Below are 57,671 nucleotides of genomic sequence, written 5' to 3'. Positions count from 1 at the left end.
TATGCCGTCCATTTTTTGAAAGAATGGAAAGCACGATCTGCTCCTTCAATTGCCTTCTTTACATCCTCAGGTGAACCTTTTGCGATTTTAGCAATTAGTTCTCCGTTATACGGCGATGTTAAATCATACGTATTTCTTGGTTCGATCCATTCTCCGTCAATCCAAAGCTTCGTTTCTTTCAATGTAAGTTCCTCCTTTGGCTGAAGTGTTTTAAGAGAAAAAAATAAGAATCTGAGCGCCCATCAAGTGGAAGCGAGCAGATTCTTTAAAAAATCTATAATTATTGCCTGCTCACATAGTGTTAAGCCTATTTTAACATGTGAGAGTATCGTTTTCTTATTCGCCGCCTGTTGATGATGCGGCAACGGAGGTACTGACTACCGCTAACATGGCAGTTTGTTGTGCTTGCATCAGCATTTCCACCGTAGCAGCCATACTGATATCTATTGCCTGATCCTCATTCATCAGTTCCCGGATCATCAGCTGTACAGCAATCGGGAAAGCCATATCCTTGTACCAGCGGAATAGCTTCATTGATTCAAGATTTTTTACAATTTCTGAAAGCTGTTGAAGCTGCTGGCCATTCAATCTGAAACCAGTGACAAATCCTAATTGAGGGAAATGGGAAGTCCGTATTTTGGTTCCCAACACCTTAAAGCTATCCCTAATTTCTGCGGCACGTGCAGGAAGAGAGCGATCGAGTGACGAATTCCCATACGCCAGAACTTGGGACATCCATTGGAGTTCATTCCCTAACATAAACCCTTCAGCACGTAAATCATCATAATAGGAACGCATTACATCTGCCTGCTCGGATGGATCACCGTTATTCCGCAAAAGGACAGCGTACGTATAATCATCGTGATACGTTAAGTAACGATGCCGTTTTTTAATCTCATCGTAAAAATCTTTTGCTTTAACTGCTTCTGCGTAAAGATCGCTTTCGTCAGGCAACAAAGATGCCGCCAAATAGAGATGTACCGATTCTTTGAAACCTGCAGCCTTTAACGCCTCAGCCTTATTGAACAATACGTTCAGTTTTTCTTCGATTTCAGAGTCATCCTGATCGAGCAGGGAAGCTATTACATACATGATATTACCCCGTAGCGGCGAATACCATTTCGTACTCTTCTTAATACTATCCGAAATTTCCAAAAAACGTTTGCCATCAAACGTCCTGCCCGACGATACGTAAGAACTGGCAATCGTCAGTAATACTCGCTTATCCACTCCCCAACTTACGGCATTCTCAACTTTTCGGTAAGTGGATTCCAAATGCTCTTCAGTTTTTTCTATTTCCAATTCCGTTCACTCCTTACCCTATATACGGGTGAAGACACTTAATAGTTTCTACTTTGCATAAAATAATCCTTTATAAGTTAAGAGCTCTTTCTCAAATGGAACTTTTCCTTTTTGTATTGACTCTTCCAAATCAATTAGTTTCAACCGTTGCCATTCTTCTATACTTTCCAAATTCCATTTTTCACGAAATAGTGTAAAAAGGAATACTTCGCGCATTTTCAAACACTCAAGTAGCTGTTCAAACATGTCAGGCTGCAATGCCCTTTCAGAAGAGTATCCTTTTAAGAAACTCGCCAGGAAACAATCAGGAAACTCATTCCATTCCGGGTAGTAAGACATACCTGTCCAAAGCGCATGGTAGATGGAAACCGCTAAGTCCTGGGCATAAAAATGGTAGGTACAGTCGTCAAAATCGAATAGAACTACTTCTTTTTTCACTATATGAAAATTGCCTGTATGTAGGTCATTATGGATTAATCCAAAACAATGCTGATCATGGTTGAACTCCTCCATGTTGTTTATGATTTTATCATAAGCAATTTTTAGCCATGGCGTCCGTTCTGTTTTTTCTTCTAAATCATTTTCCCAGAGCCATGTCGGCCGTGATAACTTCGGAGCTCCGGCATTGTGAAGGAGAGCTATCCCTTTTCCCCACCGCTCGAAAAATTCCTCGTTCCACTCACTTAAGTTTTGCACATTTACAGGTCTTCCATCGGTATGCTCAAAAAACACAGCAAAATATGGAATATCATCGTCCGTGATCTCAATTGGGTGGTGAATAACCTTCGCAACACGGATGCCCTGCCCTGCTAAATAATCAAGCCACTCCATTTCAGCCAAGAGCTGTTCAAGTGGACGGCGTGATTTTTCTGATAGCCTAATAATGATTTTTCTTCCATTCCATCGAGCTTCAAAAACCTTGTTTTGAAAACCGTCCGAAATGGTGGTGATTATAGTTGCACCTGTTAAACGTTCTAAATCCGGTAAAAAACTCATAATCGTACAAGCCAAATTCTATCTGTTTTCCTTTGAACTAACATGCTTCCATCTCCCTTTTCCTCATCATAGCAAAATGAAAATCGATGTAGAATCTCACATTTTACGCTATACTGTTCTCAACGAAAAAAGCAGGTGAGAGTATGCGGATCAATAAATACTTAAGTGAAACAGGAATCGTCTCAAGACGCGGTGCCGATCAATGGATTTCGGACGGGCGAGTAACCATTAATGGCAAGCCAGCGGAACTCGGAAGTCAAGTTGAACAAGGCGATGATGTTCGAGTTGACGGAAAGCCGGTTAAGGCAGAACACCAGCTTGTCTACATTGCCCTAAACAAACCAGTAGGTATTACAAGTACAACAGAACGGCATGTGAAGGGAAACATTGTCGACTTTGTTAATCATCCGTTACGAATCTTCCACATCGGCCGACTTGATAAGGATTCAGAAGGCCTGATATTACTCACAAACGATGGAGATATCGTCAATGAAATTCTTCGGGTAGAAGGCCGCCACGAAAAAGAATATATCGTGACTGTAGACAAACCAATCACCCATGAGTTCTTAGAGAAGATGTCCTCTGGCGTTGAAATTTTGGATACTGTAACACTTCCTGCCCGAGTTGAGAAACTATCAAAAAATGTATTCAAGATCATTTTGATGCAAGGACTAAATCGCCAAATCCGGCGTATGTGCTCAGCACTCGGTTATAATGTTCGAAGCCTGCAACGGATTCGGATTATGAACATCGAGCTTGGTCATTTGCCTGTTGGGAAATGGCGTGACCTGACAGAGCAGGAACTGAAAGAACTATTTTTAGAGCTCGATTATCAACCAAAACGATAATTAAGAAAGGATCTCTCCATTTTAGTTGGATGAGATCCTTTTTGGTTTTATCTCCCGTTATAATTCGCAATTGCGGTGACGAGCGCATCCTCAATCGGTGTGACCGTCGTCAGGTCATTATTGATCATAATTGAGAAGACGAGTTCTTCCCCTGCCTGTGTCGTCACGTAACCGGATAATGAGGAAACCGCTGTTAGGGAGCCTGTTTTAGCTTTTACATTATTTTCAGCGGCTGTTCCTTTCATTCTGCCCCGAAGTGTTCCGCCGACCATACGATCAGCCGCTCCTGACACCGGAAGAGATTTCAAGTATTCAGCAAAATAAGGCTTTTCCTGAACCGCAACAAGCATTTTTGAGATTTCATCTGCAGGAATCATATTCTTATGGGACATACCAGAACCATCCCGAAGCATCATTGTAGACGTATCCATTCCCCATCCGTCTGCTGCTTCTTCCAATACTTCCAACCCTTTATCCCAAGAACCCTCACCGTATACTTTTCTGCCCAGTTCCTTTACTAACACTTCTGCGTGACCGTTGTTGCTGAGTTTCATAAATGGAATCATTAACTCTTTCAATGGCATGGAATCCTTGGAAGCCACTAATTTGGACTCTTTAGGTGTTACGGCAAAGCCTGTTTTGGAATGGCCGGTAAATTGGACTCCCGCTTCCTGTAGTGATTTCTTAAATAGATCAAGTGCATAGCCAGTTGGCTCCCATACCGCTACCCATGAACGTGATTGAGAACCATCTACAGGAATTGTTCCTTCAACGATAATAGTATTCGTTCCGTGTTCCCTCTCAATGCTGATATCCTTTTTACCGCCTTTAGCAACGGTCTTAGCCTTATTCACGATTGTTACATAGTCTGTAAAAGGATCAAGCGTCACTTTAGCAGGCTCGCCTTCTGAACCAGGATTTACTGCCACTATGACTGTTCCTGAATCGTAATCTTCATTAGGAGAAGCTGTCAGCGCCGAAACTTGAGAACCGGTATAGAACGATTCGTCAGACCAGTTCAAGTCTTGAGAAAGGCGAACGTTATCGTACCAGCTATCGTCTGCGATCAAGTCTCCGTTAATTACACGGATTCCAGCTTTCTTCACATCTGCTGCCAATTGGTCGAAGTCCGCCTTCAGTAAGGTCGGATCCCCTTTTCCTTTTAAGTAAAGGTCTCCATTCAGTGTACCTTCGTTAACTTTTCCTTCTGTAAATACTTCCGTTGTAAATCGGTGTTCAGGGCCTAAGATTTCCAAAGCCGCAGCACCTGTAAGTAGCTTCATATTAGAAGCAGGATGAAGGCGGATATCACCGAAGTGCGAAAATAGCAATTCCCCGTCAGAAGCTTTTCGTACACTTACGCCTGCGATTGCCCCCTTAATCCGTTCGTCCTTTAAAATATCACGGAGTTGTGCACTTAGATCAGCATATCCCTCTGAAGCAGTTACTGTCATAGGTTCCGGCGCTTGTACATATGGAATGAATGCACCTGTTGTTAACATCATAATCACCAACCATCTCTTCCATCGCTTTTTGAAATTCACGTGAATTTCTCCCCTTTTCTCGTAATTGGAAATAGAGTATCATACAAAAATCAATAATTATATTTAATTTTCAGAAATAATAGAAAATGAAACTATTTACATGGTAGTTTTAGTGCCGATTGTACTATAACTATGTAAACAGTGTACGTCTCTATTCCCAATATTAGAATTCCAGAGAGAAAAAACGGCTTCTTCCGTTTTATCGGAAAAGCCGTTTCTTGTTTTAGACGTGCCCACCTAAATAAGCCATTTTAATATCGTCACTTGCTTGAAGCTCTTTTGCTGTACCTGACAGCGTTACGCGGCCCGTCTCAATGACATATGCGCGATTCGCTACAGATAATGCCATATTTGCATTTTGCTCAACAAGAAGAATGGTCGTGCCTTCTTTATTGATCTCCTCAACAATTCGGAAAATAGTCTGAACCATTAAAGGTGCCAGACCCATCGAAGGTTCATCCAGCAACAATAGCTTTGGCTTCGCCATAATGGCACGGCCCATTGCCAGCATTTGCTGCTCCCCGCCAGAGAGAGTGCCCGAAAGTTGCTTGCGGCGTTCATGAAGTCTCGGGAAAGTTTCATACACTTTCGCCATGTCCTTTTCTATACCATTCTTATCTTTACGTGAATAAGCACCTAACTCTAAATTTTCTTCAACAGACATCGTAGCAAAGACTCGGCGCCCCTCCGGTACGTGTGAAATACCCGCTTTTACGATTGTTTGAGCTTGTTTGCCGACAATCGATTCATTCATATAGTGAATCGTTCCGTTCTTCGGCTTCAATAGGCCAGATAATGTTTTTAACAGGGTTGTTTTTCCCGCGCCATTTGCACCGATCAATGTTACAATCTCTCCTTCATTTACATCGAGGGAAAGTCCTTTCAGTGCATGGATGTTCCCGTAATAGACATCGATGTCTTTGACACTAAGCATGTGCAGGAACCTCCTCTCCCAAATACGCCTCAATAACTTTCGGATTATTGCGGATTTCTTCCGGCGTTCCTTCAGCGATCAATTGTCCGTGGTCGAGGACATAAATCCGCTCACAAATCCCCATGACTAAATTCATATCATGTTCAATCAATAGAATCGTCAAGTCAAATTTCTCACGAATGAACGCGATGAGCGACATTAGTTCCGCAGTTTCCTTCGGATTCATACCTGCTGCCGGTTCATCCAATAGCAAAAGCTTTGGACCAGCCGCAAGAGCTCGTGCTATTTCAAGGCGGCGCTGTTTCCCGTACGGGAGATTCTTTGCCTTTTCGTGCATATCTCCGTCCAAATTGAAGATCTTCAGGAACTCGATGGACTTTTCCTCCATCTCCTTTTCACCTATAAAGTGAGATGGTAACCTGAGAATCGAACTGATCATCGTGTGTTTTGCCTGTGAATGATAAGCAACCTTTACGTTATCCAAAACTGACATTTCACTGAACAGGCGAATATTCTGGAACGTCCGGCTGATTCCTAACCGTGTTACTTTGAATGGCGGAAGACCGTTCACTTTTTTTCCTTCGAATATGATTTCTCCTTCTGACGGCGTATAAACGCCTGTCAGCATATTGAAACTCGTAGTCTTTCCCGCACCATTCGGACCAATTAGACCCACAAGTTCACCTTGATGCAATTCCATATTAAATCCTGATACTGCCTTCAAACCCCCGAAGCGGATACCTACGTTATCAACTTTTAATATGTGGTTATTTGACACCTTGGGCAGCCCCCTTCCGGAACTTTCCTGTCGGCAATAGATCTGTAATTTCGCGTGTTCCCATTAATCCCTGTGGACGGTAAAGCATGACTACAATCAGGACTAAACTGTAGAATATCATACGCATTTCCGGGAATGCCTGTAGATATGTAGAAACAATCGTCAGCAAAATAGCGGAAATGACTGCACCTGATAAGCTACCTAAACCACCTAGTACGACGAAGATCAGGATATCAAAAGACTTCAAGAACCCAAAGTTAGCCGGTTGGATGATATAGAAGTTGTGGGAGTATATTGCTCCCGCTACTCCTGCAAATAATGACCCGATTGCAAATGCGGCCACCTTGTAATACGTTGTATTGATTCCCATAGCGTCTGCTGCTACTTCGTTTTCACGGACCGATAGACACGCACGGCCATGACGCGAATTTGTAAAGTTAGACACAACCGCAATAGTAATGACCATACAGATGAAGGCAAAAGTCCAAGTTGTCAACTTTGATACTTGCATCCCTGCTGCTCCGCCGACATAATCGATATTCAAGAAAATAATCCGGATAATTTCTGCAAAACCGAGTGTCGCTATGGCTAAGTAGTCTCCGCGTAGACGAAGTGTCGGTATGCCGACTAACAGACCCGCAAGCATAGCCACAACCCCACCAATACCAATGGCAACGATGAACGGAAGCCCTAATTTTACTGTAATAATAGCAGAAACATATGCTCCGACAGCCATGAACCCAGCGTGCCCGATCGAGAATTGGCCGGTGATTCCGATGACAAGATGCAAACTTACTGCCAGCATGATATTGATGGCCATTAAGATCAGTGTATTTGTGTTGTAGTTATTTAGAATGCCTGTGGAGATGAGGGCTTGCACAACACCATAAACAACAGCTGCAACGACAATGAAGACCCAAAACTTGTTTAATTTGTTTTTCATAGTCCGCCCACCTACACTTTCTCTCGGGCATTCTTGCCAAATAGCCCGTTAGGTCTGAAGATTAAAATTAAAATCAGGATGACGAATGCCGCCGCATCCCTCCATAATGAGTAGCCTGAAGCACTTACTGCTGTCTCGACCACACCCAGTAAGAGTCCACCGACCATCGCTCCAGGGATAATGCCGATTCCTCCCAATACCGCCGCTATAAATGCCTTAATACCGGGAATAACGCCCATTAACGGGTCAATTTTTGTATAGTACAAACCAAAGATTACCCCAGCTGCTCCTGCCAATGAGGAACCGATCGCAAACGTTGCGGAAATGGTATTATCCACGTTGATGCCCATCAGACGCGCTGTTTCGGTATCTTGGGATACTGCACGCATGGCCTTCCCGATTTTCGTTTTATGTACGATAAATTGAAGGATGACCATCAAACCGATTGAAACAGACAAGATTAAAACAGATTTCATGCTAATTTGAGCGCCAAAAAGCTCAAATGTACGGTTTGTAAATACTTCCGGATAGGCTTCAGGACCGGCTCCCCGAATTCGTATAAACGTATATTGGATGAGGAAAGACACACCGATCGCAGTGATTAGTGCCGCAATACGTGTAGCACTTCTGAGCCGTCTATACGCAACCCGTTCTATCAATACACCGAATATGGCACACAACGCCATTGCCAGTATAAGGGCTGTGAAGAAATCGAGTCCGAACCCCACAATTGAATAAAAGCCGATGAATGAACCTACCATAAATACTTCCCCATGTGCGAAGTTGATCAATTTAATAATTCCGTACACCATTGTGTACCCGAGTGCGATCAACGCGTAAATACTGCCAAGGGAAATCCCGTTCACCAACTGCTGGAACCACTCCATGTCCGCTTCCCCCTTTACGAAACTTTAGTTAACTTATTGCATTAAGCGGAATCTTTTCATTTGCTAAAGATAGTTTAAGAAATAGAAATGGGAGGATGTCTCCTCCCAATCCATTTGTGCATTAAGGATTTACTTTCGAGTTAAACTCTTGTTTACCGTCCTTGTATTCAAGAATTGTAGCAGACTTGACTGGGTTGTGGTTTTCGTCGATTGTTACTGTTCCTGTCACTAATTTAAAGTCTTTCGTTTGTTCCAGGGCGTCCCTTACTTTCTCAGCATCCGCTTCTCCGGCACGCTCAATTGCATCTGCCAATAGGTATACCGTGTCATATCCAAGAGCGTTAAATCCGTCTGGAGATTTGTCATACTCTTTTTCAAATGCTTTAACGAACTGTTGGATTTTTTCATCTGGGTCATTAGCCGAGTAAGCGTTTGTTGTGAATGTATTATTCAAAGCTTCTGCTCCAGCAAGTTCAACCAAAGTAGGAGAATCCCAACCATCACCACCCATAAGTGGTACATCGATTCCCATTTCACGTGCTTGTTTAACGATCAATCCAACCTCTTCATAATATCCAGGGATGAAGATGAACTCAGGACTTGCAGACTTCAAACGTGTCAACGTAGAACGGAAGTCAGTATCTTTTGCTACATACGCTTCATCGGCTACAATTTCACCGCCGGCAGCTTCAAATGTTTCGATGAATGCGTCAGCAAGGCCCTTTGCATAATCACTTGCATTGTCTTGGTAAACCGCTGCTTTTTTGATCCCTAATTCATTGATAGCAAAGTTTGCAGCTACTGTCCCCTGGAACGGGTCAATGAATGTTGTACGGAATGCATATGGGTTTAACTCCCCTTTATCATTCACAGTTACATTCAATGCAGTTCCTGACGGAGAGATTAAAATTGTCTCTGCGTTATTGGCCACTTCAACTTGAGCAACTGTGTTACCACTTGTTGCAGCTCCGATAATTGCCAGTACATTATCTTGATCAGTAAGTTTAAGTGCTCCATTTGTTGCTTCAGAAGCTTCAGACTTATTATCTACGGCAATTGGTTCAAGTTTTTTGCCATTTACTCCACCATTTGCATTAATCTCTTTGATTGCTAACTTGACCCCATCATAGATGGATGTACCATAGGATGCTACGTTACCTGATAATTCCAGGTTAGCTCCAATTTTAATCGTGTCGCCGCTTGCACCTGATCCTCCATCAGTTCCACAGCCTGCTAAAACGCCTGCGAAAAGTGCTGTAGCGGCTAATGTGTTGAATAATTTTCTCTTCATGGTTAAGTTTCCCCCTTTGTTTCTGAAAAAGTTATCAGAATGTTTCCTCTTATGAGTAAATAGATTATAATTCAAATAGTTATTTTAGTCTATATAATTTTTATATTTAGTTTATTTACTATATTAATATTGTTTAGACCAAAAAAACTGCCTGTCCTCAAATTCGGACAGGCAGTTTCTCTGATGAATTTTTGCTCAATCTTTTTGTAGCATCGTCCCGTTTTGAGCATAGTTTGTATGCCAGGAAAATGCTTTTTCTAATACATGTGGAGTTTGTCCACCACGAGTAAGTGCTTCTTCATAGTAATCACGCAATTGTTCTTTGTACATGGGATGTGCGCAGTTTTCAATGATTAACTCAACACGCTGTCTTGGTGCCAAACCGCGTAGATCCGCATATCCTTGTTCCGTTACAACGATATCAACGTCATGTTCCGTGTGGTCCACGTGAGAAACAAATGGCACGATGGAAGAAATCTTCCCGTCCTTCGCAATCGACTTTGTAACGAAAATAGCGAGTCGGGCGTTACGGGCAAAGTCCCCGGATCCACCGATACCATTCATCATTTTCGTTCCGGATACATGTGTAGAGTTAACGTTTCCGTATATATCAAACTCCAAAGCAGTATTAATGGAAATCAAGCCGAGACGACGGATAATTTCAGGATGATTCGAGATTTCCTGTGGACGCAGGACAATCTTATCACGATATTGCTCAAAGTTATTGAACACATGAGCCATCTTTTCTTCTGACAATGTGATAGAACAGCAAGAAGCGAAGTCCACTTTCCCTGCATCCATCAAGTCAAACACTGCATCCTGCAACACTTCCGAGTAGACCGTGAGCCCCTCAAATTCGGAGTTTACCATACCATGTAGAACAGCATTTGCCACAGAACCGATTCCCGATTGAAGAGGTGCAAGTTTTTCCGTCAACCGGCCAGCTTCAATTTCCTTACGAAGGAAGGAGAGCAGATGCTGTGCCATAATTTCCGTTTCTTCATCCGGCGGCACGATGGTTGAAGGAGAGTCGAGCTGATCTGTGAAAACAATCCCTTTAATTTTCTCAGGATTTACTTTAATCCCTATGTCTCCAATGCGATCATCGACCTTCGTCAATGGAATCGGGTCTCGCTCGCCTTGTTTCCCGGGTTCAAATAGATCATGAACACCTTCTAATAGTGGCGATTGTGCAAGATTAATTTCTACAATAATATTTTTTGCGTTTGTAGCAAACGTTAACGAGTTGCCGGTAGAAGTAGTCGGAATGATCGTCCCATCTTCTTTTATTGAAATGGCCTCAATTATCGCAAAGTCTATTTGCTCAAGCACATTTGCCCGAAGTAATTCAGCCGTATGTGAAAGATGCTGATCAACAAAGTACATTTCTCCACTGTTGATCTTGCTTCTCATCGTCGCATCTGCCTGGAAAGGAAGACGTTTGTTGACGATTCCCGCAGCTGCAAATAATTTATCAACATCGGAACCTAATGAAGCTCCTGTAAATACATTCACTTTAAATTGTTCGTTTTCAGCACGATTGACGAGTGCCATCGGGACCGCCTTAACGTCACCCGCACGAGTAAACCCACTTAGGCCCAGTGTCATGCCGTCAGTAATCCAAGATGCAGCTTCTTCAGGTGTTACGACACGTTCCTGAAGTTTTGCATTTTCAATTCGGTTTAGTTTGTCCATATCCCTGATGCCTCTTTCATTTATATACTATTTATCCAATCTTATTGTAGCTGAAGCGCTTTCATTTTCGGAAAAACGGGGAGTGAACAGTAAAAAAGCCCGCGAAGCAGAAATGCTATTGCGCGAGCCAGAATATTTTGTGGTTCAAAAACCTAATAATTTTCGGAAATAACTTGAATAGGATTGGCTTACGGGAATCTGATGGCCACCAATCATCGATAAAACGAAAGTTGAATGAGTGTCGGGATGTATTTCTTTAATCTGATGGACATTGACGATGAACGAACGATGACATCTGATGAAAGAATCCCTTGGAAGAAGATATTCGAATTCTTGAAGAGAGTTTTTGTGCGTACCGGAAATTCGATCCGATACGACTGTTGTCTTACGGTCCTTCACTTCTACGTATATCACTTCATTAAAAGGAATAGGAATCCAACCGTCTTCAGTTTTCATTGTTATAACGGATTGACCTTCAGTATAAGAAGGGTATATAGCTGTTACACAACCCGCCAGTTTCCCATCACGATGAAATGGAACCGCCATCCCATGATAAGGAACTCCCAATACGGAACGGTTGACAAACTCGGATAGCTTTTGCTTGGAATGGATGGCCTTGTAGGCTAAAGATCCTTCACGGACCGGATCGCCCGGTGAGATTTTTAAATCGATACGTTTGCTTGGCCGGTAGTATACATATTCGGTTGTGTTCGATACAGCAATCGACACTTCGTCCGAAAATAACTCGCCGATTACATCCAGCAATTCCTTCTCCGTGAATATATCCATGTAGATCTCCTTCTCCATTCCATACTATCTTTCAATTGTACTAAGAAAAACAGTGAAAGCAATCAATTCGATACGGATGTTAAGGTTTTGTCAATTTTAATAAAGAAATCTTACTAATTTCATTTAAATTGAATAAACTTGTGGTAAAGAACCTAAATAAAGAGATTGCTCACCCATAATTCCATTATTCTTTTCATAGAATAGGATAATCAAAAAATATCATAAGCTTTTTATGACAAAGTAATTCTGCTAAATGTTAGGATTTATATTATATAATGTCAATTCAAATTAGAGTATGGAGGCTATCGTATGAGAAATAGCGCGATTGTCATTCCCGCCCTTAACCCCTCTGAAATATTAATTGACTACGTAGAGGAATTGCTCCAAAAAGGTGCACCGCTTGTCTTGGTTGTGAATGACGGCAGCACCCAGGAGCTAAACCACATTTTTGAGCATCTTAGTAGCATGGAACGTTGTCATGTACTGACACACGACGTAAATCGTGGTAAAGGACGGGCATTGAAAACAGCATTTGAACACTTTTTAACAAACGAAACCAATTTAAAAGGCGTTGTAACGGCAGACTCTGATGGTCAGCATTCCGTACAAGATATCGCCAAAGTGGCAGAAGCGTTAGAAACAGGAGAGCGCAGCCTGATTTTAGGTGTCCGGGACTTGAATGCAGAGCACGTCCCTTTCCGGAGTACACTCGGAAATCGGTTGACCACCCAATTTTTCTATTGGCTATTCGGGTACAGATTGGAAGATACGCAAACGGGTTTAAGAGGGATTCCAACATCGGAAATCCATACTCTCACTCAACTGAAGGGTGAACGGTATGAATACGAAATCAATATGCTCATTTACGCACGGCGAAATCAACTCCCTTTTCATGAAATACCCATTGAAACAATCTACTTTAATAATAATGAAGGCTCCCATTACAAATCGATTCGTGATTCTGCCAAAATCTTCAGACGGATGGTACGGGAGTTCTTTGAATCGAAGAACAGAAAGCAGCGTGAAGCCGGGCTATGAAATATGGAAAAACTTTTTTGTTAGTTCGCGGAACCGTTCGTCTCGTTTATCCAACATATCGATTACCTTCCCCATTGCATGAAGAAGGACCGATTGTCTATGTATCCCATCACCAAAACTTTTTCGGTCCTTTCATATTAATGTTATGGCTACCAATTCCTGTTCGGCTCTGGGTATTCCACGTTTTCTTTCATAAGGAAACTGGTTTTGAACAGTTGTATAACTATACGTTTACGAAGCGTTTCAACTTGATGCCTTGGTTAGCAAAGTACCTATCTTATCCTTTAGCAGCTGCATTCTCTGCCTTCTACCAATCTGCAAGGGCTATTCCTGTTTATCGGCAATCGAAGAAGGTCATACATACATTCAGAGAAAGCGTACAAGCCATGCAACAGGGTGAACGTCTCCTAATCTTCCCGGATATCGACTACGCAGATGATTCATCGGGAACGAAGGACTTGTATAATGGGTATCTCTATATTGAAAGGTACTATTATAAGGCGACAGGAGAGCATATACGATTCGTCCCTCTATACGTCAGTAAAGAAAGAAAGACGATTACTGCAGGAGAAGCCATTCAGTTCCGGGACGGCAAAGAATTTAAAGAAGAACTCTCTTACGTGAATGAAGAGATAATGAATACCTTGAATAAGCTGGCAGCTGAACAGGGAGATTTGAAAGAACAGGCTGTCTAATATTTCGCGATCTTACCGATTGTTTCTTTATTTTACCGATTATTAGCCAGTTATTACCGATAATCAGGATATATTACCGATTCTGTTTTTGTGGCCTACTTTTAAGAACAAAAAGGCAAGACCCAGTTGGCTAATCAAAAAAGCATCAGAGTCCCCTCTGATGCTTGATATTAAATCCAACCTTTATCCTTCGCCATGGAAATGGCTTCGACTTTGTTTTTGGCATTCATTTTCTGGAGAATTTCGGACATATAATTTCGAACGGTTCCTGATGATAAGTAAAGCGCACGAGAAATTTCCTTATATGTATTCCCTTCAGCAGCAAGGCTTAGCACCTCCTGCTCCCTCTCGGTCAAAGGATTATCCTCCCGGTAAGAATTCATGACCAGTTCGGCAGCAAAATCCCTTTTCCCTGCCATGACCCGACGAATTGAACCGGTCAAGTCCTCAATGGATCCGTCTTTTAGTAAGTATCCGTGGACACCTGCTTTCATGGCTCGTTCAAAATATCCAGGTCGTGCAAACGTTGTGAGGACGATAATCTTACTATTTGGGCTGACCGTTTTTACTTCTTCCGCTACTTCGAGTCCATTTTTGAGTGGCATCTCGACATCCAATAAGCAAATATCTGGCTGTAACTGAGAAATGAGATGTACTGCCTCCTCACCATCACCTGCTTCGCCTATCACTTCCATATCTTCTTCAAAGTTCAATAAGGCACCAAGCGCCCCACGTAAAATCTTTTGATCTTCAGCCATGACAATTCGAATCATACGTAGGCCTCCTCAGCTTTTACAATAATCGGAATGGTTAAAGTCAGTTCAGTTCCATGTTGTCCGTCGATGTTCATATTCCCTTCAACAAGTGCCAGCCGCTCCCGCATGCCATCCAATCCACTTCCTTTTCCAGCGCTTGCATTAAAACCGACCCCATCATCTTTGACTGTAATCAGCATATTTCCATGTTGGTTACGGAAGGAGATTCGGCACATGTTTGCCTTGCTGTGTTTAACGATATTTGTACCTGCCTCCCGCAAGCACATCGAGATGATGTTTTGCTGAAGATGCGGAAGCTTGTGAGGTTCTTCTTCCCTATCGACCTGTAATTCAATTTCAGCTTTTTTGAAGAGTTGTGATAGTCTTTCGATTTCACTGTCAATTGAAAGTGAGCGCATATCAGCTACGAGTTCCCGCACTTGCTTCAACGCCGCTCGGGAGGTTGCCTCGATTTCCTTCGCCTCTTTAATTGCATAATCTGGATCTTTGGATACCAGCCGTTGCACGAGCTGGCTTTGAAGGGTAATTAACGATAACGTATGTCCGAGTGTGTCGTGAAGGTCTCGGGCAATACGGGTACGTTCCTCGCGCTTTATCAGCTCCTGAATTTGCTCATTCGCTTTGTTCAATTGCTGTTCTAATTGGGCTTGACGGGCAATAGACCGGACAGCAAAAGGTGTGGACATCATGACGAAATACATGGGAATTACTAAAAAGTATTCTAATGTGGCCCCCCTCATTTCACACCAAACGGCAACTGCTAAAACACTGACCCCCAATACACCCATGGCAATGAAAAAAGTCCGCTGTTTTTCAAAATAAGCGACAAAATTAGCAGAGTAGAATGCCATGAATAAATTCCAAGGAGTAAAAATTATTGAAAAAGCTAAGATGATACTTAGCTGAATAATCCACCAAACCGCATACACCCTGTCAGATTGAACCCAATACAATTTGTAATAAGTGAATAGAAATGCGCCCATCATGACAATGCCTAAAACCAACTTAAAGCCAGTCTCAAGAGTTAGATAGATGATCGGAAATGATAAATAGAGTAGCGAAATATATGGCATCAGACCATGGCGTTTCGGGAATAGTTGAAATTTCTTCACGTTCTTACACCGCTTCCTGTTTCCTTCTAATATAGTTTGATACTACCATAAAGAGAATTAGGTAACTTGACAATATTAGAATATCTTGAACATTCGGAATGTCCCCGCGGATTATACTCCATGCGCCGTTACCATAATGATAAGCCGGAAGTGCTTTGCCTACCGTTTGTATGAATTCAGGCAAAATCTCCATCGGCATCCAGAGTCCGCCGGTGATGGCCAAAATCATATAGATGGCGTTGCTCACGCCGGAAGCCGTATCAACGCGTTTCATGAATCCGATCAACACACCTAAAGCCAAAAATGGCAGGGAACCTACCAATATCCATAATCCGCTTAGAGTCCATTCAGATGCCGTTAATGAAATATCGTTGATCAAAAAACCTACCGTGAAAATAATGATAATAGAAAAGATATGGACCGCCGTTTGCCCAGTCATTTTCGCAAAGAAATATGTCATATCCGGAAGTGGTGTAACTCGGATATATTTCGTCCATCCTTCCCGCTGCTCCTGAACAAGCCTGATGCCAAGTGTCATAATGGCACTCCCCATGACACTAAAAACAGTGATAGACATGAGAAAATGCGCATCCCATACTGCTTTGTCTTCTACCCCTGTATTTAGAACTTTCGTAAAGAAGATATAAAAGACGATGGGCATAGCCAAAGACCAAAATAGGAAATAAGGATTTCGGAATATCCTCAAAAACTCTATCTTGCATTGATTAATGAACAATTTCATCTTATATGGCCTCCTTTTGCTCTGCTGTCAGCTGCTCAAACGCTTCTTCCAAACGACCTCTGTCTACGAAGATGTCACGGGCATCGATCTTTTTCTCAAATATTTTCGAAAGAATTAAATCGGTATCATCCGTAACAATCACCATTCGTCCATCTTTAAACACCACATCAGACACTGACGGATATTGAAGGAACAGTTCTTTTGGTAATTGGGCATTTGTCGTAAATGATACGGAACGCTTCAATAACTGATTCTTAATTTCCCCTGGCGTCCCGTCCGCGACAATCTTTCCTTTGTTGAATAAAATGATCCGCTGTGCCACGTCATCCGCTTCTTGAAGATAGTGAGTGGAAAAAATAATCGTTTTACCATCATCCGCCAATTCCTTCACCGTATCCCAGAATACTCTTCGTGAGGAAATATCCATTCCGACTGTCGGCTCATCGAAGAATAGCAAATCCGGATTACCGGCAACCGCCATAGCAAAGCCGACCCTACGCTTCTGTCCGCCCGATAGCTTTTCAGTCCGTTTGTTCAAATCCTCTTCCTTCAAACCGGTTAGTCTGCAAAGCTGCTCAAGGGAAAAAGGATCTGGATAGTAACCCCGAACCATTTGTAGAAGCTCTTTAACTTTCAACCCATCCATCAGGCTCACGTCCTGTAGCATGACACCGAGCCGCTCCCTTATTTTCGTTTCTTTTGTAGAGGATCCGAAAAGCTTTGCCTCCCCTTTTGTCGGATTTAGGAGTCCAAGCATCATAAGCATTGTCGTACTCTTACCCGCTCCATTTGGTCCCAAAATAGCGACAATCTCACCTCGCTGAATGGAAAACGTCACATCATCGACTGCTGTCTTTTCCTTGAATTTCTTAGTTAATCCGTTGATCTCCACTGCTAATGCCAATAGAATCACCTCTTCTTTGATACTCTCATTTTACGTTCGGTCATCATCAACGATTAGTAGAACTTGTCATGAAAGTCACCTGACATATGTCATAAAAATAGCCATCAGGAGTACCTGATGGCTAAAGCTTGTTCTTATCTTTTTCTGTTTTCCATCGCATTGATGCCTAACCCCATCATCAAAACTGCCATTAGCAGCAAGATACTAAGAGGCTCTAATAGTTGCTGCATTGACTTTCCATATAACGTTGCCCCCTTCAATGCTTCCATCCCATATAAAATCGGAGAAAAGTTTGAAAGGAAAATCATTACATCGGATGTCACAATCTCGATCGGCCAATAAGCCCCTCCAAGCATCGCCATAACTACACTCAAAATCGGAATGAATGCATTATACTGTCGTATCGATTGAGTAAGCCCTGCCAGTAGCATACAAAGTGCAACGATGGTCAAAACATAAGGAATGAGCACAATAAGCGTTCTACCGAAGCCACCGTGGAATTCGACTCCCGCTCCATACCGAAATGTCAGGAAGATGATCACGATTTGCCCGTATCCGATCAGAAAGCTATACACTAAGTTCCCGGCATACATTTCCCACTTTCGGACAGGTGATACAACCATTCGATTCCAAATGAGATTCCTTTTCTCTTCTAACACTGCAGCGATACTAAATGAAACAGTATAAATAACAAAGAATAGGGAAAATCCAAAAAGACTTTGTAAATGCATATCAATTACTCTTGCCTTGTCAGATGAAAAACTGGCTTTTTCTACTGCGAATAAAGGTTCTGTCAACGCTTTCTCCCAAACCATCTCTGCGCTTTCCTTCTTTTCATCCGGCAAAGAATTTAGTAACGCATCCTTCTGAAGTCTTTTGTTATAGTGTTCGACCACAAACCGTTGAAGAAGAGAAACATCAGAACTCTTCACAGAGGCAATCACCGTAAAATCCGTCTCATGTAATAAGAGCCCCGCTTCATTATTCCCATTTTTAATATCGTTTCTTAAAGTTCCTTCGTCAGTTTCGATGAACATAAAGAGGTCTGATCTATTCAGTTCTTTCAAAAATTCACCAGTCTCTTCTTTTGAAAGAGTACTCACAACAGGGACGGGAACTTTTGTATATTCGCCGCCTCCCATAAAAAAAGCGAAACCGATACAGAGAACCGTCAAAATGATTAGGGACCATGGTTTACGAGCAGTTAAACGAAATTTAGTCAGTAAAATTCCAATCATGCCCTCACCGCCTTCCGCTTAGAAAAAAGAGAAGCAATGGTCAAAATGACAATCGTTTCAATAAGAAGTGTCCAGACGTAAACTAAAATATCCGGCAATACCGCTCCTTGCAGGACATTTAAATAGGCCGTCATGGCCGCTCCATTCGGTGTAAGATTTCCAATGACCTGGATCGTCTCCGAAATATTGCCCACTTGCGTAAAACTACCTCCTAAAAAGGCGAGAATGGCTACCCCGGCATTGCCATATAACTTGGAAGCGGAATCACTCCCTATTCGTTGGTTAATAACAGTCAATAAGACACCGATACTTGCGACAACCGAACTTAGGGAGAGTGTGATAACAAGGAATTCCCCTATATTCGTCCAGTGCACATCGTACATGAACGCTGCACCGCCATATAAGATACAGAGTTGAATCACAGCAAGCGCAAAGCCAGAGAGAAATACTCCTAAAAGATAAAAGGTGCTTGGCACATTCGCCAACCGGATCCGGTCATAGACATGCTGTTGTTTTTCCATATAACTATTCGTGCTAATATTTCCTGCCAGGAACAACACGAACATGACACTCATCCCGACTGCATAATAGGAGAATGCACCAATAGGTTCTTGTTTTGTCACTGTTTCAATTGCTCCTGCCACTCCCATTCCTCCAAGGGGTTCCTCTTCAACGACCAACCCTTCTCTTCCAAGCGAGGCCATTAATGAATATTGCTCCTTAAACTGCTCGACTACATCCGATACAAAAGCAGAGGAATAATCCTTTTCCTCATTTTCATAAACGATCAGCCCTGGAACTTCCCGTTCTTCTATGAATAATGAATGAAGCAAGTTCTCTGTAAAACCCTCCGGCACTTCAATAATGGCGGAGTATTCCCCATCGTCCTTCGCGTCGCTAATTTGAGCAGGTGTTATTTCCTCTAAAGCTATTACCTTCGAGAGTTCTTCATTCCCAAAGATTCTTTCCCGAAGCATCTGTATCGGTAAAATCCCCTTCACTTGCCCTTCAATTTGCCTGATTGCCGGCTCTGGAATCGGTGAATCAGACAGTGATTGCATAAACCGCTCGAATTCTTTTTCTTCGTCTCCATTTTGGACCAATGCTACTTTTCCAGTAACGGGTGAGGCTTCCTCAGTAAAAAAAGAGTTTAATGCAAATCCTAAAATTGTTATAAGTATTAACGGCATCAGTAAAAGAACAAGGAGTTCTTGAGGATTTCGAATAAATAATTTAAACTCCTTCCAAATCAATGACCAAATCATCAATTCCTCAACGCCCTTCCCGTCAGATGGAGGAACACATCTTCAAGAGTCGGTGTTTGAACTTCAATTCCATGTACAATGGCACCTGTCTCATCTGCAAACTTGAATATTTGAGAAAACAATTGGACCTCTTTGGGAACCACCATCGTTATGACCTGATCGCTCTCATCCAATTTAGAAATAACCGGCAGTTGTTTCAACTGTTGGATGAATGTTTCGTTTCTTCTTTCCGTTTTGACAACAATCGTCTTTTCAGATGAAAGGATATTTTTAATCTCTTCCTTCGTGCCGGAGGCGATAATATTACCGCGGTCCATAATATAAATACGGTCACAAAGATATTCGACTTCTTCCATGTAGTGACTTGTATATAAAATGGTCATTCCCTTTTCATGATTCAGCCTTTTGACAGTCTCCAAAATATAATTTCGTGATTGGGGATCGATTCCGACCGTTGGCTCATCCATAATGAGGATTTCCGGTTCATGAAGGAGTGCCGCCCCAATATTAAGTCGCCGTTTCATCCCGCCGGAAAAATTCTTTACAAGCTTTTTCCCTTGATCCGCCAGTCCGATCTGTTGCAGCACTTTTTCCACCCGTTCTTTCAACACAACGCCCCGGAGCTTCTGGATGCGACCAAAAAAATAGAGATTTTCCTTAGCGGTCAAATCCTCATAGAGCGCAATCTCCTGTGGGACTACACCCAATTTTTTGCGCAGGTTATTCGGCTCCATCACCGAATTCTCGCCTTCAAAGCGAACCTCCCCGCTTGTAGGTTGAATCAGAGATGAAATCATCGCGATAGCAGTGGATTTACCAGCTCCGTTCGGCCCGAGCAACCCGACGATTTCTCCCCGATCGAGATGCAGTGATATTCCTTGTACTGCTTTTTGTTGTTTGTAATGCTTCGTTAAATTGATAGCGTCCAACATTCCGTCCCCCTCCTTCATATCTCTATCGTATAGCCAGAAAGTGTCTTATCCAACTACCCTAAGTCATCACTTCTGCTATGACCTCCGTCACTTTTTTGAGCACAACAAAAAACGCCTCAATAGAGACGTTCAATCAATCAAATCATTTTTCACTGCGTAAATGGCCAGTTGTGTGCGGTCACGTAAGTCTAATTGTTGCAGGATATTCGTAATATGATTTTTAACTGTACCGACGGAAAGATACAATTGCTGAGCGATTTCTTTGTTTGTCTTACCGGTACCTACCAATCGTACGATATCCATTTCCCGTTCCGTCAGGGTTCCTTCGTTAGTTTGCTTCTCTACCTTTCGTTCAGAAAGCATGGGAACCATCCTTGCTGCCACTTCCTCATGAAGCACGAGCACACCCGAAAGGCAGCTATGGATGGACTGGATGAGCTTTTCAGGTTCAGCTGTTTTCAGCATGAATCCATTTACGCCGTCTTTCAGCGTCTCTAAAGCTGCCCCGTCGTCATTGAACGTAGTGAGAACTAAAATCTTTACTTCCGGCCATCTTTCCTTGACCACCTTTACAGTCGCCACCCCGTCCATTTCAGGCATACGGATATCGAGCAAGATTAAATCCGGCAGTTCCTGCTCCACTAACTTAATTGCCTCGACGCCATTCATCGCTTCACCGATTACTACCAGTTCCGGGTTCTGTTCTACAATCATCCGAATCCCTTTCCGGACGATCAGTTGATCTTCCACTATCAAGATTTTAGCTGCCAACTTTCACTCCCCCAATCGGCATCATTCCTTCAACAGTAAATGCCTTTTCTGTTTGAAGCACTCGTAATTCGCCGCCGACAGAGGCCACTCTCTCCCTCATAGCCGTCAATCCAAAACCTTCTGTAAAATGCGTTTGTCGAGATAAACCATTCGTGACAATCCATTCCAACTCACCAAGGGCTGTCCGACCGATAGTCACCGAAACCTCCCGAGTATCACCATGCTTCATAGCATTCGTTAATGCTTCTTGAATCGATCGGTAAAGGGTCACGCTCTGCTCATTTGAAAGCGTTGTGCGTAATACCCCTTGTCTCGTTGTAAACTTAACAGACAAGGAATGATCCGATTCTAACTTTCGGATCAGTTGAATGACCGATTCAATTCCGGTTGCTAATTCATATTTCAACGTCTTGACTGCCTTCCTCGTTTCCTCCAGACTCTCCTTGGCCATGACCTTCAGTCCCTCGTATTCCTCTGATTGTTTTTCTATACTCATCATTTCAAGCTGCATAAGTAAAGCTGTCAATTGATGACCGACAGAGTCATGGATATCATGGGCAATTCGTGCCCGTTCTTCTAAGCGGGCAACACGATCACTTTCGCTATGTTCCCTTTTCAGTTTGCGGTATTCGTCCAATAACCCGTCGTATAATCGACGATACTCCACTCGTTCATTCCGATCACGATTAACCGACCATGCCAAAATACCGGCTCCCGCTAATAACAGCATCGAGACGGTGTGAACGTCTGAAGTGAATACACTTAAAAGTACCGCGATACCGAAAATCGGCAATAAATACAACTTAAAATTCCGACTGTCCAATCGGAAACACGCGTCTATCAACAAAAACGCAAGCTGAAGAAAAATCGGTTCACTTCCAGCCTCTAAAATAATTGGTAAGAATGTAAATGAAACTGCTATGTATAGAACAATCGGCTTAGTAGTTACGGGAATGAAAAAATAGAAGATGAAAGCAAGAGCACATAATAAAAGACCAGAAGGCAGAAAATCCCTCTCGATTGGCAAAAGTACAAGAATCCAAAGTAGACCAAACACCAGTGGACGTATTGCCCAGTTTATAATCCGCTCTGTAAAAGGAATCATTCTTTCCTCTCCTCCCCCAATCTTTTATACTATTTAGATAATAAACCATTTAAGAATAAGTTGTTAGAACCTTTTTGGTACTTTGGATAGAAAGTAGGCAGTGATATGACATCAAAAAAATTAGCGATTATCGACATCGGATCAAAAACGGTCAGGCTTTCGATCTATGAAGAAAAGGATTCCGGTCATATGGATGAAATTAAAAGGGATAAAGTATCTTTACGTTTAAGCCAACATGTGGTGAATGGCTCCCTTACTAAATATGGAGTTGAACAACTGATCTTTGTTCTAAACGATTTTGAAAAAATCATCCATGATCATGAGGTGGAAGAGATTGAGTGTATCGCAACTGCAGCGATTCGGAATGCGAACAATCAAAAAGAAATCCTTTTGGCTGTAGATGAGCATACCCCTTTTACCATCCGATTATTGTCCGGCGAAGAAGAGGCAGAATATGGATTACTGGCGATTACACAGTCTATCAAAATTACTGATGGCGTTGCCATTGACCTTGGAGGAGGAAGTACAGAAGTTACCCTTTTCCGAAATCGGAAATTGATCAAGACCGTGAGTATCCCGTTCGGTGTTGTTACTTTAGCAAAGAGTTTCTCAGACGGTCTCCCGATATCCGATGAAGCATTATATCAGCTGACCACTTATGTAAAACAGGAATTGAGCTCAATCGTTTGGATTAAAGATGTTGGTCTACCGATTATTGGAATCGGTGGGAGCGTCCGGCTGATAGGGAATTACAGCTTGGCTACAAAACAAATAAAATGCGACTTAAACGGCTACTCGATATCAGAATCCGAGATGAACCATATCGTCAAACTAATGACTGATATGAGTTCTGAAGAACTTATTAAATGGGCAAAGGATAATGCTGACCTAACGATGCCCGCCCTCACTGTTTTAAGCGAACTCCTTAAATGGACTGATTCAGAGAAGCTTATATGCTGCACAAAAGGGATAAAAGACGGCTTAATCTATTCAAAGATGCAGGCTAACTAATTTACATAATTTAAAGAAGAAGGCTATAAACATACTGTTCTCCCCTCCGTCCCATCACCCGTTTCCCTGTGTCTTCGAAGCCGACTTTCTGATAAATATGCTGGGCAGCTCGATTTTGATAGTTAACAGCCAATAAGATTTCATTGAGCTGTGGAAAATGTTCTCTTACAAAAGCAGGAAGAAGTTGCATTGACTTCTGGGCGATCCCCTGGCCTTGAAACGAGTTACGAATGGAATAAGACCTTAATAGAACAGCTTGAGGGTTTCCTGTATAAGGCTTGGGGCCCTCTACAGTATGCAATGTAAAGAAACCTGCTATTTCTTCATTATGTAAGATCACCATCGGGTAGCGGTTTGGTTCTATCTTCGCCTTCTCAATGGAATCTATCGGAGTTGCGGTAAAACGCAGTTGTTCCTCCGTTAAATCATAATCTTCCAAGCGCGAATGATCTTCTTCACTTACTAAACGGATAGTTATTGTCATCTATTACGCCTTCTCTCTATTGGGATAACTCCATTGGGATATCCAATCGTTCTCTTATAAATATCTCTTCATTGATTTCTAAAGCATCTGTACAACCCATTTTCAATAGAAATTCTGTGTTTCTACTGCTGGGTGAGCAGCATTTGCCCCCCTTAGGAAAATTATACAGAAACATGATATGCTGAGGAGACAGAAATGGAATTTGGGGTGGAAGCATGCTCAAAAATATACTGGTCACCGGATATAAGCCACATGAGCTCGGGGTCTTTGACGAAAAGCATCCAGGTATTCCATTCATCAAGAAGGCGATCAAACGTCAATTACTTACATTGCTTGAGGATGGTTTGGAATGGGTGATTGTGAGCGGACAGCTCGGAGTAGAAACCTGGGCAATCGATACGGTATTAGAATTACAGCCGGAATTCCCTGATTTGAAATATGCTGTCATTACACCATTTTTAGAGCAAGAGAAGAATTGGAATGATACGAAGAAGGAAAAGTATCATTCTATGGTTGCGATGGCTGATTATCATATAAGTCTAACGAAGAAACCTTATGAGGCTCCTTGGCAATTTATCGAAAAGGATAAGTTTCTTTTACGCAATACGGATGGACTTCTCATTGTTTTCGATGAAGAAACTGGCGGCTCACCAAAATACATGATGGAACTGGCGAGAAAATATGCAGAAACAACGGACTATGAAATTTTCACTGTAAATGCTTTCGATTTACAACTGATCGCGGAAGAAGAAATGTGGGAGCGATTTGATTAGTTGGGTTGTAAAGTGGAACCTCTTGACAAAACGCTGGCTTTTTGGGATAATAAACATAATTATATGCGAGGTCAATGATAGAGTTGATTTCTGGCATTCTACGTATTTTAGAACGCTTATTCACACTGGCGCGGCTACAGGGCCGCAAGGACGGAAAAGTAGGTAGGGTTTCCGTTGCTTAAGTTAGTGGAAGATTACCGCGGTTATGAAAAGGACAAGCTCCTTTTCAGGTTAGTATTCCCCTTTTTAGGGATGAACATTAAAATCGAATCTTAGAATTAACCTTGTATATGAAAGGGATATCCCACATTTGGGATATCCCTTTTCCAATTCCATTAGTCAATCGCACCTTTTACATCGTATGGCCTTAAGTCGAGATCCGGTGCCTCACCTAAGACAAGCTTGGACAGCTGCCTGCCTAAATATGGACCTACCGTCAGACCGGAAGCTCCTAATCCATTAGCTACATAAACATTCCGATAGGCTGGGAGATGACCAACTACAGGGAGAAAGTCAGGAGTAAATGGTCGATATCCTACCCGCATTTCTATGAATTCAGCCTTTTCCAGACCTGGAGCCGTTCCTAACGCTTTTTGAAGTACTTCATTCATTCCACCTGCTGTTACCCGAAGATCAAACTCGCAATCATCCTCATGTGTTGCTCCGGCAATAATGCGGCCATCTTCAAACCCCAATATGTATTGGTCATTGGGGGGCATGACAACCGGCCATTCTCCGGTATTCAGATTCTCCGTTTGCAAATGGATAATTTGCGCCTTTTGTCCTTTCACCTTGAATTTCACAAGCGGCGTGAGCAACTCACCAGCCCATGCCCCCGCTGTCACGATGATTTGATCGGCATCTAATTGCTTTCCATTTACAACTACCCGAACAATGTCATGCTCTTTGTAAAGCTCTGCAGATCCATTTATGAATTCTGTTCCACTTTTTCGGGCTGACTTCAAAAGTGCCTCTCGCAATGCCTTCCCATTTACACGAGCAGCCCCTTCCACATACACCGAGCGAAAGGAATCCGATAGCATTGGAAAAAGAGATTTTGTCTCCTCGTTGTCCAGTAGCCTGATTTCACCGATTTCCGGCGCATCCTCTCTCCTCTTGCGAGCTCGCTCCATCATCTTTTCTAATTTGAATTCGTCAGTATGTAGACTGATCGCACCGACACGTTTATAACCCGTCTCAGTTTCTCCATCAGCCTCCAATTGCTTGATTAAATCCGGATAGTACGCGGCGCCACCCTTAGCAAGTGCATACCACGCCTTGTTCCTTCTCTGTGACAGCCACGGACAAATGATACCAGCTGCAGCATCCGTTGCTCTTCCCGGCTCCATCCGATCTACGATGATCACATCTACTCCTTTTTTTGATAGATGATACGCTGTAGAAGCACCAACAATTCCCGCCCCGATAATCACTACTTTCATGCAAACACCTTATTTCGTAACGTTTTCTTTATTTTACCCGATGTCCTATCAATTTACTGATGCAAGCTGTTATACAAAAAAAGGAGCCGATTTGGCCCCCGTTTCTTAGAAGAACATACCGGCTACTGCCGCACTTAACAAGGATGCAAGCATCCCTGCCGCTACTGCTTTCAAACCTAAACGAGCAATGTCAGGTCGTCTGCTTGGAGCCATTCCTCCGAGCCCGCCAATCAGGATGGCAAGTGAGCTCAAGTTGGCAAATCCACATAGTGCAAAGCTGATGACTAATACCGTTTTAGCTGAAAGTTCCGGAATATCCGGTGCAAAGTCCGTGTAAGCCACAAATTCGTTCAACACTAATTTTTGTCCGATATAACTTCCTGCTTGTACCGCTTCTTCCCAAGGAACTCCAATAACGAATGCCAATGGAGCAAAGATGAAACCTAAAATACCTTGAATGCTTACACCTTCTGCACCAAACCAGCCAGCAATTCCACCAATCACACCATTTAGAAGGGCGATCAGTGCAATGAAAGCAAGTAACATCGCTCCAACATTCAATGCGAGTTTAAGTCCTTCGCCCGCCCCCTTGGCCGCGGCGTCGATGACGTTTACTGCATCTTCATCCCGTTCCATTTCAAATTCCTCGTCATGCACCTTTTCAGTTTCAGGCACCATCATTTTGGCCACGATTAAACCAGCCGGAGCAGCCATGAAGCTTGCTGCCAACAAATATTCTAACGGGACTCCTAATAGGGCATAACCAGCTAACGTAGAACCTGCGATGGATGCTAGTCCACCTGTCATGACTGCGAACAGTTCCGACCGGGAAAGCTTGGCGATGAATGGACGGATGACTAACGGTGCCTCAGTTTGTCCAACAAAAATATTAGCTGCGGCGGATATCGATTCCGGTTTACTTGTACCTAACAACTTCGACAAGAAACCGCCGATTAACTTAATGAGCCATTGCATGATGCCCAAGTAATACAATACCGAAATTAGAGAAGAGAAAAAGATGATGACAGTCAATACTTGGAAGGCGAATACGAATCCAAAATTCTCTGCATCTGCTGCTGGTCCGAAAAGAAAAGCAATCCCTTCCCCGGCATAATTGATTACGGATTGTACAATACCTGATAACCACTCAATACCCTTTCTGCCTGCCTCCCATTTCAATACAATAAACCCAAATAGGATCTGCAGACCTAAACCGATTAAAATGGTTCGCGCATTAATCGATTTTTTTCCGTCCGATAAAAGAAATGCAATACCCAAAATTACAATGATTCCGAGAAGTCCCCATAAAATATTCACATTTTTCACCTCAAATAAATGTCTAAGTTGCTTGTATTTTAATTATTGCTTTGAGGGCAGTTATGTTAAAACAGTATTAACATACCCTGACATCAGTGAGTTAACTCATAGAAAAAGCCTACCCAAGAGGATAGGCAGCAATCCTATTATTCACTTGAAAACCAATTATAATGCTTTTTCTTTTTTTATTTGTTTGCTTCGTAGTTGTCCGCACGCTGCGTCAATATCCGTTCCATGTTCAAGACGTACGCCACAATTGATGCCCCGGCCTTTAAGCGTCTCATAGAAAGCTTTAATATTTTCCGGTTTACTCCGGCTGTAGTCGGCATGTTCATCAACCGGATTATAAGGAATCAAGTTTACGTATGACAGATGTCGTTTATTATAAAGAAGCTTTGCCAATTCTTCCGCTTCTTGCACGTGGTCATTGACATCATCCAAAAGGATATATTCAAACGTGATCCGTCGATTTGTTTCCTTCAGGTAGTAATCGACTGAATCCATCACTTTTTCGAGCGGGAACGCACGGTTGATCTTCATAATTCGTGTGCGAAGCTCGTCATTGGGTGCGTGAAGAGAAATCGCCAAGTTAATTTGGATATTTTCATTCGCAAAATCCTTGATCTTCGGAGCTAATCCACTTGTTGAAACCGTTACATGACGAGCACCAATCGACAATCCTTTTTGGTCGTTGATCACGCGAAGGAAGTCCATCAAATTTGAATAATTGTCAAACGGTTCACCGATTCCCATGACAACGATATGACTGACACGCTCGCCTTTTCCTTTAGAGTCAAGATGTTTCTGCACCTTCATGATTTGTCCGACGATTTCACCAGCGTCCAAGTCTCTGCTCTTACGCAGAAGTCCACTCGCACAGAAACTACAACCAATATTACATCCTACCTGTGTAGTAACGCAGACAGATAAGCCGTATGGGAAGTGCATTAATACTGTTTCAATCAGGTTACCGTCTGACAACCTGAACAGGAACTTGATCGTTCCATCCTCAGATTCCTGCTTAACCGCTTCTTCCAGAGGCTCTATAACAAAATGCTCTGCCAAGAGCTGGCGGCATTCCTTGTTGACGTTATTCATCTCTTCAAAACTTATGACGCGTTTCTTATATAGCCAGTCCCAAACTTGGGCAGCTCTAAATTTTTGCTGACCATTTTCAATAAGCCAGCTTGTTAATTGATCTATTGTTAATCCGTAGATTGATTTCTTCATTTATACGTTTCCTCTCTTTGCAATAGAGTTGACATCTAATCATACTAAAAATTTACTGTTGAAACAACCTATATCTGTATATTAAAAGGATATTGCAACTTTCTTTTCTCATTTAATATGGCTTTAAAATCAATTTGCATGAACGATTTTAAATGAAAAAAGGACGAAGAGTGGGGTTCTTCGTCCAAAAATTTTTCGACACCGAGAGCATTTACGGAGAGAGTATCGGTAATGTGGTTTGGTTGTGGTTATTAGTAGCCACCGTAGAATGTTGCGCCAACGATGATCAAAAGAATGAACAATACAACAATCAAAGCAAAGCTATTGTTGTATCCTCCGCCGTATGCGTAACCCATAGCTCTTCCTCCTTTCCTAATTAAACTAAAATGTAAGGGCCCTTACAGTGATAGTTTATGTTAGAAAGGAAGGTTCACCTGTGCCTTTTTACTAATAGATACCTAACAAAGATTTAATAGAATTTAATACGATGTAAATTCATTGTTCGTCAGCAATTGCTGGTTTTCCTTTTTCAAAAAATCCACAAAGTGCTGGACTGCATGAACGGGTTGGTTTTTAACCAATGCCACATATCTACTTTTTGACTCTTCTGTAGCATTTTCACTGCTAATAATTCGTTCTACCATGAACTCGCTGCTCAATTTACGAATTTGCCGTTTCTGGAATTTGGCCTCTTTAGACAAGGCAAAACCGATTGCGCCAGCGACCGAGAAAAGTATTAGGACAAAAAGGGATCTCATATCTGCTGGTACAAATAATAACTGGAATGCTACATTAAAAATCGACATACCAATTAGTGGAAATGACCATAATGTATACTTAGCTGCCCTTTTCATGATTGGAACCAGCTTTTCATGGATTTTTTCCAATTCTCGTTGTATGAAAACAGGTAGATCAGATGAGATGAAATTCAATCGAAATTCCTCCTTACTGTATAAAAAAGGACCCTGCTTCTTGGCAAAGGTCGCGATAAACAATGACTTTCAATGAAGGTGATGGCCAATGCCACGTCTTGACGATTTCGTTTTAGAAACAAAGATTCAGATGCCCTTTTGATTAAAAAGTTCCATATGCTCTTACAACTATTTTAACAGATAGTCTGATTCACGTACAAAATACTGCCTGATGGAAGGATTCTACACGACCAGCGATGAAATGAAAGAATGTCACGGCCAAGGAGGATTATAAATGTATAAGTTAAAAACGAAAGAGACTGACCATAGCGTCATTGAATTTATTGAACGGGTGGATAGTCCGAAGAAAAAGGCGGATGCGTACCGGTTACTGGATATTTTCACTGAAGCAACAGGTTTGGAAGCGAAAATGTGGGGGCCAAGCATTATCGGATTCGGTTCGTATCATTACAAATACCAATCCGGTCACGAGGGGGAAGCCCCATTGGTTGGCTTTTCTCCAAGGAAAGCGAAGATTAGCTTATACTTTACGCCAGGTGAATCAGAGCGTGAAGAGTTACTAAAGCGATTCGGCAAGCATACTACCGGAGCCGCTTGTGTCTACATCAACAAATTGGCTGATATCGATGAAGAGATCCTGAAAGAGCTGATTTTGGCATCTGTTAAATTCCTTCAGGAAACATACCCACAGTCATAAAACTGTAGAAAAGACTCCAGCAAATGAAATGCTGGAGTCTTCTTGTTCTATCATTAGTTTTTAGTTATGTTAGTGATCACACATTTGACCCTAACGTTCTTTTCAAGAATTCTCGCGTCCGTTCTTGGTTCGGGTGATTGAATAACTGTTCCGGTTTCCCTTCTTCTGCAATGACCCCTTTGTCCATAAAGACGACCCGATCAGATACTTCCCTTGCAAATTCCATTTCATGCGTGACGATTAGCATCGTTAACCCTGATTCGGCCAATTCTTTCATTACCTTTAAAACTTCGCCGACCATTTCCGGGTCAAGGGCGGACGTCGGTTCGTCAAACAGCATGACATCCGGTTCCATCGACAATGCACGTGCAATCGCCACACGCTGTTTCTGGCCGCCAGATAGCTGCTTCGGTTTCGCATTGACATATTGGTCCATGCCGACAACCTTCAAGTACCGCATCGACACTTTTTCTGCTTCTTCCCTCGAACGTTTCAACACTTTCATTTGCCCGACCGTACAATTTTCCAATACATTATGATTGTTGAATAAATTGAACTGCTGGAAAACCATGCCCAACTTAGTCCGGTACGAGTTGACATTATGCTTGCCGTCCAATATATTCTCACCTTTATAGATGATCATCCCACCACTTGGTTTCTCCAACAAATTGATGCATCGAAGGAGGGTGGATTTCCCCGAACCTGAAGAGCCGATGATGGAGACGACTTCCCCTTTATGGACTGTAAAGTCGATATCCTTTAACACTTCATGTTGACCGAAAGATTTGCTTATGTGCTGAATATCTATAACCGCTTCCATTATCTTCCCTCCTTCTATTTTTCTTTAATCTGTCCAGTGCCGATTACATTTGGCTGACCGACGATCACGTAATTTTCGGGTCCATCCATTTTTCTTTCAACATAGCGAAGGATCAACGTAACTGCATAAGTCATAACGAAGTATAGAACACAAGCAACGAAAAACGATTCAAAATACCTGAAGTTGTTTCCTGCGACTGACTTTGTTTGGAAAAATAGCTCTGTCACGCCGATTACGTTTAATACGGATGTATCTTTAATGTTGATAATGAATTGGTTCCCAGTTGCGGGGAGAATGTTCCGTATTACCTGTGGCATGACGACATGGCGCATCGTCTGGAAATGACTCATTCCAATTGCATGTGCCGCCTCAAATTGGCCTTTATCGACTGATAAAATACCTCCCCGCACAATTTCAGCCATATATGCCCCGGTGTTGATAGAGACGATGATGATTGCAGCTATCAGCCGATCCATATCAATGCCGAAGGCCAAAGCGGAGCCGTAAAAAATGACCATCGCTTGGACAATCATCGGAGTGCCTCGGAAAAATTCGATATATGCCGATAAAATGACATCGACTATCTTAAGAAGAACTCTTTTCAATTTACTTTCTGAAACCGGAGCCGTCCGAATGACTCCAATCGCTAATCCAATCATAGCCCCGATTAATGTACCGATGATGGAAATGAGTAAGGTCATCCCCGCTCCGCGGAGAAACATCGGCCAGTTATCTGAGATGATAGTCACGATCCATTCATAGCTCATGCTTCTCCCCCTTTTCTAAGTGGAACCGGCTTTGCCGGCTTATTATTGTGCTGCTGGCTGGTTCAAGATTGCATTATCCATAATTTCCTGGCGTTCTTCTTCTGAAATGGTAGAAAGGATTTCATTAATCTTTGCTGTCAATTCGCTGTCTTTCTTAACGCCCACTGCAATCGCCGTGTCATCAGCGGATGTCTCGAACCCTTCTTCGAATTCAACCATCACGAAATTGTCATTTGCCGAAGATGCGCTAATCCCTTCAGGACGTTCAGATACATATCCATCGATCATGCCGGACTCAAGTGCTACACGCATTGCAGGAAAGTTGTCCATTGCAGTCTGCTTTTTAACATCTTTGATCTGATCAATTACAGAGTAGTGGAATGTATTTAACTGAGCAGTCACTTTTGCACCGCTGAAATCTTGGATAGACTTTGCATTTTCAAACGCGGATCCTTTTTTTACAACCATTACTAAATCAGAAGTATAGTAGTTATCCGTAAAGTCGATCGTCTTCTTCCGTTCTTCCGTCGGAGACATTCCTGCAATGATTGCGTCAATCTTATTAGAAGTCAAAGAAGGTACAAGCCCGTCCCATTCCGATTTCACAATAACTAATTCTCTTCCTAAACCATCCGCAATTTTCTTTGCGATTTCAACATCATAACCGCCAGCATATTCTGCATTCCCGTCAATTTTCACTCCGCCATTAGAGTCATCCATCTGTGTCCAGTTAAACGGAGCATAACCTGCTTCAAGTCCAACTCTAAATGTATTTTCGTCTGCGGACGCTTCAGGTGTTTCAGAGCCGCTTCCACACCCTGCCAACATCATCATTGCTGATAGTGAAATTGTTGCTAAAACTGCTAATTTCTTTTTCATTATGATTCTCTCCTTGTTGTCATAGTTTTGGTGAATACAAAAAGGCAACCGTATAATAAAAAGGCCTGAGACGAACTCAGGCCTTTGACGGTTACCCAAAATTCCTCTTCTTTCCCATAAATGAGATAGCACAACTCGATCAACTTGGGAATTAATCGAGACAGTCCTGCAGCTCTTAACTGCAGACCCAGCATGCATAATTCGAGAAATCATGCACACTTCGGCGATATTTCCTTCTCCATGGCTTCATCGCTTCTCTGAGCTCTACCAAGGACTGTTAAATACCGCGCCTCTACCTCACCTGTGAAAGATGAGGTTACGTATTCAATTCATTGTGCCCTATTTTAGAATAACAAATGGGACATGTCAACCCTTCTTAGGCAATTAGTCATATCTTCCGTTACTTCACCCACTTATGGCGTAAAGGTCCATCCTCTCCATAGACCGGATCCATATCCGGAACCGGGACATTCTGGATTTCATCGAGTGACTCGGCTCTGCCGTGCGGATCCCGCTCACGCAAGTTATGTGACATACCATTCGGATAAGCGCCGATCACTTCGAAGTCGAAATTGCTTTCCAATTTCTTATGACCTGTTCCAGCAGGCAAAACAATAACATCCCCTGCATCCAATTCAAGGCGTTCTCCATCATCGCCACCTAAAAGCAACGTGGCCTTTCCTGATTTCACTCCTAATACTTCATGCGTATTGCTATGGTAATGATGATAGTCGTAAATATCCCCTGTCCAACTATTCGTCCAATTATGGCGGGCGAACGCAGCCTCCATATTTAAACCGTCGTCAAATACACCTTGATAGAAAATAACCGGCAAATGCTGATTATTCGGAATGTCTCCACGGTCCTCCAAGAAAAATGAACGTACTTGTCCTTCCATTTCCTATCACTCCTTATAAATCATTTGTGTTGAATGTATCCCCATGGTCCAAGTCCCCATACTGGAAGCCTCGATAGAACCATTTCTTCCGTTGTTCGGACGTTCCATGAGTAAAGCTGTCAGGTACTATATACCCTTGTGCCTGTTTTTGTAACGTATCATCACCAATTGCAAAGGCAGCATTCAACGCTTCTTCTAAGTCTCCTTCTTCTAAAAGCCCCATTCCTTGGGCATGATGAGCCCAAACACCCGCCAAATAGTCAGCCTGCAATTCCATACGCACTTGATATTTGTTATATTCTTTCTCACTCAACTTCTGACGCAGCTCTGCCATCTGCTGGGATATGCCCAACTGTGTTTGAATATGATGTCCAACCTCATGGGCAACGACATAAGCCATCGCAAAGTCACCCGGTGCATTGAAACGGTTCTGAAGCTCCTTTTAGAAGCTTAGGTCAATATATAGCTTTTCATCACCTGGGCAATAGAAAGGTCCGACTGCTGATGAGGCACCCCCACAAGCTGTTTGAACACTCCCTGAAAACAAGACCAAAGTAGGTTCCCGATAGTCCATCCCTTGCTCCTGAAACTGATCGTTCCATACTGTTTCCGTGTCCGCCAAGACGACTGACACGAACTCGGCGAGCTCCTGATCCTCTTTTGTTTCCACGTAAGGTTCATTCGCTCCCATTTGGAAGTTATTCATCATTTCTGTTGGGTCTCCGCCTAAAAAGGTGACAATGAGCAAAAGTACAATGCCGCCTATACCACCGCCGATCAAAGTCTTACCGCCCATCCCACGTCTGTCTTCTACATTTGTACTTGCCCTTCTGCCTCTCCACTTCATGCGCGAGTTCCTCCCAAAATTGCTGTCTATGTATTCGTGTTATACCCGCCGATAAACCAAGATAGACAAAATTGAAACGTTTTTCGAGACACACTTTTCGGAAGAACCACCTGATAAAAAGAAAAAGCTGTCCCTCAGGTAGATATCTTCCTGAGGGACAGCTTTTATTGGAACTGTTTGTTCTTATTAGGAAACGATTAATGTTCCAGTCATGCTATCATGACCAGTACCACACATTACTGAACAATAATATTCGAATTCTCCAGCTTTATCTGCTACGAATTCAACTGTTTCGCCGCCGGTAACTTCAACATCGTATCCGTCTATACCAACGCCATGAGCGCCTGAATCATTGACTACTGTCAATTTAATCGTATCGCCCACATTTGCTTTAATTTCTTTTTTATCGAACTCAAAGTTTGTAGCGTGGATTGTTACTTCTACTACATTACCTGTTGGTTCAACTGTTTCCTCTTTTTGTACTTTTTCAGTTTCGGGATGAACTGTATCTGTATCTTCAGTTGCAGGTTCTTTTGCCGTATCATCCGAACCACATGCTGCTAAAGCAACAAGAGAAAATGATAAGAATATAGCGCTTAATAATTTTTTCTTCATAAATTGTTTCCTCCTTTATTTATCGTTACTATTTATCGTGACCACTATAATACTAAAATATGAGTTTATCAAGAGATAATACTTTTATTGCAATAAAGATAATTTTTAGAAAAGAATTATTTTAATTTTGAAAACCCTTTAATATTAAGACTTTGTTAAGAGTTTGTTACAAAATCCAAACAATCTATTTGAATAATATATTTTGCTATGATACCATTTGTTTGCTTCAAAAAAATAACAAAAAAGAGGAGGATATTATTTTGAATAAGAAAATAGTATCTGGGTCAGCATTGATCTTAGCTGCTTCTCTTGCTCTCTCGGCTTGCTCCGATACAAGTACGACCGACCAAGATGCTGGCAAAGCACCTGATAATACAGGCGACAAGAAATCTGAAGAGGTAACTTACAGTAACTGGACTACTTTCGGTTATGACCTTGGCCTAAACAGACACGTTCCTTTTGAAGAAATTACGAAGGATAACGTGAATGATTTAGGTATTGTTTGGAGTGCTAAATTCAAAGATTTAGATGAAAACATTCCTGCAGGTAACCAAAACTATCCGATCGTTATTGATGGAGTAGCGTATGTATCTACTTCTCATAACTACGTTTTTGCATTTGATGCTTTAACAGGAGAAGTTAAATGGGAATGGAAACCTTCCCAAGAACTTTTGGATACAATTGAACGTACTGGCATGCCTTCCGTTAACCGCGGTGTTGCTGTAGCTGAAGGAAAAGTATTCATGCTTACAAATGATGTAGGTGTCGTATCGATCGACCAAGAAACTGGTGAAACAGTTGACTATATCCAAGTAAGTGATTACTTCCCTGACATTACAATCGACAATGGTTACTACGAAACAACTGCACCTGTTTACTATGATGGAAAAATCTTCATCGGTAGTTCAGGCGGCGATAATGGTGTCCGTGGATTCGAAATGGCGTTCAATGCAAGTGATTTAACACCTGCTTGGGACGAACCTTTCTGGACAGTTCCACCAAAAGGTGAAGACTGGTTAGCAGAAGGTCTATTTGGAGGAGGCGGAGCAGTTTGGATGCCACCTTCCGTTGACGAAGAAACTGGTTTAATGTACATTTCAGCTGGTAACCCAGCTCCTGACTTCTTTGGCGCAAGCCGTCCTGGAGCTAACCCGCATACAAATTCAGTTATCGCTTTAGAAGCTGATACTGGTAAAATGGTTTGGGCACAACAACAATTGGCTCATGACCTTTGGGATTATGATACAGCAGACAGCCCGACAATCATCAATACAACAGTTGACGGCGAAGAACGTAAACTTGTCATTGTAGGTACAAAAGGTGCAGAATGGTTTGCATACGATGCTGAAACTGGAGAACCTGTTTTTGAAAACGTAGCATTCGGTAAAATTGATCACCCAGAACCAACACCTGAAGGCGTTCTTGCTTACCCAGGGGTATTAGGTGGCCAAAACTATGCACCGGATACATTTGACCCAGAATTGAACTTGGCTTTGATTGGTTCAATTGAACAACCAGTTATCTATAAAACTGCTAAAAATGAAGAAGAAGCACAACAAGAAGGTCCTGCAGGTGCGGCGGCATTCGGTACATCTTATGCACCAGCTGCTGACGTTCCAGCCTTCGGAAGAATTACAGCAATCGACACTACTACTGGTGAAGTTAAATGGCAAATCGACACACCTGATATGCAACGTGGTGGTTTGACAAGTACTGCTACTGGCCTTTCATTCTACGGTGAATTGGATGGTAAAGTAAAAGCTCTTGACACTGCAACAGGTGAAGAACTTTGGGCATTCCAAACAACTGGTGATACAATTTCTGCAGCACCTTCAATCTTTGAAGTGGATGGCAAATCATACATCATGATCACTTCCGCAGGAAGAAATCCACAAATCTTTGTTTTCGCTTTAGGCGGAGATAAAACTCAAGGTGAAGCTTCTGGCGAAAAGGTCGATTCTAATCCACACAAATAATGTGTTGAACATTTAAAATAAAATGGGGCGGCAGGATTTACTTCTGCTGCCCTTTTTTACTGATAAGGAGTTAAATGATGAAAAAAATATCTTTACTATTGGTAGCCTTGGTTTTGGCAATTGTCTTAACTGCTTGTAACGACGAAATTGGAGAACCTTCCTTAGAATTAAGCAATGACGCTCTAACAATAGCCAACTGGGAAATGGATCATTCACATTACGAAGAAGTAAAAGGAAAATTGTTAGTAGGCGAGAACCCAGTAGTCGGTGCCAATGTACAAATATCAAACAAACGAACAATTGAAACCGATGAAAACGGTGAGTTTCATTTCAATGTAGACCGAAGTGTTTTAGATGTAAAAAACATTGAGGTAGTATCTGTTAATGAAGCAACGATTAACGGGGAATCAATTGATGAAGAAACCGCAAAATCACTTGTAGGCACAAAAGAACAATTAAGCGTGCAATTTCCCCTTGCTATAGACAAAGTGGTAGCTTCTGAAGAAAATACTGATCTTGTTGAAGTACATGCACGTGCTATTATGGAAGAAAATCAGGAATATCCATCATTCGGACCTTCTAAATACCGAGTTGCCGGGAATGTCAAAGACGCTGACGGCAATCCCGTTGAAGGAGCTACTGTAAACCTTCGGAGAGATGGCGTTGAAGGATTTTCAATGTCAGATCCAAGTAATGAAAACGGTGAATATGCAATGTATTACTTGCCTGAAGATGATGAAAATCATTACTTCTACGTACACTATAATGGACTCAAGTATACACTCCCTAACAATAAGGCATTTTTATTCCCTGAGGATATAGGGGTTGATATCCAAATCACCCTCCCTAAAGAAGGTACAATCATTCAGGATTCGCCTCCTACATTGGTTGCAAAGACGGCTCCTGGAGCAGTATATAAAGGTACATTGATCGGCTTAGATGTCGATAAGGATGTAGAGTACTCAGTAACAATCCCCAAAAAGGACGGTACATTTGTTGTAACATTGCCGAAGGAAGAATGGGAAAAGTCACCAACTTTCTTTGAAACGGATTTCAGTGCCTTTTACGAGGAAGATTTGACTTATGGAGATATTATTCCTATGGAATTGTTGACACATAAAGAAAACGAACCAAGTGGAATAACCGCTTCTGAAAAATAAATATCAATTAAAAATGCAAAAGAGGGAGCCTGCTTAGTATTGAAAGCAGGCTCCTTCCTTTTTATGGACTTCTGAAGAGGAATGGTTATTTAGGAATCTCCTCGTTTAATCGATTATGTTCTTCCCGTAAAAAATTTCATCCATTTCCATTTTCAATTTTTGAGCAATCTCTTCTTGTTGGTCGGGTGAAAGATCTTCTTTCTTCTTCCCGAACAAATAATTATTCAGATCAAAGTCCTTTAACTTACATTTCGTATGGAAGATATTTTCTTGATAAATATTCACATCAATCAAATCGAATTCCGCTTTCACTTCGTCAGGAATGAAGTTTTGTATGGAATTGATCTCATGGTCGATGAATAGTTTGTGGCCTGTTATATCCCGGGTAAATCCTCTTACTCGGTAATCGACCGTCATAATGTCTGTATCAAAGGAATGGATTAAATAATTCAAAGCTTTTAGCGGTGAAATCTCCCCGCATGTTGAAACATCAATATCTGCCCGGAATGTACTGATTCCTTCATTCGGATGATACTCAGGATACGTATGGACCGTAATGTGGCTTTTGTCCAATTGCAGTACGACATTATCCGGCAGTGGGCCGGGGGATTCTTCAAAATGTTCCTTTGGGACTTCAACGACCGGGCCTTCCGATACCAGCATGGTCACACTTGCCCCTTGCGGCACATAGTCTTGTTTTGCCACATTTAATACATGTGCACCGATAATTTCAGCGACATGATTCAGAATGGTCGTCAGACGATCTGCATTATATTGGTCATCGATATATTCGATATAGGCTTCCCGCTCTTCTTTTGTCTCCGTATAGCAAACGTCATACATATTAAAACTAAGTGTCTTCGTCAAGTTATTAAACTCATGCAATTCAATACGCTGCTGAGGTGTAAGGGCCATGGTGAAACTCCTCCTACGATTAGATCTCTATGTACCCAATCTTTACAATTGTGTTCAAGTTTAATCATACCCTCAAGAAGCGATGACAAAACAGCGATAAAAGGATTATTGAGACTCATACATGATCTGGTTTTTCCCGTTCATTTTTGCCTTATAAAGTGCCTGATCTGCAAGATGGAAGAGTTCTTTGAACGTTTTTGCTGACCCTTGTCTGCTGCTTGAAACACCGAAGCTAGTACGTAAAGTCAACGCTGTGCCAGCTTTTTCTTCGAGCAAATGCTCCAACGTTTGCTGAATATATTTAGCCTTTTCTCGTCCTTTTTCCAACGTGGACTCTTTCATCAAAATTACAAATTCATCTCCGCCATACCTTCCGAATAACTCTTCTTTTTCAATCAAAGAATTACATGCTTTAGCTGTATTCCGTATGACTTCATCACCAAATAGATGTCCGTAATTGTCATTGATTTTTTTGAAATCATCGATGTCAAAGACTATACATACTACGGAACTCCCTGATTTGAGCCAGTCATCCACTTTATTCTCAATGTATTCCCGATTAAAAATTCCCGTTAAAGAATCTGTATTCGCTCTTTTTTCTGTCTCATAGAGCCTATATTTTAAATCCAGCTTCAACGCTTTCTTGGACAATTCCTGTTCATTTATATCTTTTAACAGTGATATATATTCTTTTTGAAAATAGAATCCTCTTTCATAATCCCTCTTTACTTCTGAAAGTCTGATCATTTCTTCCAAAATGGATTTAAGAAGGTAATGGTCACTGTATCCTTCCACAATGTCTTTCGCTTTTTCGAAAAAATGGAGTGAATCTGCCGTTTTTCCATTTGCCGCATACCATTCACCGTAAAGCATATAGCATTGGGCCATTTCTCTGGGATTAGCCTCTAATACCGGTTCTTTTACCATCTGTTCAATCATTTCAATTGATTTGTCCAAGGCTTTAGTTCCAATTAGAGCCTTTGCAATATTCAATTTAACCCGGAACTCTAAGAGAGGGCTTTCCGGTTCATGAAATTTAGCCATTTCAAGTCCTGCATTAGCCATTTTTAGTGCTCCAGCAAAATTCCCTTTCTCCATGAACACATGACTTAAATTACTGTAAGCATTACTTGCGATATTGTATTTCTTTAATTTCAGGGCAAGATCTTTGCTCTTTTCTAATGTTTCAATCGCTCGTTCATAGTCCTTATGATATTCATAGAGCAAAAAAAGAACGTTATATAACTGCAGGTAATCTTCAGAATCGCCAAATTTATAGCAGATTTTCTGGTAGTTATCAATTGACTCAAAAGCCTCGCCGATTGCACCGATACTGTAGTAGCAAGCTGCAATGTTAAGCAATGCAACTAGTTGGGATTTAGGATCCTTTAGTTCTTTTCCGATTTCGAGAAGGTCCATCCCTTTGTTAATAGTCTCTTTATATTTGCCGTCAGCCCTTAATAACGTTACTTCCCTTTGCAGCATCTTCAGTTCTCTCGTTGTCATCATCTCATTGCTCCCCGAAAATAGACTCTATTTTCATTTTATCGCTTCTAAGAGACTTGCGCTACGTGATAAAAAATCCGCTCCCTTAGAAGTAGGGAGCGGATTTAAATCATATCTTAAATTGTTTTACTAAACCGTTTAGCTCTTCAGCAAGTTTTGTCAGTTCATCTGTACTTGCGGCAATCTGATCCATCGAAGCTCCGGCCTGTTCTGTTGTAGCTACGACTTGTTGCATTCCTGCAGCAGCTTCTTCAGAAACAGAAGCAATTTCTTCAATTGAGTTGTTCATCTGTTGTGTATTGGCTGCAAGTGTTGTCAGGTTTTCGGAAACCTCTGTAATGTCAGCTACCATTCTTGTCACGGAAGAGGTAATTTCGTTAAGCGTATTTCCTGTCTCAGCAATTTGTTCAGTACCTTTTTCCACTTCCGCGTAGCCGCCCTTTAAGGACTTGGCGACCATGTTAGATTCAGTTTGAATCTTGGTAACAATTTCGGTAATATCCGTGACGGAACTGGATACTTGTTCGGCCAGCTTACGGACCTCATCTGCTACAACTGCAAATCCTTTTCCTTGTTCCCCTGCACGGGCAGCTTCAATAGCTGCATTCAATGCCAATAAATTCGTTTGGGCTGCTACATCTTGGATGACGGAAACTAACTGCGTAATTTCTTGGGTTTCAGCGTCCAATCCTTCCATTTTTAGAACAGCATCTTTCACTAGTTCATTTATCGTTTCCATTTGTTCTTTCGACTCATCCATCATTTGGCTGCCTGTTGATGTCATCGATAAGACAGAAGTGGAGTAGTCATGAACGCGGTCGCCTTTTTCATTGGCCTCTGAAACACGCTCACTAAAGATTCCCATGACTGAAGCAAGCTCGGCTGCACTGTTCGCTTGAACTTCAGATCCGCCGGCCATTTCCTGCATGGTAGCGGTAATCTGTGTTGCACCAGTTTTTGTCTCTAAAGCAGCTGCAGCCAGTTCTTCACCCTGCTTTGCAACGGTAACGGAAACTTCTCCGATTTTACGTAGCATTTGCTGCATATTACTTGCCATGACATTCGTAGATGCGATTAACTGACCCGTTTCATCCTTTGTTTTTACCGGAAGTGGTTCCTTACTGATATCACCGGAAGCAATTGCTTTCATTCTGTCCATAACCAGTTTAATAGGTCTTGTAATGGATTGTGAGGTTAAAATGGCAATAACCACTCCGACAATGATCATAACAATAGTAAGAATGACGCTTGTCATAAAGGTAGAGGAACCCGCTTTTACTGTATCCGCACCCATTTCTTTCATAAGAGATTCTTGTTTAAGTGCACGATCTTGTAGGTCCATTACAATCTGTTGGGATATTGGTGTAATCCCGGACACCATGACATCGTTCGCTTGATCTACATTTCCAGAATCGTAATATTCGAACATGAGCTCAGACATTTCCGACCAATCTTTTTTCAAACTGATTAGTTTTGTTGTTGCTTCGTCACCGTTATTTAGTTGTAGAAGTTTTGCCTCCAATTGGAGAGTCTTTTCTTCCAAACTATAGAACAAGTCTTTAGACGTTTGATCGCCGTAAAGAAGATAGGACTGTAGGAAGTTCGTTCGCATGGAGTGGTCTTTTTCAAGCTCCTTGCTTACTGTAAAGTGTTCAAGTTCCTGATTGATCAGTTTTTCTGTTTGTTCATTGGATTTCAACAAAGTGAAACTTGTAACGGAATTTAATAGTAACACCAGTACAAATAATAAAATGAACCCAAATAAAATCTTGTATTGGATTTTCTTAAAAGTAAACTTTTTCAATCCTAATTTCCTCCTGACTACACGTATATTCCTCCTGTTTTATCGGCATGTACTATGAGCTTTTCGAGTCAAATGAGGAAAGAACCAATTTTCCGATTTGTTAAATAGTATTAGTTACTCAAAAAAACCGCTTCTCCTAAATGGAGAAACGGACTTGGTCAGAGTTTGCAACTCTGTGTATATGTCGTTTAATGGCTTCAATCGCTTCCTCAATCGAGTTAGCTTTTACTACGATCTTATTTTCCTCCGGATATTGCAGAGAGGAATGCGTATATCGAGCATCATAATAGTGTTGAAGTAGGTTTTGAATTGCGGATGAGTACTCTCCTGTGTTGAGCTGATCTTCAATCTCTTTGGCGATCGGGGTATGAATTCGGGATTTGATAAGCGAAAATGCTTCCTTGCATTGTTCATGAAATTCCCATGGCCGATAATCTTCCAAAATTTCAGCTACTCGGGCCTCCATCGGCATTTCGATAATAATTTGAGTACTTTCCTGCTTCATTACTGTTAAAAAGGGAGCGATGTAAACCTTCCCGATCCTGCGGCTTTCAGCTTCAAAGAGAACATACGGTGCTTCTTGAAGTTCACGAAGTCTTTGAATAAGTAACGAATCGAATTTCTTTTGAGTGTTCGGATTTGAACCGATATGGCCAAATATGGACCCACGATGATTTGCCATCCCTTCAAGATCGATCACCGGATACCCTTCATCCTGAAGCGCCCTCAATATTTTCGTTTTTCCTGTTCCGGTCATTCCGTTTAAAACGAAAGCCTTTTTAACTGGAAACTCCTCAAGCTGGCTGACTACCCATTGGCGATAGGACCGTATGCCGCCATCCAAGCGATTCACATGGATTCCCATTAAGCTTAGCAAGGTAGCCGTTGTTCTGCTGCGCATGCCACCGCGCCAGCAAAACACCGTCTTATCCCCTTCAATATTCTTAAATTCCTTGATGAATGAAGGCAGCTTAGAAGAAACGATTTCCAACCCTCTCTCTTTTGCCGCTTCCACACTCACTTGTTTATAAATCGTGCCGATTTCTGCCCGTTCTTCATCGCTAAAAAAAGGGATATTCACACTCCCTGGGATTGTAAATTCTTCATACTCTGACGGGGAACGTACGTCAATCAATGTCATCTTCCGCTCTTCCATAACGGGAACCAATTCTTCTACTGTAATAGTGCTGAACATAATGCCGCCTCCAAAAGGACGATTCTTCTATTCTACAAAAACATGACCTTTTCCGTTGATTATAACTTCACCAATAATTGCAGCTTCTAAACCGGATTCTTTAAGCTTTTCTAATAGGTGTTTTGCATCTCCTTCACCAACACTTATAAGAAGTCCTCCGGAGGTGACAGCATCACATAATAAGTATTGATCGGTCAATTCCATATCCTCCGGGAATGTCACCATATCTCGGACATGCAAATAATTATTTTTCGAGCCTCCTGGAAGGACTCCCTGGTCTGCAAGCTCACGTGAACCTTCTAATACTGGAACCTGGTCCCGATAAATCCGAAGGCCAGCATTTGCACCTACTGCCATTTCAGTAGCGTGACCTAAGAGTCCAAAGCCCGTCACATCCGTACACGCATGAACGTCGAACGGCTCCATTGCTTCTGCCGCAGACTTATTCAATGTTGTCATTACTTTCGTTACACGTGCAATTTGACTTTCATCCAATAATCCCCGCTTCAATGCAGTCGTCATAATACCGACACCGATCGGCTTTGTCAAAATGAGTTTATCTCCCGATTGCGCAGCAGCATTCGTTTTCACGTTTTTAGGATTTACAACTCCTGTCACAGCCAATCCGAATTTCGGTTCAGCATCATCAATGGAATGACCGCCTACTAGAGTAACTCCCGCCTCTTTTAGCTTATCCGATGCTCCTCGTAATATATCAGCTAAGATACTCTTATCTAATTTGCTGATCGGAAACGCCACTATATTCAAAGCCGTTAAGGGTTTTCCACCCATCGCATAAATATCACTAATGGCATTTGTCGCTGCTACCTGTCCGAAATCATATGGATCATCAACAATTGGAGTAAAGAAATCTACTGTTTGCACAATAGCCAAATCCTCTGTCAGTTGATAGACACCCGAGTCATCGCTCGTCTCCAATCCGACAAGCAAGTTTGGGTTCTTTGGTTGAGGGGGAAGCATCTTCATCACTTCCGAGAGATCCGATGGTCCAATCTTACAGCCACATCCCCCTTTCGTCGTTAAGGATGTCAATTTAACCGTATCCATTTGTGTCATATCGATCGACCTTTCTACGTGGAATCTTCTTTTATCTTCATTATACGCCTAATTTTAGGAGGAAATAAGATAGTGCTTTAATCCGTGGAAAAAAAGCAGCTCCCTTTACACCGGAAGCCACCTATACCCATTTTCTCTGAAATTCTATCTCCCTCAATGAAAAATTGAATCTAATGCAATAGAGTTTAAATGAGTAGGACTTCCTGACCGATTTCTCTCCAATCCTATACACCATACATTCCTTTGTATATATTGAAGGAGGGTGATGAAATGAAAACAAAACTGTACAGAAATAACAATATTATAGCTGGTATCACACTGAAGGATTCAGATGCTCCGGAGATGGGCAACATGGCACTCCATGCATGTGTAGATCCTGATACTATATTGGAGAATCGGCAAGAATTAGCATTATTATTAGACACCGAACTAAATTCATTCGTATGCGCCAATCAAACACATAGTCACAATTTTTATAAAGTAACAGCGGCAGACAAGGGACGTGGTGCCACTTTCCAAGATACCGCTATCGCCGATACAGATGCACTATACACCTTTGAACCGAATATCGTATTATGCTCCTTCACAGCGGACTGTGTTCCAGTAATTTTCTATGACGATGTAAAGGGATTGATCGGTGTCATTCATTCCGGATGGCAAGGTACTGTAAAAGAGATAACTTCTGCGGTGATGAAGCAAATAATTGATACAGAGGGTTGTAGGCCAGAAAATCTCCATGTGCATTTAGGGCCTGCACTTAGCCAAGAGAAATTCGAAGTCGATGAAGATGTCTATGTAAAATTCAACAAGTTAGGTTATGCGGAAGAGTTTATGTATTTTAAGGAAGAGACAGGCAAATACCATATCGACAATCAGCTAACTGTAAAAAAACAATGTGAAATTGCCGGAATCCCATCTGATCACATAGTGATTGACCGTACATGCACGTATATCAGTCCCGAAGGATTTTCTTACAGGCAAGATAAGAAAAGTGGACGCCATTTAAGCTTCATTGTGAAGAAGAACTAGTAAAAACAAGCCCCCCATTGCAAATAGCAATCGAGGGCTTGTTTTCATTTTTTTCTGCTTTTTTCAGTTGCTTTGTCTGCACGCTTAAATTCCTGCTGGTACAGCACTTCTTGTGACGAGGTTAAGCCGTTATCTTTCACCGTCAACTGCTGATGAGGCGGCTTTCGATCTTTCATGACACCGGACTCCTTCCATTCACGAATCACACATAGTTTTTCCAGACTGGAAGGAATTATTTATCATGATTTAATATAACTAATAAATCGTTCAGTTTCTCTGTTAGTATATATTTCCACTATTCCTCAAGGAATGTAATAGACCCTGGAATCCAGGCTCTCATATATAATTCAGATTAAGCAACTGCCTTATTGAAACTCGATACGTCTTCGTCGTACAGGAATCCGGTTCCACGCTTCTTCAATCCAGAGATAAAGAACATGGCTGTGATAGCGACAGTTGCCAAAACTCCTCCGATATAGGAAGCCTCTAATGGAATACCGAAGCCCATAGTTGGTTCGTATAGAATATATACGAATACCATAGAAGTCATGAATACAGCTGGCACTGTGGCAATCCAGTGGTTCTTAAACTGTAGGAAGAGGTACATAGCACCAACCCATAAAGCAATGACAGCGGTTACACCATTGGCCCAGGAGAAATAACGCCATAAAAGATTAAAATCTATTTTTGTTAAACCATATGAAATGACGAATAGCGGGATCGCGATCCATAAACGGCTTACGATTTTTGCTTGGCCCCACTTGAAGTAATCCGCAATGATCATACGTGCGGCACGGAATGCTGTATCCCCTGATGTGATCGGCAATACGATTACGCCTAATACTGCAAGTGTTCCTCCAATTGAACCCAACATTAGTAATGAGACTTCGCTAACAACAGCGGCAGGTCCGCCTGCTGCAAGCAATTCATTTAATCCGCCATACCCGTTAAACAGGCTCATAGCTGCTGCGGCCCAAATCATAGCGATAATTCCTTCAGCGATCATCATACCATAGAAAATTTTACGTCCTTGGTTCTCTTTCTGAGTTGTTCTGGAAATAATAGGTGTTTGTGTGGCATGGAATCCTGATAATGCTCCACAAGTGATGGTAAAGAACAGCATTGGGAAAATCGGTAGCGCGCTTGGATGCATGTTGCTAAACGAAAGCTCAGGAATCGGTGCACCGGTAACAATCAGTCCAATACCCACTCCTACCGCCGAAAGGACCAATAATGCTCCGAAATACGGATAGAGGCGACCGATAATCTTATCTACTGGCAGCAAAGTAGCCAAAATATAATAAACGAAAATAACCCCTACAATTAAAGCCAATGCTACTTTTCCATCCATCATATTACTGATCAGCATCGCTGGAGAAGTGACAAATACCGTACCTACTAATAGTAATAGTAAAAGTGCGAAAACGTTTACAACATGTTTCATAATATTTCCTAAAAACTTAGATGCAAGCTCAGGTAAATGAGCCCCTTTGTTTCGGATTGAAATCATTCCAGTTAAATAATCATGTACCGCTCCGGCAAAAATACAACCTACAACAATCCAGATAAATGCGACCGGTCCATACAAAGCCCCGGCAATGGGTCCAAATACAGGACCTGTACCCGCAATGTTAAGAAGCTGAATTAGTGAGTTCTTCGGCGTCGACATCGGTACATAGTCTACCCCATCCGCATTGACATATGCTGGTGTCGGCCGTTCATTCTTTGGTACAAAAACTTTCTCTACAAACTTCCCGTACGTGAAATAACCAACGATTAAAATAGCAATACACACCAAAAACGTAACCATTTCTCCACCCCTTTTTGATTTATTCTAAATATTCAATTATATGTTATCATTTTAGGGAAAATTCAGCAAAGCAATTTTCGGGGAAAAGTAGAACTCTATTCTCACAAAAAAAAGAAACCATCGATGGTTTCTTTTTTTGTATCTCTATTCGCCTTTGGACTTATCGGTTAGCATCTCATCTGTCACTTCAGGATCTGCTTCTTCAATAGTTTCTGAAATATGATCGTCATCTGACACTTCATCCAAAGGTGCAACAACCTGTTCGTCTTCAGGTTGAGCAACATCCTCTTCATCTAACGGCTGGTCTGCCAACTCATTTTTCTCAACCAATCCCAGTGTGACAGCTGTGGAATCATTAAGTTCACGGAAAAGTTCCGGATGTTCAGATAAAGACAGTCCATAAGATGGGATCATTTCTTTAATTTTCGGTTCCCACTCTTTGAATTGTTGCGGGAAACAACGATTCATCACTTCAAGCATGACATGGACAGCAGTCGATGCTCCTGGAGAAGCGCCTAGTAACGCTGCAACTGAACCATCGGCAGCACTAACGACTTCCGTACCAAATTGAAGCGTTCCTTTACCTGCATCTGTATCTTTAATAACCTGGACACGTTGACCAGCAACGACTACATCCCAATCTTCAAGCTTCGCGTCGGGAATGAATTCTCGTAACTCTTCAATCCGCTTTTCATTTGACAACATAAGCTGTTGAATCAAATATTTTGTCAGCTTCATTTCTTTTGCACCTGCAGCAAGCATGGTAAAGACATTACTCGGTTTAATCGAACCGAATAGATCAAGATTCGAACCCTGTTTCAGAAATTTAGGAGTGAAACCTGCAAATGGACCGAACAGCAACGACTTTTTGCCATCGATGTAACGAGTATCCAAATGTGGTACTGACATCGGCGGTGCGCCGACCTTCGCTTTTCCATACACTTTCGCATGATGCTTTTCAATAACTTCCGGATTCTTGCATACTAAGAAGAGACCGCTTACCGGGAATCCGCCAATATGCTTCGATTCAGGAATGCCCGTTTTTTGAAGCAATGGTAAGCTTCCGCCTCCTGCACCAATGAAGACGAAATTTGCTGAATGTGTATTGACCGCTCCACGATCCATGTCCTGTACTCTCAATTCCCAAGAACCATCTTTACGCTTAATGTCTTTGACACTATGCTTATAGTTAACCTCAACGCCTTTGTTTTTGAGATGATCAAAAAGTAAACGAGTCAAGGCACCAAAGTTCACATCAGTCCCGGAATCAATTTTTGTAGCTGCAATTCGTTCCTCTGGTTTCCGGCCATTCATAATAACTGGAATCCACTCTTTCAGTTGTTCAGGATCATCTGAAAACTGCATTCCTTCAAATAATGGATTAGCTGTTAATGCCTCAAAACGTTTTTTAAGGAATGCAACATTTTGCTCCCCTTCCACTAAACTCATATGTGGAATTGGCATGATGAAATCATGTGGATTTTTAATGAGTCCATTATTGATCAAGAAAGACCAAAACTGTCTGGAGAGTTGGAACTGCTCATTTACTTTGATGGCTTTCTTAATATCAACGGTACCGTCCTGCTTTTCCGGGGTATAATTGAGCTCACAAAGTGCAGCGTGGCCCGTTCCGGCGTTGTTCCATTCATTCGAGCTTTCTTCACCTGGTTTGTCTAATTTTTCAAACACAGTAATTTTCCAGTCCGGAGCGAGTTCTTTCAGAAATGTCCCCAACGTTGCACTCATAATACCCGCGCCAATCAGAATGACTTCTGTTTGAGTTTTGCTTCCGCTGTTGCTCATCGTTTAACAACATCCTTATATATAGATTTGCAGGAATTTATACAAGCTGCCTCCCACTCTAAACCGAAGCGCTTACATACTTCCCTGTAGAATTATAGTCCACTATATAGTGTATCAAATTATAAAAAAAATAACTATATTATCATACTATATATGGAAGTGGATAACCAAGAACTCTTCTTGAATACTAAACCATACACAGAAAGGTTCGATAATTTCAATGAAATGCTTGTCGGTGAATCTATTTTCGTTAAAGTACTTCTTCCTTGAAATTCATCAAAAAGGTCTTAACTATGAATTCACCGATGATTTAAATTTAGAAACCAGGGTATCAAGCAAAGGGAGATTATAGTGGGGATGTGTATAAATGATTGGACTTTCTGAACTCGTATCTCTAATTATTTCGGCATTTATCATCTTGCCCGTTGTTGTGTTTATACGGGAAACAGGTTATTTGGTTGTCAGCTGGTTGTTTGGCGTCGAAAATCCCAGGCTTACAATCGGTTCCGGTCCTCGACTTTTTAAACTTGGCATGATTGATATTCGCAAATATTATCATTTGTATAGTTGGTTTTCGTATGACGGATTAAAACGAAAAAGTAAGTTTGCTTATATTTGTATTTATTCAGGACCCATTTTAATGAACCTTTCCCTTGCCCTTGTTATCAATTTTTTAGTTGCCAATGGGTGGGCTGAGGATTACAAAACATTTTGGAACCGTTTCGTTTTTTATGCGTTTTATTATGTATTGTTTGATGTAATTCCAATGATAACTGTCAACGAAAAGCCTAATAACGGCATGATTATCTATGAAATGATCAGATATGGAAAACGAGTCGATTATAATAAGGAATCATTTATTCCAACTACTTCGGAAGTGGACGAGGAGTACCAAGAACATATGAAGGAGATCGAAGAAATAAAAAAAGCTCGCGAAGAGGAAGATGCGGATTAACTGCACTTATTGAAAACGTGCTTTGCGTTTCTTTTTGTCTAACGTGATTTTTACTTTAATCGCTTATTCTGTAAGTACAATACCGATTCAGTAAAATGTGCTGGAAAAGCGTCACTTGAACGAAAAACAGGGAAATCATTTATGATTCCCTGTTAACATTTTACTGTTAATTAACTTCTATCTACATCGGTTAATTTAGTCAACCACTACTCCTTGTGTGAGTCCAGTGCTTGGTAATCCGATTGATACTTTCCGCCTTCCGCCACTTCTGAATGATATAAGGCCTTAAGTGCGAAGTTTTTCTCCAACTGATGTTCTTTCATTAGCTCTTTTAAGCGTTTTTGCAGTTCTTTATTGTTTTTAACAAGTTTTTGCATTTGTGTTTGTGTATATTTCATAAGATTTAAGTTACCTCCTTTAAATTTCAGTATTCCCTTGAAGCTTATTTTATTGTCGCACAAAAACCCTTCCAATTATAGTAATGACGAAAATGATGAAGGAATCGATGATAAAAGAGTATTTATAAGCAAATAACTGATTTTCCCCCTTACCCTACCCGTACAAAAACATTATTCTTTACTAAGTAATTGTAAGGTCATCCAATCCTTTAGTTGCATTCCGATCTGTCCAAAAAATAGTACAAAACATCATTTAATCAAATGTCCTGCGACCTTTTTCATAGTAAAACCCAAGCCAAAAACTATTCATAATCAAACAATACGTTGGAGAGACTGGATTTCCCCTCTATTACTCCCTCTAACACGGAAGACATTTAGCCTATCGAAAGAATAAACACTTACGCCTATTAACTTAAACGATCACTTCTCCTATACTGATATAACAATAGTGAAAATTCACACTATTAATTAAATTTCGATAGGAGTGGTTAATTAATGAGGAAAAGAAAATTCGTTTCAACGATGGGTGCAATCGCTTTAGCTGCAAGTCTTGCAACACCTGTATTAGCCGAAGGTCAACCTTCGCCAGCAACACCCGAGCAGCAGGTTCTATCTGTTGAAGGTTTTACAAACCATGCTCAACTAAGTAAGAAGCTTCAACAACTTGTCCAAAACAGCCAAGGCAAAGTTGCAGTTGAGGCAGCAGGTTATTCCAATCAGGGAAGAGAAATTTGGAAGGCCACTGTTGGCTCTGGTGAGAAGGTAATCCTGATTAATAGTGAAATTCACGGAAATGAACCGGTCGGAACAGAATCGTTATTAAGCCTTCTTCAATTCTTAGGTGGAAACTCTCCGGAGGCTGAGAAAATTCGGGAAGAAGTAACGGTGGTCGCATTGCCTAAAATGAACCCAGATGCATCTGAGTTAAGCCGCCGTGGGAATGTAATGAGCTGGCAAGAGGTTGTCGAGGATTTCCCTCAGTTAGGAAATGCTTCTGCACCTTGGAACTACTATACATACAAGAACTCATTTTTCGATTATGAGTCACAACCTGGTTTTGACGTAAATCGTGATTTTAATCCGGATCTAAATTATGTTCCGAAAGCGGAAGACTTCCCCGGAAACTCTTCAACTGCCGGATGGTACATTACTCCAGAATCCCAGACCGTTCGCGATGTCTACAAATCACTCGTTGAAGAGTATGGAAAGGTAGAAGTGTTTGTCGATTTACACCACCAGGCACCATATTATGAAGTAGACGGTACAGACGATTTAGTTACCTTCTCTATTTCCGGGCAATTCGTTCCAAACCCAACAACGGAAGCCGGCAGTAAATATGCTGAGTACGCGGACAACTATAATTATGATTTCTCGCGACAATTGAACGTTGCAGTTTTTGACGCTTTACAAACCGGAAATTCACCATTCAAAAACATTACATTGTATCCACAATCATTAGATCTGCCCGGAACAGCACTGGGAACCTTCGCTCTTAACGGAAGTGGAACCGTATTATTTGAAGTGAGAGGACAGACTCAAAGCTTTGGCCAAAAGAAAAAAGGCCAACTTGTAAAAGCAGTTGAAAGAGGGTTATTGGGGATCGTCACTGGCGTAACGGATGGTTCGGTATATGAAATCGATCCAGAGGAATACGAGTCGATTCCTTTAACGAAAGGCAGACAATAAGTAGTTAGTTAGAACACGTCATATAGGAAAAACTATATATTTCAAAAAACAACTCATCTGCGATAGGTGAGTTGTTTTATTATGATTTTGAGCTTGTTTTATAAAAATTCACTTACGATGTTGAGCGTCTAAACGTTTCTTCTTACTTTCTATTTAAATGAGAACTATTCCATGTAACTGATAGTTAATATTATTCTGAAAATATAAACATATTTACATGTAACAAAATAATTGTTGAGTAACCCCACATTTCATGAGTTTAATGAATACCTCGATTCACAGGGGTGTTTTCTTTGACAAATTTTTTCTTTCATATCACAATAGAGATAGGATTAGAATCATTATAGTTAAATAACAATATTAATTTAGGTTGCTACAGAAACTTTAATTAATATTGTTTTTTATTTGTTTTGGCTATTTGTCCAAGACAATTTCACATACTATGGTGATTCTAAAAAACATCTTAGGAGGAAATTACTTATGTCACTTATCGGAAAAGAAATCCAACCATTCAATGCTTCTGCGTATGATGCAGGAAATGGTGATTTTATTGAAGTTACTGAAGAAAACCTGAAAGGCAAATGGAGTGTTGTTTGCTTCTACCCTGCTGACTTTACATTCGTTTGCCCGACTGAATTAGAGGATCTTCAAAACCAATACGCTACGCTTAAAAGTTTAGGCGTTGAAGTATATTCCGTTTCTACAGACACTCATTTCACCCATAAAGCTTGGCACGATCATTCAGAAGCGATTGGTAAAATTGAATATGTAATGATTGGTGACCCTTCTCAAAGAATTTCCCGTGGATTTGATGTGTTGGACGAAGAGCTTGGCTTAGCACAACGTGGTACGTTCATCATCGATCCAGACGGTATTGTTCAAGCAGCGGAAATCAATGCTGACGGTATTGGCCGTGACGCAAGCACACTTGTTAGCAAGATTAAAGCAGCACAATATGTACGAAACAATCCAGGAGAAGTTTGCCCTGCAAAATGGGAAGAAGGCGGCGATACTCTTAAGCCAAGCCTTGACCTTGTAGGCAAAATTTAAGGAGTTTGACCATAATGTTAGAAGCAGATATAAAAGCACAATTAGGCCAATATCTAGAACTGTTAGAAAACGATGTAGTGCTCAAAGTCAGTGTTGGATCTGACAAAGTTTCACAGGACATGGAGGCGCTGGTTAATGAACTAGCCTCCATGTCATCCCGCATTAAAGTTGAGAAAACTCAATTAGAAAAAACACCAAGCTTTAGTGTAAACCGTGTCGGTGAAGATACCGGAGTATCTTTTGCCGGTATTCCTCTTGGTCATGAATTTACTTCTTTAGTGTTGGCTCTCTTGCAAGTGAGCGGAAGAGCTCCGAAAGTCGATCAAAAAGTGATCGATCAAATTAGAAACATTGAAGGCAACTACCATTTTGACTCTTACATTAGCTTAACTTGCCAAAACTGTCCTGAAGTCGTACAAGGATTAAACTTGATGAGTATCCTCAATCCTAATATTACGCATACGATGATTGACGGTGCGGCATTTAAAGAAGAGGTTGAAAGCAAGGACATCATGGCGGTACCGACTGTGTTCCTAAATGGAGAACCTTTCTCCAGCGGACGTATGTCACTGGAAGAATTACTTTCTAAAATGGGTAGTACTCCAGATGCGTCCGAGTTTGCGGATAAAGACCCATACGACGTACTTGTCGTCGGAGGCGGACCAGCAGGTGCAAGTGCGGCAATATATGCAGCACGTAAAGGCATTCGTACTGGTATCGTTGCAGAGCGCTTTGGGGGTCAAGTATTGGACACGCTGAGCATTGAAAACTTCATCAGTGTCAAGCACACTGAAGGACCGAAGTTTGCGGCAAGTCTTGAAGAACACGTGAAAGAGTACAACATCGATATCATGAATTTACAACGCGCCAAGCGTTTGGAAAAGAAAGATCTCATCGAGATTGAACTTGAAAACGGCGCGGTTCTGAAGAGTAAAACCGTCATCCTTTCTACAGGTGCACGCTGGCGCAACATAGGCGTACCTGGTGAAGCAGAATTTAAGAATAAAGGTGTGGCTTACTGCCCTCACTGTGATGGTCCTTTGTTTGCAGGCAAAGACGTAGCTGTAATCGGTGGAGGAAACTCCGGCGTCGAAGCGGCAATCGACCTTGCAGGGATCGTAAATCACGTAACTGTTCTTGAATATAACTCAGAGCTCAAAGCGGATTCCGTTCTTCAAGATCGCCTACAAAGTCTTCCGAATGTAACAGTACTGACGAATGCCCAAACAAAAGAAATTACCGGGACTGATAAGGTAAATGGAATTTCTTATGTTGACCGTGAATCAGGAGACGTTAAGCATATTGAACTTGCAGGAGTATTTGTCCAAATCGGTCTTGTTCCGAATACAGACTGGTTAGGCGAAACAGTCGAGCGGTCGAAGTTCGGTGAAATTATCATCGATCAACGCGGCTCAACGAACACCCCAGGCGTGTTTGCAGCAGGTGATTGCACAAACAGCCCATATAAACAAATAATTATTTCGATGGGTTCAGGCGCAACTGCATCCTTAAGTGCATTTGACTATCTCATCCGAAATTAATTAGACATCCTTACAATTAGAATACGAACTTACATCAAGACTGTTGGAGAGTAATTTAACTCCCAACAGTCTTTTTCAATTTCGTGCTCTGATCGGCTGTCAATGCAGAGCGATTGGGTTTTAACTGACACTGCCTATGGACAGAATAATCTGTACCTTTCTTGTAAAACTTTCAAGACTTCCTGAGGCACTTCCCTTACCGTAATATCCTCACCAAGAAAGAGGATCCAATTCGTGATTTCATTCCATTCATCTGAATGATGAACATTCACGAAAGTCTTAAGAATCGCTGTCGTCTGGTAAGGATTCGTATAGGAAATTGAAACTTTCAAAGGTTGGTATTTTTTGAACTGGGCGATTGCCTTTGGACCAAGCTCAATGACAAGGTTAATCACTTCTTCCCGTTCACTCAGTTTTTCTAAAATCCTTTTCTCTTTTACCCTTTGTTTCGTAGAATTTGTTTTGACATCGATCAGATTGTCGACCGAGAAAAAACGTCTCTTTTCTTCCTTTAAATCAAATCCTTCGATTAGCCACTGGCCATTTTCATGATGAAGATGTAAAAGAAAAATGTGATAAGACTTTGTTTCCGCTCCTTCTTCAAGTGTAATTAGCAAAGTGCGATCTACCAGAAGGGTTTGTATAAGTTTTTCCAACATCGGATGAGGAAGGTCTGACATTTCAAGCAGGTCCGGATTAAAAGGATTCGTCCCTTCAAATAACAAAATTTGATTCAAAATAACAAGATTATCTTGCTGATTTTCCGAGATCAGACCAAGTAATTTTTCAGCTATGGACTGCCGACTTTTTAAATAGGGAAGTTGTTGATTTCTTGTTGCCATAAAGGCGATGAAAAGAGCCTTGATCTCATGATCGGTAAAACGTACAGTGGGCAGAACTGAGTTATTCATGACAAAATAACCTCCGTCCCTCCCTACTTCTGCGACAAGCGGCATCCCCATTGCTTCGATTTCTCGAATGTCTCGGATTGCTGTGGAACGAGAAATGTTAAATTCCTCCATGATTTCAGAAATGGTAAAGTGACTGCGATTATTGATGTACCGCATAATCGTATTGATTCGTTCAACTTTTTTCATTAGGACCTCTAAACAGTATCATTTTTTGACATCATTTAAGGCTATTATAAACATAACAAGCGAAGAACAAAATTAGTTGAAAAGGAAGGTTTTGACCATGACAAATTATTCTATTGAAGAAAAAGACAGCTTTTCGGTTTTAGGAATTGGCACAGAGCTTAAAAGTCATTACACAGACTTTGCAGGAATCAACAAAGAAAAGATGGATTTTTGGAAGGCCATCAAAGAAGATGGGACATTTGAAACGCTAAAGTCCGTTGCTTCAAATGATTATGTATTTGCAGTAAATGAAGCGGTAAATAACAAAATGATGTATTATGCTGGTGTTTTGGCAGAGAAATCGATGCCGGAAGCAACACGAATGATCCAATTCCCTCAAGGTGAATACGTAGTGGTCAGAGGGGAAGCCCAGACGTCAGAAGAGTTAAGTAACATGTTGACCGGCATTGCTTTCGGTCAAGTCTTGGGAGAAGCGAAGGAAGTTGCCTATGTAGGTGGACCGAATGCAACTGTTGAAATGGGTGAACGAAACGGCTTAGTCTTTGGTGAAATGTGGATTCCTGTCGTAAGGAAATAATGAAGGGGAGCTAGAAATGTCCTATATTGTTGATTTTAAAAATGTTTCCATAATTGGCTTAGAATCTTCACCAGTAGCTGAAGCGCTTGCCGGTTTAAGAGCAAACGAAGCCCGTTACTTTATGAACAAATATAAGCATGAATTTACGGTTGTGCCGGCTAACGAAAGTCAGGAAACCATCGACTACGTGAACAGAGTATTGAAAGAGGAACGTGATTTGGAATTTGCCGCCAAACCTTTGGAAACCTCTCTTTTTTTAGTGGAAAATATCCGATGGGCCTATGTCTTTTATGAAGATGGTCTTGAAGTTAACGTCTTGTATACTATTGATGATCCTAAGAAGCGTGCTGTTGGATTTAAACTTGCTGAAGGAATGGATATTCCAAAGGAATTAGAAGGGAAATTTAAGTTCGCAAGGCAGAAATCTAAATTAGCTGGAACGATTCGAGGCTCATTCTTTGTTATTAAAGGAGAATATTAAAGGAGAAAAATACGTGAAGATTATGATTGGACTGTTGGATGGAAATAAATTTCCCCAACAGTCCTTTTTATTCTTTGAATAAGGAAGGACAAGTTTCTGTTCAACAATCTTTCAAATGTTATTGACCGCTCCTTCAAATATTTCAACCTAATTTTCGACTGAAATATTATTGCAATATATCTGCGACATACGTAATTGAATTAACATCTCCCTGTTCTTTTTCTCAGTGCGATCTATGTTAGGATTACACTTGTGGAATTAGCAAACGAAGAAAATGGAGGGGAAAGAAATGTTTAAAAAAATGATCTCAATCA

General features: G+C 41.5%; 55 protein-coding genes, 2 pseudogenes and 1 riboswitch (2 of these 58 cut by a window edge). Of the genes and pseudogenes, 16 read left to right on the top strand and 41 right to left on the bottom strand.

Going from position 1 to position 57,671, the window contains the following annotated elements:
* From ACFOZY_RS15255 to ACFOZY_RS15245, 3 genes are all read right to left on the bottom strand, one after another.
* Positions 1 to 182, bottom strand: partial view of an aldehyde dehydrogenase family protein gene (locus ACFOZY_RS15255; RefSeq protein WP_378157038.1) — the start only. It extends 1,246 nt beyond the left edge of the window; the window shows 182 of its 1,428 coding nt (coding positions 1–182); it begins with the start codon at positions 180 to 182; its stop codon lies beyond the left edge, outside the window.
* Positions 183 to 336: 154 nt separating this feature from the next.
* On the bottom strand, positions 337 to 1,302 hold the full coding sequence (locus tag ACFOZY_RS15250) for a DUF4003 family protein (RefSeq protein WP_378157036.1): 966 nt from the start codon (positions 1,300 to 1,302) through the stop codon (positions 337 to 339).
* Between the two features lie 48 nt (positions 1,303 to 1,350).
* Complete coding sequence (locus ACFOZY_RS15245; protein WP_378157034.1) at positions 1,351 to 2,298, bottom strand: phosphotransferase enzyme family protein; 948 nt, start codon at positions 2,296 to 2,298, stop codon at positions 1,351 to 1,353.
* A gap of 143 nt (positions 2,299 to 2,441) precedes the next feature.
* On the opposite strand from ACFOZY_RS15245, the gene rluF reads away from it, so the two are divergent.
* Positions 2,442 to 3,146, top strand: a complete 705-nt coding sequence (gene rluF, locus ACFOZY_RS15240) for a 23S rRNA pseudouridine(2604) synthase RluF (protein WP_378157032.1) — start codon at positions 2,442 to 2,444, stop codon at positions 3,144 to 3,146.
* Between the two features lie 47 nt (positions 3,147 to 3,193).
* On the opposite strand, the gene dacB is transcribed toward rluF, so the two are convergent.
* The 8 genes from dacB to ACFOZY_RS15200 all read right to left on the bottom strand — a co-directional run bounded on the left by dacB (position 3,194) and on the right by ACFOZY_RS15200 (position 12,007).
* Complete coding sequence (gene dacB / locus ACFOZY_RS15235) at positions 3,194 to 4,651, bottom strand: D-alanyl-D-alanine carboxypeptidase/D-alanyl-D-alanine endopeptidase (protein ID WP_378157030.1); 1,458 nt, start codon at positions 4,649 to 4,651, stop codon at positions 3,194 to 3,196.
* A gap of 262 nt (positions 4,652 to 4,913) precedes the next feature.
* Positions 4,914 to 5,624: an ABC transporter ATP-binding protein gene (locus ACFOZY_RS15230; RefSeq protein WP_378157028.1), complete on the bottom strand. Its 711-nt coding sequence runs from the start codon at positions 5,622 to 5,624 to the stop codon at positions 4,914 to 4,916.
* Positions 5,617 to 6,402: an ABC transporter ATP-binding protein gene (locus ACFOZY_RS15225; RefSeq protein WP_378157026.1), complete on the bottom strand. Its 786-nt coding sequence runs from the start codon at positions 6,400 to 6,402 to the stop codon at positions 5,617 to 5,619. Before ACFOZY_RS15225 ends, ACFOZY_RS15230 begins: the two co-directional genes overlap by 8 nt.
* On the bottom strand, positions 6,392 to 7,345 hold the full coding sequence (locus tag ACFOZY_RS15220; RefSeq protein WP_378157024.1) for a branched-chain amino acid ABC transporter permease: 954 nt from the start codon (positions 7,343 to 7,345) through the stop codon (positions 6,392 to 6,394). Before ACFOZY_RS15220 ends, ACFOZY_RS15225 begins: the two co-directional genes overlap by 11 nt.
* 11 nt (positions 7,346 to 7,356) lie before the next feature.
* Positions 7,357 to 8,232, bottom strand: coding sequence for a branched-chain amino acid ABC transporter permease (locus tag ACFOZY_RS15215; RefSeq protein WP_378157022.1), 876 nt, complete (start codon positions 8,230 to 8,232; stop codon positions 7,357 to 7,359).
* 121 nt (positions 8,233 to 8,353) lie between these two features.
* Positions 8,354 to 9,523 (bottom strand): ABC transporter substrate-binding protein, encoded by a 1,170-nt coding sequence (locus tag ACFOZY_RS15210; RefSeq protein WP_378157020.1) that lies wholly within the window; start codon positions 9,521 to 9,523, stop codon positions 8,354 to 8,356.
* 195 nt (positions 9,524 to 9,718) lie between these two features.
* The gene (locus ACFOZY_RS15205) at positions 9,719 to 11,218 is read right to left on the bottom strand and encodes an acetyl-CoA hydrolase/transferase family protein (protein ID WP_378157018.1); all 1,500 of its coding nucleotides are present in this window, start codon (positions 11,216 to 11,218) and stop codon (positions 9,719 to 9,721) included.
* 144 nt (positions 11,219 to 11,362) lie between these two features.
* Complete coding sequence (locus ACFOZY_RS15200) at positions 11,363 to 12,007, bottom strand: LytTR family DNA-binding domain-containing protein (RefSeq protein ID WP_378157016.1); 645 nt, start codon at positions 12,005 to 12,007, stop codon at positions 11,363 to 11,365.
* A 309-nt stretch (positions 12,008 to 12,316) separates the two neighbouring features.
* On the opposite strand from ACFOZY_RS15200, the gene ACFOZY_RS15195 reads away from it, so the two are divergent.
* Together ACFOZY_RS15195 and ACFOZY_RS15190 are read left to right on the top strand one after the other, a co-directional pair.
* A complete protein-coding gene (locus tag ACFOZY_RS15195) occupies positions 12,317 to 13,045 on the top strand; it encodes a glycosyltransferase family 2 protein (protein WP_378157014.1) in 729 nt (242 codons plus the stop codon).
* On the top strand, positions 13,042 to 13,740 hold the full coding sequence (locus ACFOZY_RS15190) for a lysophospholipid acyltransferase family protein (RefSeq protein WP_378157012.1): 699 nt from the start codon (positions 13,042 to 13,044) through the stop codon (positions 13,738 to 13,740). The genes ACFOZY_RS15195 and ACFOZY_RS15190 overlap by 4 nt, the downstream gene beginning before the upstream one ends.
* Before the next feature lie 170 nt (positions 13,741 to 13,910).
* On the opposite strand, the gene ACFOZY_RS15185 is transcribed toward ACFOZY_RS15190, so the two are convergent.
* The 9 genes from ACFOZY_RS15185 to ACFOZY_RS15145 all read right to left on the bottom strand — a co-directional run bounded on the left by ACFOZY_RS15185 (position 13,911) and on the right by ACFOZY_RS15145 (position 22,585).
* On the bottom strand, positions 13,911 to 14,513 hold the full coding sequence (locus ACFOZY_RS15185; protein ID WP_378157010.1) for a response regulator transcription factor: 603 nt from the start codon (positions 14,511 to 14,513) through the stop codon (positions 13,911 to 13,913).
* A complete protein-coding gene (locus ACFOZY_RS15180; protein WP_378157008.1) occupies positions 14,510 to 15,628 on the bottom strand; it encodes a sensor histidine kinase in 1,119 nt (372 codons plus the stop codon). The genes ACFOZY_RS15185 and ACFOZY_RS15180 overlap by 4 nt, the downstream gene beginning before the upstream one ends.
* A 4-nt stretch (positions 15,629 to 15,632) precedes the next feature.
* Positions 15,633 to 16,370: an ABC transporter permease gene (locus ACFOZY_RS15175; RefSeq protein WP_378157006.1), complete on the bottom strand. Its 738-nt coding sequence runs from the start codon at positions 16,368 to 16,370 to the stop codon at positions 15,633 to 15,635.
* Between the two features lies 1 nt (position 16,371).
* Positions 16,372 to 17,274 carry an ABC transporter ATP-binding protein gene (locus tag ACFOZY_RS15170; protein WP_378157004.1) on the bottom strand — a complete coding sequence of 301 codons (903 nt, stop codon included), beginning with the start codon at positions 17,272 to 17,274 and terminating at the stop codon, positions 16,372 to 16,374.
* A 134-nt stretch (positions 17,275 to 17,408) separates the two neighbouring features.
* Positions 17,409 to 18,512 (bottom strand): ABC transporter permease, encoded by a 1,104-nt coding sequence (locus ACFOZY_RS15165; RefSeq protein WP_378157002.1) that lies wholly within the window; start codon positions 18,510 to 18,512, stop codon positions 17,409 to 17,411.
* Positions 18,509 to 19,777, bottom strand: a complete 1,269-nt coding sequence (locus ACFOZY_RS15160) for an ABC transporter permease (RefSeq protein ID WP_378157000.1) — start codon at positions 19,775 to 19,777, stop codon at positions 18,509 to 18,511. Before ACFOZY_RS15160 ends, ACFOZY_RS15165 begins: the two co-directional genes overlap by 4 nt.
* Positions 19,777 to 20,709: an ABC transporter ATP-binding protein gene (locus ACFOZY_RS15155; protein ID WP_378156998.1), complete on the bottom strand. Its 933-nt coding sequence runs from the start codon at positions 20,707 to 20,709 to the stop codon at positions 19,777 to 19,779. Before ACFOZY_RS15155 ends, ACFOZY_RS15160 begins: the two co-directional genes overlap by 1 nt.
* A 129-nt stretch (positions 20,710 to 20,838) precedes the next feature.
* Positions 20,839 to 21,480, bottom strand: a complete 642-nt coding sequence (locus ACFOZY_RS15150) for a response regulator (protein ID WP_378156996.1) — start codon at positions 21,478 to 21,480, stop codon at positions 20,839 to 20,841.
* A complete protein-coding gene (locus ACFOZY_RS15145) occupies positions 21,470 to 22,585 on the bottom strand; it encodes a sensor histidine kinase (protein ID WP_378156994.1) in 1,116 nt (371 codons plus the stop codon). Before ACFOZY_RS15145 ends, ACFOZY_RS15150 begins: the two co-directional genes overlap by 11 nt.
* 105 nt (positions 22,586 to 22,690) lie before the next feature.
* Here ACFOZY_RS15145 and ACFOZY_RS15140 point away from each other — a divergent pair, with 105 nt between their 5' ends.
* Positions 22,691 to 23,596: a Ppx/GppA phosphatase family protein gene (locus tag ACFOZY_RS15140; RefSeq protein WP_378156992.1), complete on the top strand. Its 906-nt coding sequence runs from the start codon at positions 22,691 to 22,693 to the stop codon at positions 23,594 to 23,596.
* Positions 23,597 to 23,606: 10 nt separating this feature from the next.
* Here ACFOZY_RS15140 and ACFOZY_RS15135 read toward each other — a convergent pair whose 3' ends face one another.
* A complete protein-coding gene (locus tag ACFOZY_RS15135; protein ID WP_378156990.1) occupies positions 23,607 to 24,080 on the bottom strand; it encodes a GNAT family N-acetyltransferase in 474 nt (157 codons plus the stop codon).
* A 215-nt stretch (positions 24,081 to 24,295) separates the two neighbouring features.
* Here ACFOZY_RS15135 and ACFOZY_RS15130 point away from each other — a divergent pair, with 215 nt between their 5' ends.
* Complete coding sequence (locus ACFOZY_RS15130; RefSeq protein WP_378156988.1) at positions 24,296 to 24,853, top strand: SLOG family protein; 558 nt, start codon at positions 24,296 to 24,298, stop codon at positions 24,851 to 24,853.
* Positions 24,854 to 25,188: 335 nt separating this feature from the next.
* Here ACFOZY_RS15130 and ACFOZY_RS15125 read toward each other — a convergent pair whose 3' ends face one another.
* The 5 genes from ACFOZY_RS15125 to ACFOZY_RS15105 all read right to left on the bottom strand — a co-directional run bounded on the left by ACFOZY_RS15125 (position 25,189) and on the right by ACFOZY_RS15105 (position 29,774).
* Entirely contained in the window at positions 25,189 to 26,295 is a 1,107-nt protein-coding gene (locus ACFOZY_RS15125; protein ID WP_378156986.1) for an NAD(P)/FAD-dependent oxidoreductase, read from the bottom strand.
* Between the two features lie 105 nt (positions 26,296 to 26,400).
* The gene (locus ACFOZY_RS15120) at positions 26,401 to 27,612 is read right to left on the bottom strand and encodes a NupC/NupG family nucleoside CNT transporter (RefSeq protein WP_378156984.1); all 1,212 of its coding nucleotides are present in this window, start codon (positions 27,610 to 27,612) and stop codon (positions 26,401 to 26,403) included.
* A gap of 165 nt (positions 27,613 to 27,777) precedes the next feature.
* Positions 27,778 to 28,842, bottom strand: a complete 1,065-nt coding sequence (gene rlmN, locus ACFOZY_RS15115) for a dual-specificity RNA methyltransferase RlmN (RefSeq protein ID WP_378156981.1) — start codon at positions 28,840 to 28,842, stop codon at positions 27,778 to 27,780.
* Positions 28,843 to 29,093: 251 nt separating this feature from the next.
* Positions 29,094 to 29,198 carry a YjcZ family sporulation protein gene (locus ACFOZY_RS15110; protein WP_378156979.1) on the bottom strand — a complete coding sequence of 35 codons (105 nt, stop codon included), beginning with the start codon at positions 29,196 to 29,198 and terminating at the stop codon, positions 29,094 to 29,096.
* A gap of 123 nt (positions 29,199 to 29,321) precedes the next feature.
* Entirely contained in the window at positions 29,322 to 29,774 is a 453-nt protein-coding gene (locus tag ACFOZY_RS15105; protein ID WP_378156977.1) for a DUF5392 family protein, read from the bottom strand.
* A gap of 274 nt (positions 29,775 to 30,048) precedes the next feature.
* On the opposite strand from ACFOZY_RS15105, the gene ACFOZY_RS15100 reads away from it, so the two are divergent.
* Positions 30,049 to 30,471 (top strand): DUF1801 domain-containing protein, encoded by a 423-nt coding sequence (locus ACFOZY_RS15100; protein WP_378156975.1) that lies wholly within the window; start codon positions 30,049 to 30,051, stop codon positions 30,469 to 30,471.
* A gap of 76 nt (positions 30,472 to 30,547) precedes the next feature.
* Here the strand turns inward: ACFOZY_RS15100 and ACFOZY_RS15095 are convergent, their stop codons facing one another.
* The 5 genes and pseudogenes from ACFOZY_RS15095 to ACFOZY_RS15075 form a co-directional block, all read right to left on the bottom strand.
* Entirely contained in the window at positions 30,548 to 31,291 is a 744-nt protein-coding gene (locus tag ACFOZY_RS15095; RefSeq protein WP_378156973.1) for an amino acid ABC transporter ATP-binding protein, read from the bottom strand.
* A 14-nt stretch (positions 31,292 to 31,305) separates the two neighbouring features.
* Positions 31,306 to 32,892: pseudogene (locus tag ACFOZY_RS15090) on the bottom strand (ABC transporter permease subunit).
* A 163-nt stretch (positions 32,893 to 33,055) separates the two neighbouring features.
* Positions 33,056 to 33,240, bottom strand: a riboswitch (Lysine riboswitch).
* A gap of 97 nt (positions 33,241 to 33,337) precedes the next feature.
* A complete protein-coding gene (locus ACFOZY_RS15085; RefSeq protein WP_378156970.1) occupies positions 33,338 to 33,835 on the bottom strand; it encodes a cupin domain-containing protein in 498 nt (165 codons plus the stop codon).
* 13 nt (positions 33,836 to 33,848) lie between these two features.
* Positions 33,849 to 34,682: pseudogene (gene ypfJ / locus ACFOZY_RS15080) on the bottom strand (KPN_02809 family neutral zinc metallopeptidase).
* Between the two features lie 186 nt (positions 34,683 to 34,868).
* Positions 34,869 to 35,297 carry a hypothetical protein gene (locus tag ACFOZY_RS15075; protein ID WP_378156968.1) on the bottom strand — a complete coding sequence of 143 codons (429 nt, stop codon included), beginning with the start codon at positions 35,295 to 35,297 and terminating at the stop codon, positions 34,869 to 34,871.
* Positions 35,298 to 35,557: 260 nt separating this feature from the next.
* Between ACFOZY_RS15075 and ACFOZY_RS15070 the strand changes: the two genes are divergently transcribed.
* Positions 35,558 to 37,273 carry a pyrroloquinoline quinone-dependent dehydrogenase gene (locus ACFOZY_RS15070; RefSeq protein ID WP_378156966.1) on the top strand — a complete coding sequence of 572 codons (1,716 nt, stop codon included), beginning with the start codon at positions 35,558 to 35,560 and terminating at the stop codon, positions 37,271 to 37,273.
* Positions 37,274 to 37,347: 74 nt separating this feature from the next.
* Entirely contained in the window at positions 37,348 to 38,433 is a 1,086-nt protein-coding gene (locus tag ACFOZY_RS15065; RefSeq protein WP_378156963.1) for a carboxypeptidase-like regulatory domain-containing protein, read from the top strand.
* A 105-nt stretch (positions 38,434 to 38,538) separates the two neighbouring features.
* On the opposite strand, the gene speD is transcribed toward ACFOZY_RS15065, so the two are convergent.
* From speD to selD, 5 genes are all read right to left on the bottom strand, one after another.
* Entirely contained in the window at positions 38,539 to 39,348 is an 810-nt protein-coding gene (gene speD, locus ACFOZY_RS15060; RefSeq protein ID WP_378156961.1) for an adenosylmethionine decarboxylase, read from the bottom strand.
* A gap of 105 nt (positions 39,349 to 39,453) precedes the next feature.
* Positions 39,454 to 40,857, bottom strand: coding sequence for a tetratricopeptide repeat-containing diguanylate cyclase (locus ACFOZY_RS15055; protein ID WP_378156959.1), 1,404 nt, complete (start codon positions 40,855 to 40,857; stop codon positions 39,454 to 39,456).
* A 106-nt stretch (positions 40,858 to 40,963) separates the two neighbouring features.
* Positions 40,964 to 42,658 carry a methyl-accepting chemotaxis protein gene (locus tag ACFOZY_RS15050; protein WP_378156957.1) on the bottom strand — a complete coding sequence of 565 codons (1,695 nt, stop codon included), beginning with the start codon at positions 42,656 to 42,658 and terminating at the stop codon, positions 40,964 to 40,966.
* A gap of 136 nt (positions 42,659 to 42,794) precedes the next feature.
* Positions 42,795 to 43,853 (bottom strand): tRNA 2-selenouridine(34) synthase MnmH, encoded by a 1,059-nt coding sequence (mnmH, locus tag ACFOZY_RS15045; protein ID WP_378156955.1) that lies wholly within the window; start codon positions 43,851 to 43,853, stop codon positions 42,795 to 42,797.
* A 27-nt stretch (positions 43,854 to 43,880) separates the two neighbouring features.
* Positions 43,881 to 44,921, bottom strand: coding sequence for a selenide, water dikinase SelD (selD, locus tag ACFOZY_RS15040; RefSeq protein WP_378157379.1), 1,041 nt, complete (start codon positions 44,919 to 44,921; stop codon positions 43,881 to 43,883).
* Between the two features lie 279 nt (positions 44,922 to 45,200).
* Here selD and pgeF point away from each other — a divergent pair, with 279 nt between their 5' ends.
* Positions 45,201 to 45,959: a peptidoglycan editing factor PgeF gene (gene pgeF / locus ACFOZY_RS15035; protein ID WP_378156953.1), complete on the top strand. Its 759-nt coding sequence runs from the start codon at positions 45,201 to 45,203 to the stop codon at positions 45,957 to 45,959.
* Between the two features lie 44 nt (positions 45,960 to 46,003).
* Here pgeF and ACFOZY_RS15030 read toward each other — a convergent pair whose 3' ends face one another.
* The 3 genes from ACFOZY_RS15030 to ACFOZY_RS15020 all read right to left on the bottom strand — a co-directional run bounded on the left by ACFOZY_RS15030 (position 46,004) and on the right by ACFOZY_RS15020 (position 49,572).
* The gene (locus tag ACFOZY_RS15030; protein WP_378156951.1) at positions 46,004 to 46,165 is read right to left on the bottom strand and encodes a YfhE family protein; all 162 of its coding nucleotides are present in this window, start codon (positions 46,163 to 46,165) and stop codon (positions 46,004 to 46,006) included.
* Between the two features lie 146 nt (positions 46,166 to 46,311).
* Positions 46,312 to 47,769, bottom strand: a complete 1,458-nt coding sequence (locus ACFOZY_RS15025) for a carbon starvation CstA family protein (protein ID WP_378156949.1) — start codon at positions 47,767 to 47,769, stop codon at positions 46,312 to 46,314.
* 144 nt (positions 47,770 to 47,913) lie between these two features.
* Entirely contained in the window at positions 47,914 to 49,572 is a 1,659-nt protein-coding gene (locus ACFOZY_RS15020; protein ID WP_378156947.1) for a malate:quinone oxidoreductase, read from the bottom strand.
* Between the two features lie 367 nt (positions 49,573 to 49,939).
* Between ACFOZY_RS15020 and ACFOZY_RS15015 the strand changes: the two genes are divergently transcribed.
* Positions 49,940 to 50,527 carry a hypothetical protein gene (locus tag ACFOZY_RS15015; protein WP_378156945.1) on the top strand — a complete coding sequence of 196 codons (588 nt, stop codon included), beginning with the start codon at positions 49,940 to 49,942 and terminating at the stop codon, positions 50,525 to 50,527.
* A gap of 206 nt (positions 50,528 to 50,733) precedes the next feature.
* Here the strand turns inward: ACFOZY_RS15015 and ACFOZY_RS15010 are convergent, their stop codons facing one another.
* Positions 50,734 to 50,925, bottom strand: a complete 192-nt coding sequence (locus ACFOZY_RS15010; protein ID WP_378156942.1) for a hypothetical protein — start codon at positions 50,923 to 50,925, stop codon at positions 50,734 to 50,736.
* A gap of 495 nt (positions 50,926 to 51,420) precedes the next feature.
* Between ACFOZY_RS15010 and ACFOZY_RS15005 the strand changes: the two genes are divergently transcribed.
* The 3 genes from ACFOZY_RS15005 to ahpF all read left to right on the top strand — a co-directional run bounded on the left by ACFOZY_RS15005 (position 51,421) and on the right by ahpF (position 55,202).
* Positions 51,421 to 52,611, top strand: coding sequence for a M14 family zinc carboxypeptidase (locus ACFOZY_RS15005; protein ID WP_378156940.1), 1,191 nt, complete (start codon positions 51,421 to 51,423; stop codon positions 52,609 to 52,611).
* 480 nt (positions 52,612 to 53,091) lie between these two features.
* Positions 53,092 to 53,661: an alkyl hydroperoxide reductase subunit C gene (gene ahpC, locus ACFOZY_RS15000; RefSeq protein ID WP_378156938.1), complete on the top strand. Its 570-nt coding sequence runs from the start codon at positions 53,092 to 53,094 to the stop codon at positions 53,659 to 53,661.
* A gap of 14 nt (positions 53,662 to 53,675) precedes the next feature.
* Positions 53,676 to 55,202, top strand: a complete 1,527-nt coding sequence (ahpF, locus tag ACFOZY_RS14995) for an alkyl hydroperoxide reductase subunit F (protein WP_378156936.1) — start codon at positions 53,676 to 53,678, stop codon at positions 55,200 to 55,202.
* 134 nt (positions 55,203 to 55,336) lie between these two features.
* Here the strand turns inward: ahpF and ACFOZY_RS14990 are convergent, their stop codons facing one another.
* Positions 55,337 to 56,299 (bottom strand): helix-turn-helix transcriptional regulator, encoded by a 963-nt coding sequence (locus ACFOZY_RS14990; RefSeq protein WP_378156934.1) that lies wholly within the window; start codon positions 56,297 to 56,299, stop codon positions 55,337 to 55,339.
* 97 nt (positions 56,300 to 56,396) lie between these two features.
* Between ACFOZY_RS14990 and ACFOZY_RS14985 the strand changes: the two genes are divergently transcribed.
* From ACFOZY_RS14985 to ACFOZY_RS14975, 3 genes are all read left to right on the top strand, one after another.
* Complete coding sequence (locus tag ACFOZY_RS14985) at positions 56,397 to 56,876, top strand: GyrI-like domain-containing protein (protein WP_378156932.1); 480 nt, start codon at positions 56,397 to 56,399, stop codon at positions 56,874 to 56,876.
* A 16-nt stretch (positions 56,877 to 56,892) separates the two neighbouring features.
* Entirely contained in the window at positions 56,893 to 57,357 is a 465-nt protein-coding gene (locus ACFOZY_RS14980; RefSeq protein WP_378156930.1) for a phage tail protein, read from the top strand.
* A 289-nt stretch (positions 57,358 to 57,646) separates the two neighbouring features.
* On the top strand, positions 57,647 to 57,671 hold the beginning of the coding sequence (locus ACFOZY_RS14975) for a LysM peptidoglycan-binding and 3D domain-containing protein (RefSeq protein ID WP_378156928.1). Its footprint extends 788 nt past the window's final position; 25 of the gene's 813 nt are visible here — the first part of the coding sequence; the start codon lies at positions 57,647 to 57,649; its stop codon lies beyond the right edge, outside the window.

This window comes from Chungangia koreensis, assembly GCF_042651785.1.
Classification (GTDB): domain Bacteria; phylum Bacillota; class Bacilli; order Bacillales_A; family Planococcaceae; genus Chungangia; species Chungangia koreensis.
The sequence above is the reverse complement of the archived record's forward strand: the minus strand, read 5'-3'. Positions and strand labels throughout refer to the sequence as shown.

Bases quoted from the DNA above. Each gene is read 5' to 3' on its own strand.
- ACFOZY_RS15245 (WP_378157034.1), bottom strand. From the start codon at position 2,298: ATGAGTTTTTTACCGGATTTAGAACGTTTAACAGGTGCAACTATAATC.
- rluF (WP_378157032.1), top strand. From the start codon at position 2,442: ATGCGGATCAATAAATACTTAAGTGAAACAGGAATCGTCTCAAGACGC.
- dacB (WP_378157030.1), bottom strand. From the start codon at position 4,651: ATGATGTTAACAACAGGTGCATTCATTCCATATGTACAAGCGCCGGAA.
- ACFOZY_RS15230 (WP_378157028.1), bottom strand. From the start codon at position 5,624: ATGCTTAGTGTCAAAGACATCGATGTCTATTACGGGAACATCCATGCA.
- ACFOZY_RS15220 (WP_378157024.1), bottom strand. From the start codon at position 7,345: ATGAAAAACAAATTAAACAAGTTTTGGGTCTTCATTGTCGTTGCAGCT.
- ACFOZY_RS15215 (WP_378157022.1), bottom strand. From the start codon at position 8,232: ATGGAGTGGTTCCAGCAGTTGGTGAACGGGATTTCCCTTGGCAGTATT.
- ACFOZY_RS15210 (WP_378157020.1), bottom strand. From the start codon at position 9,523: ATGAAGAGAAAATTATTCAACACATTAGCCGCTACAGCACTTTTCGCA.
- ACFOZY_RS15205 (WP_378157018.1), bottom strand. From the start codon at position 11,218: ATGGACAAACTAAACCGAATTGAAAATGCAAAACTTCAGGAACGTGTC.
- ACFOZY_RS15200 (WP_378157016.1), bottom strand. From the start codon at position 12,007: ATGGATATATTCACGGAGAAGGAATTGCTGGATGTAATCGGCGAGTTA.
- ACFOZY_RS15195 (WP_378157014.1), top strand. From the start codon at position 12,317: ATGAGAAATAGCGCGATTGTCATTCCCGCCCTTAACCCCTCTGAAATA.
- ACFOZY_RS15190 (WP_378157012.1), top strand. From the start codon at position 13,042: ATGAAATATGGAAAAACTTTTTTGTTAGTTCGCGGAACCGTTCGTCTC.
- ACFOZY_RS15185 (WP_378157010.1), bottom strand. From the start codon at position 14,513: ATGATTCGAATTGTCATGGCTGAAGATCAAAAGATTTTACGTGGGGCG.
- ACFOZY_RS15175 (WP_378157006.1), bottom strand. From the start codon at position 16,370: ATGAAATTGTTCATTAATCAATGCAAGATAGAGTTTTTGAGGATATTC.
- ACFOZY_RS15165 (WP_378157002.1), bottom strand. From the start codon at position 18,512: ATGATTGGAATTTTACTGACTAAATTTCGTTTAACTGCTCGTAAACCA.
- ACFOZY_RS15160 (WP_378157000.1), bottom strand. From the start codon at position 19,777: ATGATTTGGTCATTGATTTGGAAGGAGTTTAAATTATTTATTCGAAAT.
- ACFOZY_RS15155 (WP_378156998.1), bottom strand. From the start codon at position 20,709: ATGTTGGACGCTATCAATTTAACGAAGCATTACAAACAACAAAAAGCA.
- ACFOZY_RS15145 (WP_378156994.1), bottom strand. From the start codon at position 22,585: ATGATTCCTTTTACAGAGCGGATTATAAACTGGGCAATACGTCCACTG.
- ACFOZY_RS15140 (WP_378156992.1), top strand. From the start codon at position 22,691: ATGACATCAAAAAAATTAGCGATTATCGACATCGGATCAAAAACGGTC.
- ACFOZY_RS15135 (WP_378156990.1), bottom strand. From the start codon at position 24,080: ATGACAATAACTATCCGTTTAGTAAGTGAAGAAGATCATTCGCGCTTG.
- ACFOZY_RS15130 (WP_378156988.1), top strand. From the start codon at position 24,296: ATGCTCAAAAATATACTGGTCACCGGATATAAGCCACATGAGCTCGGG.
- ACFOZY_RS15125 (WP_378156986.1), bottom strand. From the start codon at position 26,295: ATGAAAGTAGTGATTATCGGGGCGGGAATTGTTGGTGCTTCTACAGCG.
- rlmN (WP_378156981.1), bottom strand. From the start codon at position 28,842: ATGAAGAAATCAATCTACGGATTAACAATAGATCAATTAACAAGCTGG.
- ACFOZY_RS15110 (WP_378156979.1), bottom strand. From the start codon at position 29,198: ATGGGTTACGCATACGGCGGAGGATACAACAATAGCTTTGCTTTGATT.
- ACFOZY_RS15100 (WP_378156975.1), top strand. From the start codon at position 30,049: ATGTATAAGTTAAAAACGAAAGAGACTGACCATAGCGTCATTGAATTT.
- ACFOZY_RS15095 (WP_378156973.1), bottom strand. From the start codon at position 31,291: ATGGAAGCGGTTATAGATATTCAGCACATAAGCAAATCTTTCGGTCAA.
- ACFOZY_RS15085 (WP_378156970.1), bottom strand. From the start codon at position 33,835: ATGGAAGGACAAGTACGTTCATTTTTCTTGGAGGACCGTGGAGACATT.
- ACFOZY_RS15075 (WP_378156968.1), bottom strand. From the start codon at position 35,297: ATGAAGAAAAAATTATTAAGCGCTATATTCTTATCATTTTCTCTTGTT.
- ACFOZY_RS15065 (WP_378156963.1), top strand. From the start codon at position 37,348: ATGATGAAAAAAATATCTTTACTATTGGTAGCCTTGGTTTTGGCAATT.
- speD (WP_378156961.1), bottom strand. From the start codon at position 39,348: ATGGCCCTTACACCTCAGCAGCGTATTGAATTGCATGAGTTTAATAAC.
- ACFOZY_RS15055 (WP_378156959.1), bottom strand. From the start codon at position 40,857: ATGATGACAACGAGAGAACTGAAGATGCTGCAAAGGGAAGTAACGTTA.
- mnmH (WP_378156955.1), bottom strand. From the start codon at position 43,853: ATGTTCAGCACTATTACAGTAGAAGAATTGGTTCCCGTTATGGAAGAG.
- selD (WP_378157379.1), bottom strand. From the start codon at position 44,921: ATGGATACGGTTAAATTGACATCCTTAACGACGAAAGGGGGATGTGGC.
- pgeF (WP_378156953.1), top strand. From the start codon at position 45,201: ATGAAAACAAAACTGTACAGAAATAACAATATTATAGCTGGTATCACA.
- ACFOZY_RS15025 (WP_378156949.1), bottom strand. From the start codon at position 47,769: ATGGTTACGTTTTTGGTGTGTATTGCTATTTTAATCGTTGGTTATTTC.
- ACFOZY_RS15020 (WP_378156947.1), bottom strand. From the start codon at position 49,572: ATGAGCAACAGCGGAAGCAAAACTCAAACAGAAGTCATTCTGATTGGC.
- ACFOZY_RS15015 (WP_378156945.1), top strand. From the start codon at position 49,940: ATGATTGGACTTTCTGAACTCGTATCTCTAATTATTTCGGCATTTATC.
- ACFOZY_RS15010 (WP_378156942.1), bottom strand. From the start codon at position 50,925: ATGAAATATACACAAACACAAATGCAAAAACTTGTTAAAAACAATAAA.
- ACFOZY_RS15005 (WP_378156940.1), top strand. From the start codon at position 51,421: ATGAGGAAAAGAAAATTCGTTTCAACGATGGGTGCAATCGCTTTAGCT.
- ahpC (WP_378156938.1), top strand. From the start codon at position 53,092: ATGTCACTTATCGGAAAAGAAATCCAACCATTCAATGCTTCTGCGTAT.
- ahpF (WP_378156936.1), top strand. From the start codon at position 53,676: ATGTTAGAAGCAGATATAAAAGCACAATTAGGCCAATATCTAGAACTG.
- ACFOZY_RS14990 (WP_378156934.1), bottom strand. From the start codon at position 56,299: ATGAAAAAAGTTGAACGAATCAATACGATTATGCGGTACATCAATAAT.
- ACFOZY_RS14985 (WP_378156932.1), top strand. From the start codon at position 56,397: ATGACAAATTATTCTATTGAAGAAAAAGACAGCTTTTCGGTTTTAGGA.
- ACFOZY_RS14980 (WP_378156930.1), top strand. From the start codon at position 56,893: ATGTCCTATATTGTTGATTTTAAAAATGTTTCCATAATTGGCTTAGAA.